This is a genomic window from Parabacteroides chongii (assembly GCF_029581355.1).
In the GTDB taxonomy this organism is placed as follows: domain Bacteria; phylum Bacteroidota; class Bacteroidia; order Bacteroidales; family Tannerellaceae; genus Parabacteroides; species Parabacteroides chongii.
This window is the reverse complement of sequence record NZ_CP120849.1, coordinates 90,172-147,842: the sequence shown is the minus strand read 5'-3', so window position 1 is coordinate 147,842 and position 57,671 is coordinate 90,172. Positions and strand designations below refer to the sequence as shown.

Here is a 57,671-nt window from a genome sequence, read left to right as displayed (position 1 = left end):
CCGGCAGACCGGTACGGTTGTGGCCCGTGCGGTCTTCCCGAATGAGTCGCGCCTGCTTCACAGCGGGGCATCCGGTAGTGTGATCATGCCGAGCACCTATAAAGACTGCATCGTTATCCCGCAGGGGGCGACCGTTCAGATGCAGGATAAGACCCTTGTATATAAAGTTGTAGACGGAAAAGCAACTTCTACGTTAATTACCGTAGCCGGAATAAATGACGGACGCGAATACGTTGTGCTGACCGGTTTGAAGGCCGGTGATGAAATTGTATCTGAGGGTGCCGGGTTGGTACGTGAAGGAACACAAGTAAAATAAAAGTAATGCTATGAAAGGTAATATATTTATAAAACGGCCGGTGATGGCTATATCCATTTCCGTGCTGATCCTCGCTGTGGGGCTTATTTCGCTTTTTACGCTGCCGGTGGAGCAGTATCCTGATATTGCACCGCCTACAGTCTATGTGTCGGCCAATTATACGGGAGCCGATGCGGAAGCGGTAATGAACAGCGTTATCATGCCGTTGGAGGAGAGTATCAACGGGGTGGAAGACATGATGTATATTACGTCTACTGCTACCAATGCCGGTTCGGCTACCATACAGGTTTATTTCAAGCAGGGAACGGACCCGGATATGGCGGCGGTCAATGTACAGAACCGCGTATCCAAAGCACAGGGATTGTTGCCCGCCGAAGTGACCAAGATCGGTGTGACTACCCAGAAGCGTCAGACCAGTTTCCTGCAGATCAACTCGTTTGTCTGTACGGATGGTAATTATGACCAGACATTCCTTGCCAATTATCTGGACATCAATGTGATCCCGCAGATCAAACGTATAGAAGGCGTGGGCGACGTCATGGAGCTGGGCGATACCTATAGTATGCGTATCTGGCTGAAACCGGAATTGATGGCCCAATACGGGTTGGTCCCGTCGGATGTAACAGCCGTACTCGGTGAACAAAATATCGAAGCGCCGACAGGTTCGTTGGGCGAGAACTCGATGAATGTTTTCCAGTTCACGATGAAGTATCGCGGACGTTTGAAGAGTGTGGATGAATTCAGGAACACGGTTGTCCGTTCGCAGAGCGACGGTTCGGTGCTCCGTCTGAAAGATGTGGCTAACGTGGAACTGGGAACACTTTCCTATAGTTTCAAGAGTGAGATGGACGGTAAACCTGCCGTTATGTTCATGGTATTCCAGGTGGCAGGTTCCAATGCAACGGCTGTGAATGAGAAGATCACTGCTCAGATGAATATAATGGAGAAGGATCTTCCGAAGGGAACGGAGTTTGTGACGATGATGAGTTCGAACGACTTCCTGTTCGCCTCTATCCATAATGTGGTGGAAACGTTGGTCATTGCCATCTTACTGGTAATCCTCGTGGTTTATTTCTTCCTGCAGGATTTCAAGAGTACGCTGATTCCTTCCATATCTATCATAGTCTCGCTGGTCGGAACATTCGCTTGCCTGATGATTGCCGGGTTCAGTATCAATATCCTGACCTTATTTGCTCTTGTGCTTGCGATCGGAACCGTTGTGGATGATGCGATCGTGGTGGTGGAGGCGGTGCAGTCGAAGTTCGATGCCGGATATAAATCCTCCTATCTTGCCACTAAGGATGCGATGGGAGATGTAACGATGGCTATCGTTTCCTGTACCTGCGTGTTTATGGCAGTATTTATCCCTGTGACATTCATGGGAGGAACATCCGGTATTTTCTATACGCAGTTCGGTATTACGATGGCGACTTCAGTCGGTCTTTCCATGATTTCAGCCTTGACGCTGTGTCCGGCACTTTGTGCCATACTTATGCGTCCTTCGGATGGAAATAAGAGTGCGAAAAGTCTTAACGGACGAGTTCGTGCAGCCTATAACGCTTCATTCAACGCTGTATTGGGCAAATATAAGAAAGGTGTCATGTTCTTTATCCATCACCGCTGGATGGTATGGACGTTGACTGCAGCTGCTATTGTTTTGCTGGCATTTCTGATGTCGAGCACCAAGACAGGGCTCGTTCCGCAGGAAGACCAGGGTGTGATCATGGTAAATGTCAGCACTTCACCGGGTAGTACGTTAGGTGAAACGACAAAGGTCATGGACAAACTGGAGGATATATTGAAAAATACTCCTGAAATAGAACATTATGCAAAGGTGGCAGGATACGGACTTATGTCCGGACAAGGAACCTCTTACGGTACGATCGTTATCCGTTTAAAAGACTGGAGCGAACGAAAAGGGGAAGAGCATTCGTCGGATGCCGTGGTTGGCCGCCTGAATGCCCAGTTCTATGCGATAAAGGAAGCACAGATATTCAGTTTCCAACCGGCGATGATCCCCGGTTATGGTATGGGTAACTCCATCGAGTTGAACCTGCAGGACAAGACCGGTGGCGACATGACGGCTTTCTACAACTCGACTATGCAGTTCCTGGGAGCCTTGAATCAGCGTCCGGAAGTTGCGATGGCATATACCTCTTATGCGATGAACTTCCCGCAGGTGTCGGTCGATATCGATGCCGCCAAATGTAAGCGTGCAGGTATTTCGCCGGCTACCATACTCGATGCCCTGGGCAGTTATTGTGGTGGTGCATATATATCCAATTACAATCAGTTTGGAAAAGTGTACCGTGTGATGATGCAGGCTTCCCCTGAATATCGTCTGGACGAACAGTCGCTGAATAATATGTTTGTTCGCAACGGAACGGAAATGGCGCCGATAAGCCAGTTTGTGACATTGAATAAGGTGCTTGGTCCGGAAGTATCCAACCGTTTCAACCTGTACAGCGCTATCACGGCAAATGTGAATCCGGCTGAAGGTTATTCTTCCGGTGAGGTGCAGAAGGTCATTGAAGAGGTGGCAGCCCAGACACTGCCTACGGGATATGGTTATGAATATGGTGGTATGGCCCGTGAAGAATCGAATAGCGGTGGTGCGAAAACGCTGTTTATCTATGTGGTTTGTATTTTGCTTATTTATCTGATCCTGGCTTGTTTATATGAGAGCTTCCTGGTGCCGTTCGCCGTTATCCTCTCCGTGCCGTTCGGTTTGATGGGTAGTTTCCTGTTTGCTAAGATATTCGGACTGGAGAATAATATTTACCTGCAGACAGGGGTGATCATGTTGATCGGTTTGCTGGCGAAGACGGCCATTCTGATCACGGAATATGCGATAGAGCGCCGCCGTAAAGGAATGGGTATCGTCGAGTCGGCTTATTCTGCCGCCCAGGTTCGTCTGCGTCCGATCCTGATGACGGTGCTTACGATGATCTTCGGTATGCTTCCGTTGATGTTCTCCTCCGGTGCCGGTGCCAACGGTAACAGCTCGTTGGGAACAGGTGTTGTCGGTGGTATGGCAGTCGGAACGCTGGCGTTGTTATTCGTAGTTCCGGTGTTCTATATTATCTTCGAGTTTTTACAGGAGAAGATCCGTAAGCCGATGGAAGAAGAAGCCGATGTGCAGGTGGCCCTGGAGCAGGAGAGAAGTAATGCGGAGCGTGGCACGTCTGATATAAACAACTAAAATAATAAAATATGAAGAAGATAATTCTGTTATCCGCAGTTACTGTTCTGTTGAGCAGTTGTGGTATATACAGTAAATATAAACCGGAAACGGCCGTACCCGACAATTTGTACGGAGAAGGGATAGAGACGGCCGACACAGCCGGAATAGGTGACAGAGACTGGCATGAGCTTTTCTCCGATCCGAAGTTGCAGGCCCTTATCGAACAGGGACTGCAGAACAATACTGACTATCAGTCGGCACAGCTCCGTGTGAAGGAGGCCGAAGCGGCTTTGATGTCCGCCCGTCTGGCATTCCTGCCTTCGTTTGCCTTGTCTCCGCAAGGTACCGTGAGCAGTTTTGATACCCGCAAGGCAACACAGACTTATTCGCTGCCTGTCACTGCCAGTTGGGAACTCGATATATTCGGGCGTATGCACAACGCTAAACTGCAGGCAAAAGCGGTTTACGCACAAAGCGAGGATTACCGGCAGGCCGTGCGGACCCAGCTGGTAGCCGGAATCGCCAATTCCTATTATACGCTGTTGATGCTGGACGAACAGCTTGCCATCACGCGTGAGACGGAGGAGGCATGGCGTGAAACGGTTTCTTCTACCCGTGCCCTGATGAATGCGGGCATGGCTGATGAGGCGGCCGTATCACAGATGGAAGCTGCTTATTATCAGGTACAGGCATCCGCCCTCGATCTGAAAGAGCAGATCAATCAGGTGGAGAACAGTCTGGCTTTGCTGCTGGCCGAGACGCCCCGTTATTTTGAACGGGGCACATTGGATGAGCAACAGTTTCCGGAGGACTTGTCGGTAGGTGTTCCTGTTCAGATGTTATCCAACCGTCCTGACGTCCGTTCGGCAGAGCGTTCACTGGAAGCAGCGTTCTATGGAACCAATCAGGCCCGTGCCTCTTTTTATCCTTCCGTAGTGCTGAGCGGGAGTGCGGGTTGGACCAACTCGGCCGGGGCGATGATTGTCAATCCGGGTAAGTTCCTGGCTTCGGCAGTCGGCTCGTTGACACAGCCTTTGTTCAACCGTGGACAGGTCATTGCCCAATACCGCATCGCGCAGGCACAACAGGAAGAAGCCAGCCTGGCTTTTCAGCAGACTTTACTGAATGCCGGAAGCGAAGTGAACGATGCGTTGGTTGCTTATCAGACAAGCCGGGAGAAAACGATCTTGTTCGACAAGCAGATCGTTTCGCTGGAAAAGGCCTTGAAAAGCACCTCTCTGCTGATGGAGCACGGTACTTCTACTTATCTGGAAGTCCTGACCGCCCGCCAATCTTTACTGAGTGCGCAACTGTCGCAAACGGCTAACCGTTTTTCTGAGATACAGAGTGTGGTAAACCTTTATCATGCACTGGGTGGCGGAAGAGAAAAGTAACCGTAAACCTTCTCTATTATTTATTCTAGATTTGAAGCGGGATTGTGTCTTGGGAAAGATGGCAGTCCCGTTTTTTTAGTTTTCTTTTACCTATTTTTTATTTGAATTAAACGTATTCTTATTCTTTGTTTCATAAAATGTTATATCCTTTTCTGCCACCATAGACGATTCTTCATCTTCATTAATAGGATAGCTCACTGTGTGATCTTTTAGAAAGATATGATTAAGAGTGAACAGTAATGAGGTAAGAGTCTGTTCGCGTATTTTGGGTTTTAGCTCGCATTCCCATATGGTAATACAATACCATCCCATTTTGATAAGTTCTTTCCGTACTTTTTTATCCCGCTCAATATTACGGTTGATTTTCTTGGTCCAGAATTCTGTATTCGATTTTGGGATAACAAAATATTTACAACCTTCGTGGCCGTGCCAAAAACAACCGTTTATAAAGATACAGGTGCGGTACTTGCGTAGAACGATGTCGGGGTGCCCTGGTAACCTAGGGTGATTCAAACGGTATCTGAATCCACGGGAAAACAGATACTTTCTTACTATTATTTCCGGCTTAGTATTGGTAGAATGTACGGCAGCCATGTTTTTGTGTCGTTGTTCTTTCGAAAGGGTATCCATATGAATATTCCGGTTTATATTAAAAGAAATATAGGGTTATCCGAATGGTTTCGCTTTTGTTGATTATTCTCCCCATCTTGCAGGTCAATCTTTGACTTTCTATGTTGAGTTATACGTTGTTCAAGTTTTGCAGCCATATTGTTCAATATTATTGGGTTAATACAAAGGTATGATTTTTCTCCCTGCCTGTAGGCTTTTATGCATAATTTTAGATAATTGTTGCTATAGATAAATAGTTCCTGATTTTATGAACAGTAATGTAACCCAATAAAATATATTCTTTGAATCACGGTTTACGTTATCATAAGCAATTCTCCTTCTTCCTCAATCACTTTGTCAAAAAACTCTTTCAAAAGAATCGCTATCGCTTGCTGTTTCACCAACACCTGCCGTTCACGCTCCACAACCGCACGGTAACGCAATTCGCTTGTCTGGTATGTTTTCAGCCAGCGAGTGATGGTGCGCAGGTTCAGTCCCATAAAGTCGCCGTACTCGCCTTTTGCACCCAGCTCAAAGCAGAGTTCCACTTCCTGCAAAGTCAGAGAAGGATAAGACTCTTGCTGGTCGGTGGCGACTTTGGCTATCAAAAGCCCCAGATCATGCTCGCTGGGAGGTTTGAAACCGACCAGGGCATATGTCTGCAGGAGAATACGATTCACGTAGGGCAGAATTTCCTGTAGCGGGTATGTCGATACCCGGCGTTCTTCGACGGCAAGCCGTAATCTGTTATCCAAACTCATACGGCTTGCGAATTACAGATTTTCAGGGCTATCTCGGTGACACGCTGACCGGTTTCAATCAGTTCCCGGATTCTTGAAGGACGTTCGGGGTGACCGGAATTTCCGGAAGAATACGGTGCCGGCAGCGTTGCCTGCCAGTCTTCGTCCGCCAGCAAGGCTTCTTTCCATTGTTCACGTTCTTCATTCAGATTCTCCGGTTCTTTTTCCGGCTCCTCGCACGCGTGTTGCTGCTGTTGTAAATTTATTTTCCTCTACTATACTTTCCTTTACTTTGTTTCGGGATGTCAGTATTTTTAGAGGTTGAGTCTGCATCCATGTCTGCATTTTGAGATAAAATGTATACATTTTTATAATCGAGCACATTTACCAACAAAAAATCAGCATTGGGGACTTCTATTTTTCGGCGGCGGACTGTCACTTCAAAGAAACGAATTTGGATGCTGCGGGAAGTCAATATACCAAATTTATGAAACAAATTTGTGTCAAAGAAATTTCTTTCTAGAAGAGATTGAAGCAGAGTATCCATAAACTGAATATCGACCTCTATTCCGGCTTTCCGGCAAAAGAGCAGACAGATATCTTTATCCCAACGACAATAAAATCCTTCCTTGTTATTCTGCAAAGTAATTTTAATGTTATCAGCGAACCTTTCCAGCCATGCTCTGATTGAGGCAGAGCAATTTTTTCGATAACGAAAAAATCGATGTTCAACGAAAAATAATCTAACCCCTTGTTTTGTAATGACATTCTGTATTGTTATTTTTTTTAGTTATGATTTTGTATTGCCCGAATAACGAGCCGCACAGTCTTAAACGTCAGCAGTTCTGCCGGCAACACGCGTATTACGCACCAGCCGGAGATTGCCGCCTCATTGTATTTCTCCATGTCGCACAGGTAACAGCCTTCAGAATCTAATTTATCAATGTGAGACAACAATCGAGCAGATAAGCCAGCAAACAGCGAAAAAGAAAAAGTCAAGCAGAAGAGTCCGCTATATAGTAATATGGCTATTTCTATTTTGGTTATTGGCTTAATTACATATATACTGTTTAGAGCAAGTATATAAATGAATCTCTCTCTGAGTATAGAGTAGTTGTATACTAGCTTTTTTGAACATGAAAATACATACGTTAGAACAGATATTAACTTATAGATTCTACCAGTTTTGAAAACTTATTCCAAGCTTTACGTTGTGTTATCTTACTAAAATGTATAAATATCGTATTAAACACACTATTCTATGAATAAATTAGCTATTTTTGTATAAGGTTTTAATGTCGTCAATCCAAAAGTTTATGAAACTGAATAGAATTAAGGTCGTTTTGGTTGAGAAAGAAATGTCTCAAACACTATTAGCTGAAAAAATAGGAAAAAGCTTTAGCACTGTTAATGGCTATTGTTGTAACCGTGTTCAACCTAGCCTTGACACGCTACAACGCATCAGTGAAGTGCTTGGAGTAAACATGAAGGAGCTGATAACTGATGAGAAAGAAAGATAGTAGAATGAATATTCAAAACACAATAGATAACATTGATTGGAATGGTCCAAATTGGTTGGATAAGATATTTGAATACCCCAACCGTATAATACGTATTGGAACCACCTTTAGTGGCATTGGTGCGATAGAACATGCATTTCAAAGGCTTAATTTAAATACAGATCTTTTATTTGCTGGAGACATTGAGCCAAATTGTAAAAAAGCATATTTTGCTAATTATGATTTAAGGGAGGACGCTTGGCATACGGATATACACAATTTTGATGCAACACCATATAACGGAATAATAGACTTATTTGTCGGTGGTGCACCTTGTCAGGCATTTTCAATGGTAGGTTTTAGAAGAGGGTTTGAGGATACACGAGGAACTCTATTTAGAGAATTTGCACGTGTTGTTAAAGAATGCTGTCCTAAAATTTTTATTTTTGAAAATGTTCAAGGTATTCTAACTCATGATAATGGGAGAACATGGGAAGTTATAAAAAATACATTTGAAGAATATTGTGGTTATGATATTCATTACCAATTATTAAATAGTAAAAATTACGGTATTCCGCAACATAGAGAACGTTTGTTTTGTATAGGATTTAGAGAAAAAACAGACTTTAAGTTTCCTGCACCAATTGAGTTGAAATATCGCATGTATGATTTTCTAGAAGATTGGTCGGACTCTTGTTTCTATAATGTACAAAGTAAATGTAAAGAATTAGGGGAACATGATTTTAATCGTTTTATTTTCCCTGTTAGCGAAGTCGAAGATAAATATTATTTATCTGAAAAAGTTGCCAAATATGTTTTAGCAGGTGGAACTAAGAATTTTAAGACTTCAACAAAAACAGATTTAGATGTAGCAAGACCTCTTTTGCATTCTATGCATAAAATGCACAGAGCAGGAGTTGATAATTATGTCACTTTTAATAAAAATAAGGGTATAAACGGAATTCGAAAATTGACACCTAGAGAATGTCATAGACTAATGGGATTTCGTGATACATTTAACATTGTCACTAGTAACACAGCCGCATATATGGAGGCTGGAAATAGTATCGTTGTGGACGTATTAATTTCTATACTAAAGCAATTGGATATTACTAAATATGGAGTAGATAATGACTAATAAATACGCGAATATACAAAACACCCAAGATAATATTGATAATGATTATACTTGGTTAAATCATGCATTTGAATTTCCTGAACGAACTATTCGTATCGGAACTTCATTTAGTGGCATTGGTGCTATTGAGCATGCTTTTCAAAGATTAGGATTGAATTCTCAAATTCAATTTGCAGGAGATATTGATTCTGATTGTAAGAAAGCATACATGGCAAACTACAAACTACTAGAGGAACGTTGGCATGATGACATTCATGATTTTGATGCAAAGCCATTTAAAGATAAAGTAGATTTATTTGTTGGTGGCGCTCCATGTCAAGCATTCTCAATCAGAGGTAAAAGAGGTGGATTTGAAGATACTAGAGGTACTTTATTCAGTGAATTTGCTAGAATTGTGATTGAATGTCGACCGAAAGTTTTCATTTTTGAGAACGTCAAGGGTATGTTGAATCATGACAACGGTAGAACATGGAAAACTATTAGAAAAACATTTGAGGAAGATTGTGGCTATCAGATCTATTATCAAGTTCTGAATAGTAAAGAATACGGTATTCCGCAAAGTAGAGATAGAATTTTTTGTATAGGCTTTAAAACGGAATGTGATTTTAAATACCCTAAGCCTATCCCATTGACAAAAAGCATGTATGATTTTTTGGAATCATGCGTTGATACAAAATATTTCCTTAAGCAAAAAGGAGCATTCTTTGTAACAAGGACGATAAATCATATTAAAAGTTACACTCAAGTTAATGGTGATATAGCATTATGTCAGAAACGAAATCAGCAATTTAATTGGCATGGAGATTTCATATATCATCCAATAGGAAAATCGGAAAAGATTGATGCGACTGATAATCATGTATTCCATACTTCTGACTTTGAAGAACAATACTATCTGACGGATAATGTAAAAAAATACGCACTTACAAAAGATTGTGAGGGGGGATATAACATGAGTGAAAGTAATGAAATCATTCCTCATTTAGGTAGATATAGAAAATTATCTCCACGCGAATGTTTAAATTTAATGGGATTTGATGATTCTTTTAAAATAGTTGTGTCAGATACGGCTTGTTACAAACAAGCGGGCAATAGCATTGTAGTGAATGTTTTAATGGCTATTTTGAGACAATTAGATATAACAAAATATGGTGTTTCAATAATTTAATTGACAAATAATTATGGCTGATCCAATTTGTAGGTGGCGAAATGTCACTATTAAACAAGTATGTGAATTTACAGCTATTCTTCCTTATTTTATAATGAAGAAAGATGCTGCGCGTGAATATGTCAATAACCACTGGAAAATGTGGGATGGAAGTCAGAACTTTTTTAGAACAGCGTATCAATTAGCATCTCAACTAGGATTATATTATGAAGATTCTGAAAACTTTTATCCTCGATTTGATCATGCTTTAAATTTTGATGAGGCTAAATCTTATATTGAAGGTTGGGTAAGAAGGTATTATATACCAAACCCATATACCGACAGTATTCAGGATAATAATGGGATTTTTGTTTTAAACTCTTTGTTAATGGATATAATTCAAGCGGGTAAAAAAACAACATTAAAGGATGCATTAGAAAGTACCTTTGATATTAAGCTTGGTAATGCAGATATAATTGCTAATATGCTAAATTTATTCTCTGATATATCTGTGGAGGCTGATGGAACTATTGCGCTAAAGGTGAATTATCAAAAAAAAACATTGCCTCCAGTTCCAACAGACAAGTTGGATAAAAAAGTGTTCTTTGATTATTTTAATGATATTGTTGTTCCTCAATGTAATATTGGTGAAAATCACTCTGAAAGTATAAAAGATTCTGCTGACTGTTTACAAGTAATTTACTATGGAGCGCCCGGTACGGGAAAATCCAATAAAATAGAAGAATACACAAACGGCACTAATCGTATCCGTACTACATTTCACCCTGATAGTGATTACTCCACATTTGTGGGAGCGTATAAGCCCACCATGGAGGGATATGAGGAAAAATTGTATACTAAAGATGAATTAATAAGTAAGCTTACTGAGTTTAAAGAACATGGTGTCCCTTATTCATCTCAGAAGTTTGGAGCGAAGTATTGGTATTCATTGAAACAACTGAGTATCGCAGATAAGAAGGCTATTTTGAGCGCTTGCGGTATGTCTGACAGCTACACAGTAGAGTTTGATAAAGGAATGGCCGTGGGAGAAGAATATCTTGCAAAATCAAATGAATCCCACATTGTTTATAAATATGTACCACAAGCTTTTCTTAAAGCATACGTTAATGCATGGAGATTGGTCAATGAAGGAGAGGCTTCGCCATATTATCTTATCATTGAAGAAATCAATAGAGGTAATTGTGCTCAGATTTTTGGTGATTTATTCCAGTTGTTAGACCGTGGAGATAACGGTGAGTCAAAGTTTGCCATTTGTCCAGATGATGATATAAAAAGGTTTTTGACTGGGGAATTTAAAGACTCTGTAAATCTTTCTGAAAAGATAAAGAATGGCGTTGAGATGCGTTTGCCAAGTAATCTATATATTTGGGCGACAATGAATACCAGCGACCAATCATTATTTCCTATTGATAGTGCATTTAAGCGTCGCTGGGATTGGGAATATATGCCAATCGAAAAAGGTAACAAAGATTTTATTATTGAAATAGGCTCAAGTAAATATGATTGGTGGCAATTTATCTCGGTTATCAATAATAAAATAGATGAAATAACAGGGTCGGAAGATAAAAAAATTGGCTATTGGTTTGCAAAACCTGCAGGAAACGGCACTTCAATCAGTTGTGACCAATTCGTTTCAAAGGTGTTGTTCTACCTATGGAATGATGTTTATAAAGATTATGCTGACGATAACAGAAGTATCTTCCGTATTAAGGAGGGAAATGGCACGAAGAAAGTTGTCTTTACGGAATTTTTTGGTTTACAGCGTGAAGCGATATTACATGCATTCATGGAGGCTAATGGAATAGTTCCATTAACAACGGAAGATACGGATTCTATTGCTGATGAAACAGAAATGGATGAAATAGCAGGGATACCTACATCACAACGAGACTATTCAAAGTATTCTATAAACGGAGATGGTGAATATGGTAAAGGAGAATTAGTAAAACGTACTATAGAATTATTCTGCAGAGATCATTCGGATATGAATGCAGATTCTGTGCGTAATCGATGGATGAGCTTAAATTGTACAATAAGGCATTTGGTTGAAACTCAGTCTGATTTTGAAGCAAGAATATCTGGCTCGTCTGACCCGAATCAAAGAGCTAAGCAGGTGATATTATCAAATGGAGAATCAATTTATGTATCGACTCAGATTGGCAGTGGAAATATTCAAGACTTTATTAATAAAGTAAATGCTGCAAACTTGGATATAACAATCGAAAAAATAAGATAATGAGAATTTTGATTGAAGGCTACCATTACCAAGCTTCGGATGTAAAAGATGCATTAAAGGGACTCGATTTCTTGGAAAATGTCAGCCATGAAGTCGTGGTAAATTATGTAGGCTATCTATATAACCCGCATATAAAGGATTGCGTCTTCTTTTTGCCGAAGGTACTTATTGATAGGAATGGGATGGTATTTTCTCATCTAGCCCCAGCTACAATCATTCATGTGGAAAAGGCAGAAGAACTAACAGAAGAGGAAAGAAAATTTATCTATGAGTTTGCAGTGTGGATATATCGCTCATTGTGTGTGTTTAATAAATACAACCCCAAGAACGATATAGTATACCATAAACAGATGGCACAGGCTGGTATAAGCCACCGTCATATGACTAATACCTATTTAGAGGTGCTATTAGCATTGGTTGAGTTTAACCGAAAGAATCAAAGCTTCTTTATGACTGTTTTGAAAAATATTCATTCAGGTCATAATAAAATAAATTGGACACGTACAATTGCTCATAGCACGACTATTGTACAAAATAATGTTCCTTTCTATTTGAATCCTGTAAATAAGAAACGACAAATAAATTTTGATGAAGAATTATTGGTTATCTTTTTCTCTATTCTTCGTTATATCAATGACAAATATGGTTTTCCTGTATCCATAAACGTAGGATTTGATTTGATAACGGGAGCAAAGTTTAATAATTATCTAAATGGTTTTGGTAAGGTTCGGCTCCGTCAAATTAAATATAAATATTTCTCTGATAAGTCTTTAGAGTTGTGGGGGCTATGTTATGCATTTTTCGATAAGTCACATAATATCTCTGTTGCCAGTGAGCTACAAGAGTATTTAATAGCTCAAAACTACAACATTGTGTTTGAGGCGATGATTGATGAATTGGTGGGTGATAAAAAGGAGATGCTTCCAAGAGGCCTTAAAGATCAAGAAGATGGAAAACGGGTAGACCATATCTATGCGGACGTTGGACTTACCAATACGAACGATAAAACCATATACTACATTGGCGATAGCAAGTATTATAAGCTTGGAAATTCCATTTCAGATGAGTCTGTCTACAAGCAATACACCTATGCACGAAATGTGATACAGTGGAATATGAATCTATTCCTAGATAATAAAGAAGAGGAAAAATGTTATCGCAGCCGGCTAACCGAGGGATATAACATTGTGCCCAACTTTTTTATCAGTGCAAGGATGGATAATGAACTTTCGTATGCCCAGGACATTTATACGACAGAGAATGAGCAGAAGTCGTTTATTTCACGTCACTTTGAAAACCGGTTGTTTGATCGTGATACTTTGCTTATCAGCCACTACGACGTAAATTTCTTATATGTTGTTTCGCTCTATGCACAAGACTGTGATAGTTCTAAGAACCTGTGGAAACAAAAGGTTCGTAAGAGGTTCCGAGAAGAAATTCAAGAAATGCTAAAAACACGTTTTGAGTTTTATGCGATGACAGCACGCCAAGGAGTAAATGGAGAAGAGTACATCAAAGTCAACTTCCAAATGGTATTAGGCAAACTTTATCAACCATACCACAGGGATGACTATTTTTCTTTGGCGCTAGATAAAGATTTAAAATATAAAAACGAAAATGAGACGTTGTTAACTGAGTTAAGGCAATATTTCTTTGTGGAAAAAGTAGCGATTGGAGATGATCCCGATACTATACTTACAGAAGTAGGCCAACGATCAAAACCATCATTATCGCTTTCGGGTAAATGTGGCGTTTTGATGGTTATGATGGAAAATTATAATATAAAGAGTTTAAATTTCATGCCTACTGGAAAAATAGCCATTGGAATAAAATATACAAAGGAGTCAATGGAGATAATAGAACATTTGAGTGAGTTGGGATATCTTCTCTTCCATCATAGGAATGATACTGACCAGCACTTGTTTTCTATAGGGGGTACTTGTTCTGTTGTATCAGCTGACGAAATAGAACAAAATGTGTATAAAAATGTAAACACATCCGAGATGTATATTCTCGTGAATTTCATAACTGAATATGAAATTGATAGTAATAGTCTTTGTTCTACCAAAAAAGGTTACACTTCAAAAACAAGATACGATGCTCAATATTCAACTTTGCATGATTTAATTAATAATGTTTTTAATCAATGAAACTTATTTGTTATGAAGATAGATAATTTGAAGCATTTTATTCGGTCAGCGAATATTTATTTTTTGATTTGTTGAGAATTATCTACTCCGTATCTTGAGACATTGAAAAATATAGTAATCTTAATCAAGTATAAAATGAACGTAACTTCCTTAAAATGCTCATATAAATGATGGCTATCGCTCATAAAACTAAAAAAAGGCGCTCAAAATATGAACTCCTGAATAAGTGTTGATTATATACCTTAATCATAAGTGATCACCTCTTACTTGCCGATGCAGCATATTAGACCAGTTGACTACCAATATTTTATAAATAAAATGGTAGAAAAGTCTGTTTTGCACTTCTTTTTCTTCGCTGAACGAGTACAAAATTAGTGCATTTTTCGGATTATGAAAGCAAGTGAAAAACTTTGTGCAAAATCATTTTTGAAGGGCTGATTGGGAGGTGTGTTTGTGGAAAGTATGGGATATATTGCATCGCATTTTGTTGGTGGTGATATTCGCGGTTATTTTGCTGGTTGTTTCTCCAAGGTTGAAGATGATGTAGTGTATTATAATGGTGCTGACCAAAAGAAAAATAAGGCAATCCTTTCTTTCTCCCTCTTTTTGACTTTACTTTAATGGACGTATACATGGATACAAAGGATAAAGTAAAGTCGTTTTTCTTTTGGCAAGCAGAATTGTTCTTTGATGTGATGTGTGATGAGGAGCAGATTGTATCTGTATAACAAATAATATTTTGTTCGTTAATAGGTATATATAGTGACAACAAACAATATAATAGCACTTGGTTTTGGGGATTTTTTTCTTGAAAATGGATTATATGCATGGTTAATTATGCAATGATGTGTGTTTTTTTATATGTAATATATCATTAAATAAAGAAAAAGCATTATCTTTGCATATTATATGATGAGTTGACTATGGCAAAGAATACAATGGGTACTAAATTGCCCCGAAAATTAGAGCAAAAAATGCAAATAGTGGGTGAGCAGATTAAATTGGCTCGCCTACGAAGGAATCTGAGTGTGGCTCAGGTGGCGGAACGTGCTACTTGTTCTCCGTTGACTGTAGCTAGAATAGAGAAAGGCGCACCGACTGTAGCGATTGGTATATATTTGCGTGTGCTGTATGCCTTACAGCTTGACGATGATATTTTGTGGCTGGCGAAAGAAGATAAATTGGGGAAAGCATTGCAGGATTTGAGTTTGAAGACAAGGGAACGTGCGTCAAAAAAGGAGTAGGCTATGAAGAAACTATATGTATATGCCGATTTTGACTGGCTGAAAGAGATAGAACTCATTGGCGAGTTGGGCTATGAGTCACTTCGTGGCTCGGACAGCTATTGTTTTGCGTTTAGCGATGAGTGGTTGAAAAAGCATGGCGATTTGTTTTTGAGCGATGATTTGAACAATTATCCGGGACAACAATATACACAGCCAGAGAAAGATATATTCGGATGTTTTTCTGATGCTTTGCCTGACCGCTGGGGACGGACACTGTTATTGCGACGTGAGCAGATTGCAGCAATGGAAGAAAAACGACCTGTGCAAAGGTTGTCTTCATTCGATTTCCTGACCGGTATTGATGACTTCTCCCGGATGGGTGCTTTCCGCTTCAAGGAAAACCTTGATGGAGAATTTATAAATGTGAGAGAGTTTTTGAAGATTCCACCTCTTACAGATATTAGAGAATTGAGAGCAGCCAGTGCGGAGATTGAGAGAAGCGAAGAAGACAATGTGTTACCAGACAGAAAGTGGATTACGCAACTTGTGCAGCCTGGTTCTTCATTGGGTGGAGCAAGACCGAAGGCAAGTGTGATAGATACAGATAAAACGCTGTACATTGCTAAGTTTCCATCACGTAAAGATGATTATGATGCCGGGCTTTGGGAATATTTTAGCCATCTGCTTGCAGTAAAAGCAGGTATCAATGCAGCGAAAACAAAAGTTCTTGCCACAGACGAAAAATATCATACATTGCTTTCGGTGCGTTTTGACAGAACCAAAGATGGAAAAAGGATTCATTTCGCTTCCGCAATGACTTTATTGGGACTGAATGACGGTGATAATGCGACTACAGGGCATGGTTATCTGGATATAGTTGATTTTATCATTCAGAACTGTACGGATGTAGAGCGCAATTTGCAGGAACTCTATCGTCGCGTGGCTTTCAATATCTGTATTGGCAACAGCGATGACCATTTCCGCAATCATGGTTTTCTTTTGGCTGCAAAAGGCTGGACGCTTTCTCCTGCATACGATATGAATCCTACTCAGAATGAATATCAAAGTCTGCTTATTTCTGCAACATCCAACAAGGCAGACCTCAGTATTTTGCTTGATGCTTGTGGAGATTATATGCTTAACCGAAAAACGACTGAACAGATTATTTCAGAGGTTACTAATGTTGTGAAAGGGTGGAGAGAACTGGCAACACGATTGGAGATTTCCAAGAGAGAAATGGATATGTTTAGTGGGGTGTTGGATAAGAGGTGTAATGTTAATTCTAAAGTAAATTGAAAAATTATAATTATGAGCGGAGGATATTTTGATAGGAATGTATATGCAATTGGTGAGATTGCGGATTCTATAGAGCGTGATATTGCAAGAGCTTTACGGCCAAAACCGGAGAAAATCCACAAGGATTATTGGACTATTTATGAGAAAGATAGCTTTGGTTCATTCCATAGTTATATGGGTTATTTGTCTTTTTTAAGCTATGAAGAAGCGGAATCTTTTCTTTTGTCAGATAAAACAATCATTAGGGCAGAACAAAAATATGTAGATCGACAATTCTTTGATGATAAAGTAATGTTCCAATCAACAAAGCGATATATGTCCGATATTCGTGATGGCGAACAGATTCCGGTATTATACTCAATCCATCATTGTTATTATGACCGTTATCCGGATGACGCTGATGTGTTGGAGTTATCAGATGAAACTATAGAGACTATGAAAGAGGCATACAAACAAATTCGCATTGCGGAGATATATGCAACTCGCATAGATTGGGTGATGAGTGGTGATGATGGGGAAGACGACCAGCATGAGAGACTTAAAGAGGATTTGGAAGCCTTTGAAAAAGAGTTTCAGGCTAAAGATTGGGCTTGTTTATACGAGGAAGGTAAAGATTGAAACAGTGAAAAGATGGAGTGATTTGGTGATGCGATTAGGTATGTGTGAGCGAGAATATAGTAATTTCAGGAATTTTGAGCAAAGAAATCATATCGAATCAGAAGCTAAAAATAAACACATAAATAGAAAATAATATGAACGGTGATGATAGACAGTTATTAGCGAAAGTGTTAGAAAGAAAAGATGAAAAATTACGAGAGGATTGGCAAGAAATCCAACGAATAGTAGATTCATGCGTTTTTCACTATACTAATGCAGGAACATTGGCTAGTATGCTTAATAATACATCAAAAGAAAAAATTCTTATGACATTTTGGGCTTCACATATTTCTTATATGAATGATCCAGAAGAAATAGAATATGGTGTTGGAAAAATGTGGGAAGTTTTACCCGATGTAGAAAAGGAATTGTCGATACCAATAGGGCAGAGAATCACAGAATTAGATAGGAAAGAATTAGATGAATTAATTTGGGATAGAAATATTGAGGAAAATAGTTTGACTAATATGTATTCTGTTTCTTTTTCAAAATCTTTTGATTCTTTGCCAATGTGGAATATGTATGGACAAAACGGCAGCGGTGTTTGTCTTGGTTTTGATTTAAATGAATTGAATGATTTCTTGAATTCAAATAATAAGGAACCACTAATGAAAATCACATATGGAGTGGGGGAATATATTGATAGTCTGCAAAAAGCAGATGAAGAAATGAACATATGGAAGGAGTACGTAAAACATGTATATAAAACAAATATGAATTTTATTGTTGGAAATTTTAAAATGGAAACAGAAGTTCAAGAGAATGTTGATACTAAAATTGCGCTTGATAATTATATGTTATTGCGAGCTTTTGTCCCAAGCAATATAAAGAACCCTGCTTATAAATATGAAGATGAATATAGGTTTTGTTGTAGAGAGTTTAATAATAAAGTTAATTATCGTAATCGAAATGGATTGCTATTGCCTTATATAGAGGTAAAATTACCCTTGACTGCGTTAAAGTTAGTAGCAATAGGGCCAACCGCAGATAAAAATAGGCAAATGATGTCGGTCGCAAAATTATTGAAAGAGAAAGCCTCAGACTTTAAGTCATTAACTTTTTATTCTTCAGAAATACCATATCGTCTTTGATAAGTAAGGTAAAATCATGTTTTTTTGTTAAAATGAATCCAAGATGGCAAAATAAATATTGAATTATATTTCAATATAAGGTTGTTTTTCGACATATATTTATTGAGAAATCATTATAATTTGAACAAGATTTCGATTATAATGATTATCTTTGCATTCAAAATATATCACAGAACGTATGAATAAAGATATAAATCGTTTGAAGGTGGTCTTAGCAGAAAAGAAACGCACCAATAAATGGCTGGCAGAACAGTTAGGAAAAGATCCGGGAACTGTTTCAAAATGGTGTACAAATACCATGCAACCAAACTTGGAAACATTAGTTGAAATTGCGAAAGTACTTGAAGTAGATATCAAAGACTTATTGTGGTCAATAAAAACATTTAATTAAATAGATACAAATGCCTAAAATAATAGTATCTCTGTTTTCTGGATGTGGTGGTCTTGATTTAGGATTTACAGGAGGATTTACATTCAGAGGACAGAATTACGATAGATTAAATACTGAGATTTTGTTTGCTAATGATTTTGATCAAGACGCACAATCTTGTTATAATGCCAATCCATTATTAACAAATGATGGAGTTAACTGTCTTTTGGCCGATATTAGAGACGTTAATGCCAACGAAATACCAGATTTTGATATTCTTTTAGCAGGTTTCCCATGTCAACCATTTTCCAACGCAGGCAAAAGACAAGGGGTCGATGATGAAAATGGAAGAGGTACTCTATTTGAAGAATGCCATAGAATAATTGCAGCCAAAATTGAAGCAGGACATCGTCCTCAAGCCTTTTTATTTGAAAATGTTAGAGGCATTCTTTCATCTCACGTTGCAAATGGCAATAGCGTGCCTGAAGAAATAGTTAGAATTATGGGAGATTTGGGGTATGACGTATCATACAAATTAGTTTGCGCTTCTGACTACGGAGTCCCCCAAAAACGTTATCGTGTTCTAATGGTTGGAATAGATCGAGAATTGAATCTTGGGCATTTCAATTTCAACTTATTGGAGACAGTTGTTCGGGAAAACAATATACCATCCGAACATTATGGAAACATTGAGGAACTGGTATTAGGTAGGATATTACAAGGTGTGGAGAATTTACCTGATAATGATGTATGGGAATATAGTCCAGGGACACAACAAACAGTAGATTTAATCGGAAGTTGTGCTCATGGTATTGAAGGATTTCAATATTTTCATGATGGATATTCTCATGCTCATTTACCAGCAATTTGTATGGAAGGGAGATCATGGAAAGATATACCTTATGAAATGCTGACTCCACGATTTAGAAATATCTATGATAATCCGAAGCGTTACCATGCTCCAAAATTCTTCAGACGATTTGCTTTTGGAGAAATTTGTGGCACAATTACAGCTTCTGCACAACCTGACAAATGTGGAATCACACACCCTATTGAAAACAGGAGATATTCTGTTAGGGAATGCGCAAGAATTCAGTCATTTCCAGATGACTATTTGTTCAACGCAATACCTTTAGCTGCTAGATATAAAGTTATTGGCAATGCTGTTCCTCCAATACTTGGTTGGATTACAGCAACAGCTTTGTTAAGATTTCTTCCAATTAATGAATAATAGATATGGCTTATATTGATAAAAAATCCCTATTGGCTGCTTATAAAGTATTGTCACACAATACAAGTAGTCCTTCGAGTCAAGGTGCTACTCAATTTATAAGTGCCATCAGATATTTATTTGCATTAGATCGTTTTGTCTTAAAAGGTAACAAGAATTGCGATACAAAAGAGAAAGAAGATAGAGAGCTATTTATTAATTATGTAGGAGATATTGTAAGTATAGACGGCTCTTATTATACATCGAACTTTTTCACAGATATAAAAAACGAAAAAGATTACAAAGTCGGAAGTAATTTCTTTTCAGTAAACGTTGTCAAAGAGTCTATTGCAAATCCTACGGTTTTACATGATTTTCCACGTAGAACTAAAGATGCGGCATTATTCAATGTTCAAAATGGAGTTTTGTCTATAAATAGAGCCTTTTATAAAAACATCAAGAAATATGTCACAAATAAAGATTGTAAAATAGCTCTTGCTATATGGCTGTGTAGAATGTATAATTTTAGTGTCTCAAAGATTGGGATTTCTGAAATTAAGAACAACTTGTCAAAATACTATTCTACTGAATTATTGAACGAACTATTGCCTACAAGTTCTGATTTCGCTGAATATGTTGTAAAATATGGGAGTTTGGAAATGTCCCAAGAAAAAGCAATAATTTCTCCTAAGGAAATTTTCAAAATGTTTGATAAAGAGAAAGATGACGATTCCAATCCTCAATACTACAAATATAGGGATATTATTACTGCCATCAAGACTAAGCCCTTTATTTTGCTTGCTGGTATTTCAGGAACAGGCAAGAGCCGCATCGTTCGTGAACTTGCTCGTGCATGTTGGGATGAAGATTCCACAGAATACAAAGCCCAAAAGCCTAAGAATTTTGAGATGATTCAAGTAAAACCTAATTGGCACGATTCGACCGAACTCATGGGATATGTTAGTCGTGTCAGTGGAAGCCCCATATATGTGATTGGCGATTTTTTAAGATTTATTACACAGGCTTGGGAAAACTTAGATGTACCTTATTTCCTTTGTCTGGATGAAATGAATCTTGCTCCTGTAGAACAATACTTTGCAGAATTTCTTAGCGTAATAGAATCTCGCAAAAGTAATGAAGATGGTACGATTACAACAGATCCCATCCTAAAGAAAAGTACGGAAGATTGGTATCGGGTATTGACCGCTGAACTGACAGAAGATAATGATGCATTAAGAACGCGTTTCTTGGAAGAAGGCATAACCATACCACAAAATCTAATCGTAGTTGGTACAGTAAATATGGATGAAACGACCTTTTCTTTTTCCCGAAAAGTACTTGACCGTGCCATGACCATAGAAATGAATGAAGTAGATTTGTATGCCGGATTGGACAGCAAATATGAACGCATTGGTAAGTTAAATAGTGATATGCTTATCGGCACAGCCGTAGAAGGAGTGGATGTCTATGCCGATAATGAGGAGGTTTGCAACAAGGTACTAACCTATTTGCAAGCAGTAAATGATGTCCTTAATGGTACACCGTTCAAGATTGCCTATCGTACAAGAAATGAATTTTTGCTTTATGTGGTAAACAACTTGCCATACAGTAAGGATGAAAACGGAAATGAGTTCAGTGAGGATGAAGTCATAGCAACTGCATTGGATGAAATAACAAGCATGAAAATATTGTCGCGTATTGAAGGAGACGATACAAAAGTCAAGCATTCATTTCTTGAAAAGTTGATTACCACTATCGAAACGCAGTTGTTGGCATTGACTGGAGAAGACAAGAAAATAGAATCTGTTTCCATAGCCAAACTGAAAGAAATGCAAGTACGATTGTCATCCGGTTATACAAGTTTCTGGAGCTAAAACTATCAGATATCTGCAAGAGACGATGGAACTGCTTACCATAAAACATCAGGATTTCGAAATGATTGTCGAATGTACAAAGTTCGATGACATTTGGCGTAAGGCCAAGAGCAATGTGGGAGAAGAAGGACTACACTCTATTTATTCTTGGTCGGAGGGAGTAGTATCTGTTTCTCTAAGCAACCATATTGGAGAAAGAGTTACGATTGAGAACAGCCAAAAAGCTCCTGCCGTATTTTTTGATAATGTCGATTATCCTATTTGGATTGAATTCAAGGACTATGTGAAAAAAGCACAGTTCGGTTCCATCCTTCAAAATGAAAATGAGAAATTTTCTTTTCGCAGACAGATATTAGCCGGTTTCCTGAATTATGGCAATGAGGTTGGGCACAGTGAAATACAATTCATATATCAAGTAGGGACAGAGACCCATAGGTTTGTTTTCTCATTTGAAGTGTTAAGCACAAAGCTCAACTATCACGAGCATTGGAAAACCATTATCGAGGATATTGAGCAAGAGTACAGAATGCTTTCACTTGATTATATGCGAAGAACCTTTCATGGCTTTTCGCCCGATACAAGCGGAAATACCCCAGAAATAATTTGGTGGAGCGTATTTGCCAATGAACAACAGAAATTCATAAAGGCTTGTAAAAATATCATTGACCGCCCACGGCATCGACTACATGGAAAGGATGCTTACAAACGTGCAGACAAGCTGACATTTATCCCCTCTTACATAGAAAACGAATTGGCAGAACACAGGAATGACTGTGCTCATTTATACCGTGTAGAGGAACATGTTTGGACAAATGATACACAAGAAAACAGGTTCCTGAAATTTGCACTTGGGCAAATTGCCGATAAGTATGAAGGCTTGAAGAAGCGTATAGAAGCTGTGAAGAATGCTTCCGATGTGATGAAGGACGATATGCAAGTCACGTTAACGACACTGAAGCACCTACAGCGAAATCCTTTTTTTCGCACTGTAGGAAACTACAAAGGAATGAATCAAGAAAGTTTGGTTCTGCAAAAGGCTACCGGATATAGTCAGGTATATCGCACGTGGAACCTACTCCAACGTTCCTATTCACTGAACGATGGTATATATCGCTTGCAGACCAAAGATATAGCAACGCTTTATGAAATTTGGTGTTTCATAGAAGTAAGCCATATAGTAAAAGAAAAGCTGCACTTATCTGATAAAGATATAGACCATAGAAACCGTATGGAAATGAATGGTCTGTTTACATGGGATTTGGGTAAGGGAGAACATTCGCGCATCCTTTTCAAGAAAGATAATGTAGAACTGGCGGAGTTAATCTATAATCCGAAGAGTTCTGAACATGAAAATAATTCAGTCGGTATAACTGACTTAGTAGTGCCAACTGTTCCTCAGAAACCGGACATTGTGTTGCAGCTTACCAAAAACGATTTGCAAGAAGGAATGAAAATGACTTACCTGTTTGATGCAAAATATCGCATTGATGGAAAGGATAAAAATGGAGTCGATGTTCCACCCGAAGATGCAATCAACCAGATGCACAGATACCGTGATGCCATCTATTATAAAGATTGCCAATCGGATGCTTTGAAAAAAGAAGTGATAGGCGGTTATATCCTGTTCCCGGGTGATGGTGAACCAACTGATGTTGCCGTATCTAAGTTCCGTAAGACTATAGATGAGGTAAATATTGGAGCATTCCCACTTCGTCCCAAGGATACTCATAACCGACTACTTTTAGAGCAATTCATAGAAGTACTTATTCAAAATAAATCGCATGAAACCATATCGAAAGTAATACCACAGAAAGGTTCTTTCGTTGGTGTCGGTAATCGCGTGTTGATAGGTCTTGTGACAAACAGCAGTCGTAAGGGTTATCTACAAAGTTTTATGGATGGTGAAGCCACACTCTACTATACAGGTAGCCACTTCCCGACAACTATTCCGTTGCAAGATCTTCATTATTTCATGCCATACTTCAAAGGCAAAGGAATACGTGATGTGTATGAAATAATAGGAATGCGCACCATTACAGCGAAAGAAGCTAAGCAAATAGAGGGGGAAAGGGGGAAAGAGGCAAAGGATGATCTTAGACTTGCCTTTGACCTCCGTTTTGTACGTAAGCAATATAGTGAAATTCAGTCTATCAATACTAGTAAAATGGCAGATAACACATTTATTAATACTACGTTTGATGAGTTGAAAGATTTTATTGTAGGCAATGTTTAATTGGAGTGTGAATGATAAAGAATTACGATATTAAATAAGTAAGTGTATGAAATTAAGTAAATTGTGTATTAGAAATTTTCGCAAACTCAATAATGTTGAAATAAACTTTGCTGATGCAACCTTTTTAGTTGGAGCAAATAATTCAGGCAAATCATCAACACTGGATGCAATAGAAATTTTAACATCTGAAAAAAGTAAATTGGATAATAGTTGTAGATCTAGATTTATTACGGATGACGGTAATGAGGAAATTAATTACCAAGATGATGTTATTATAGAAGGATTGTTTATTGATGTGCCTAAAGAGATTGTGCAACAAAGAGGTTTTAATGCTTCACGATTAAAATATAATGAAGAAGATAATACCTATTCTTTCAAATATAGGGTACGTCTTTCAAGTGATGAAAAACAACATCGTGAAATTTTAATGCACACTGTAACTCTAAAGAATGAATATAATGATTGTCAAACTTATCAGGCATTGATAGATAAAGGGATAGATATGTCTTATTTTGCAGGCCGTGATTTGACAAAGAAAATTAACGCTTCACAGAAAAAAGAATTAGAAAGTATTTGTCCTGAGGCGTTTGATGTTAATGATGGAGAAGAATGGTTTGAAAATCCTGGGGGGATTGCAGGTAATGTGCTTTCAAAATTACCACGATTTTTGAAGATTAAGGCAGATGTTTTAAGTGATGAAATGGCTGCTGATAAATCTGGTACGCTTCATGATTTACTGGATATATTATTTAGTCAAGTAAGGGAAGCATCTCCAAATTATCAGAAAGCAGTTGATGCATTGTCTGAGTTGGAAAGGGAAATGGATACAACAGATCCTAATACTGAATTTGGGAAATTAATGTCTGAATTAAATAAGGTAGTCGATGGAGTTTTTCATAAAGCTTCAATCAATGTTGAAACAGAACTGACAAAACCTGAAAATCTAAAGGCCAAATTCTCAGCATCACTTACTAGTAATGTGAAAACGCCTATTGAACGTCAGGGTACAGGGTTAATAAGGGCTACAGTGTTTGCTCTTCTTCGTTATAACAAACAGAGAGAAGAGCAAAAAGCAGAAAATCAGTATAGAGGTATTATTATAGGTTTTGAAGAGCCAGAGTTGTTTTTGCATCCTAATGCAGCGGAAAAGATGAGAGACATAATATATGAATTGGCGTCTGATAGTAATCAAATTGTTTCTACAACACATTCTCCATATATGATAGACTTATCCAAAGGAAATCGACAAACGCTTAATAGTTTTAGAAATATTGATCATGATTTTGTTTCTGTTACTGCATTTAATTTGACTGAAGCTTTTAAAGAGATAGTGGAAGACGATTGTATGCGTGTAAAAATGATTCAAAAAATTGATAATTATGTTTCAAGAGTTTTCTTTGCTCAAAAAGTGATAATAGTCGAGGGGGATACAGAAGATATTGTATTCAAACATACCATAAATGTTATGCCTATGGAAGTCAAAAAAGCCATCAAAGAAAATTATCAAGTTGTAAAAGCTACAGGTAAGGCAACAATGATTTCGTTTATTAAATATTTAAAGGCATTAAATGTCAACCTATTTGTGGTCCATGACGAAGATTCAGATACCGTTGGTGCTGCAAAAATGAATGCTCCAATACTAAACGCTTTAGATAACGATGAGACTAAGAGAATAATGATGCATAATTGTGTTGAAGAAGAATTGGGTTATGATTCTCCAAATTCTGACAAACCATATTGCGCATATAAATTTGTAAAAGATTGGACAGATTGGAGTATGGTACCAGAAAATTGGAAAAAGATTATGAGGGTTATTTTTAGTGAGTATGCGGAATCTTTACAATAGTTGCAAATTCTAATGGCTTTAATAGATATTTATACAGAATAAGAAATTATGTGTCAGAAAATCAGTTCTCTAACTTCTTGTTCTATATATTATCAATAGGAACAAACTGAAATTATGTCCCCTAAAAAAGATATACGAAATAGCACAGCTGAGTTTCTAACTTTTTAAATTAATGGAAAAGAAGGCAGTGTACAGGTAAATGTACCTAAATGAAACAATCTAAAGCGATATCACTGCTTTTTGATTGTTCCGTAGATAATATTAGATTGCACTTGGTTAGTAACACTTATCTCGGGATTTGTGTACCGCATTGGGTTATAGTACATATCAAAAATTCTCTCGGGTTATAGATATAGCCATTGCGATATTTAATACTATATTGCCTATAAACGAAATTATAACACACTAATATTATGACAGAACAACAATTAGAAGACTATTTTTATGATAGGAACTTGGGTTGTGATACTGCCAAGCAGTTTCAGAATATTGAAAAAGAGTATCTTGATATTGTAGGCTATTGTAAGAAGGTGAAACTTGGCATAGAGAATCTAACTATCAACAGCGGAGAACGTGCTCTTTGGGAGCTTGTTCAGAATGCTCGTGACATGAGTGAAGATTGTCATATTTGTATTGAACTCAATGAGGATAGCATTGTGTTCCGGCATTATGGTCAACCTTTCTCGTATTCCTCTTTGTTAGCGTTGGTTAAGCAGGATAGTTCGAAGGATGATCCTGCCAAGGATTTAGCTGGTCAGTATGGTACGGGTTTTATGACTACTCATGCCTTCAATCGTGTGGTGGATGTAAGTGGTCCTTACGAGGTGCGCAAAAGTAAGATTGAGGTTGAAAAATATATTAATATGCATATGGTTCTTGACCGAAGCAATACGGCATCTCTGGAAGCATACAAAGAGATGAATCGTGAGCTGATGCAGGTTGAGAATATGTGTGAATCTACGGAAGAATGCCAAGGTGATTCGCCTACCGTATTCAGATATAATCTGACAACCGAATTGGTTGATACTGTTTCTGATCAAATAAAGAAAGTATCTGGAATGTTGCCGTTTGTTTTGGTTATAAATGAACGTATAAAAGAGGTTGAAGTTTGCGATAATCATAGAAAGGAACATTATGTATTTCGAAAATCAACAACTCTCAATTTAGATAAACCTTTTGGTGAAAATGGATGGCATGAGATTGAGTCGGTTGTAAATCGTGTGGATATACTATCATCTGAGAATACAAGTGTATCTTATGGCTGTCACTACCTTTTGTCAAAAGATAAAGAAGATTTGGTAATAATACCGCCATATCCATTTATATGTGATGATGTCAATAAGATCCCTTCGTTATTCTTGTGGTTTCCTTTGTTGGGTACAGAACAGTTTGGTGTGAATTTTATTTTCCATTCCAAGAAGTTCTACCCTGTGGAGAAGCGTAACAATATTCAGCTCCCAGAGGATGTGCCATCCAAAAAGGAATCTGGGGAAAAGAATGAAAATACACTGAAATCCATGATGCATGCTTTGTTTGATTTCTATCAAATAGAAGGAAATGATTCCACTTTGATACGTGATTTGTGCAAAGTGGATTTCGTTAAAGAAACTGAGGACGAAGAGCAAAAACGATTCTACAACGAGATGCAGAAGATGTGGAATACGCAAGTTAGAAATTGGAAGGTGATTCCCACAGCAGAAGGAAGAAAAAGTATAACTGACAGCAGAGTGCGATTGCTGCATCATGACTTCTATGTAAATCTTGATTTGGAGAAACGTAAACTTTATGAAAGTACTTTGGCTAAGTATGCGGCTTTCGTAAAGGATGACAACAATCAAGGATACCTATTGCCATCAACAGATTTGATTAAGTGGTCGGAACTTGTTGACACTTGGGACTGTGAGAATACCGATGGTTTTTTTGTGACTCTCGATGATGTATGTATGGCTATCAAAGATAAATCTGACAATCTGCTTGAGTTTCTTCAGTTCCTTAAAGACAGTGGTAACGAAGCTTTGTATGACAAATATGCACTCATACCGAATCGTGACGGTAAATTATGCTTGCGACAAAATCTGAGGTATGGTGACTTTATGACTGACGAGTTATACAAACTGGCATCTCTTCTGATGGGTGATGATAAAGCAAAGATGCTGGATACAACCTATCTCTCGCTTGCAAATTTTACTCAATATACGGTTAACGATTTGCATAACGCGATTCTAGTCACAATGAATAAGTGGAGGTCAAGTACCCTCGTTCAACCCCAGAAACAAACATTGACGGATGATCAAATAACGGCTTTGATTGATTTCTGTTCGGCTACCTCCCAGGATGAATTCACAAATTTTAGAGGCAAGATAATGACAGTGTTACCGACTTATTACCACAAGACATTCTGCAAGAGTTTCTTGCAAAAGCAGGAGGAGAGAGAGGAGGATTTCTATAGTTCTCCATTCAACCTACTTCTTGAATATACTTTGTGCAGAATAAGTATGGAAGACGAAAATTGGGTGAAGAGTAATAAGTCATTCCTCTTGAGCTTCTTGACAGAATATGCCAAAAGTAATGAAACCAACAGAAAAGATAAACTGGATGACTACGGAGTGATACCTTGTCAGAAGGGATATTTATGCGTAAAGAAGGAACTATTGAAAAACGAAGGTGTCATTCCAGATTTGGCTAACATCTATAATTCAATCATCGGAAAAGACCTTCATGAAAAGTGGATTGATATTGATTTTGAAAACTTATATAAGGATTATGCTACACAAACGCCTGATGATATAGCTCCAGTTATTCAAACAGAATTGATAAAGTATATGAAAGAGGTGAACAACGGTGAACGTGCTAGGGACAAGACATGGGAAGGCATCATTCGACAAATCATCTTGAAACTGGATAATGGTGAAGGCTGGGATAAATGGTTTACAAGTATTGATGATAATAAAGCTAAATACACCTTTGATATGGCAAGTGGTGACGCTCAGAAAGGTATATTCTCAATTATGGATATGGAAGATGAGGATATTATCCGCCTTGCCGCCCTTAATGAGAATGGTGCTTTGCCGGCCCTCATCAGTCAGATGGAACGTCAGAAAGAATTGGATGATGAGCGTCAGAGTACATTCCATTTCTGTTACAGGATAGGCAAAGCTATTGAGGATAGAATACGTGAAAGACTTGGCCATGAGCTGCTAAAAGTTAAGACTCGTGAACACATTGATGACGACATGACCGTAAATGACATCCAAAATGGTCAAGACATTATCATCAGCTATAATGGTAAGGATGTGTATTATGTGGAAGTGAAAGCTAAGTGGAATTTTGAGTATGACAATTATGCGCACATGAGTACGAATCAGGTAAGAATGGCTGCAAGCAATCCTGAATGCTATGCACTCTGTTGCGTAGATTTATCAGATTCGGAAAAAGTGAATATTCCTGCTGATTCATCAATTGAGTATATCGAAGAACATGAGGCTGAAATCTTTGCTCAAACAAAGGTGCATTTGAAAATCGGTGAGGAACTAGAAGAGATAATGACACCAGTATTGAATGCAGAGAGCGATACGACTGGCAGACGAATAAAACTCGGAGATTATAGAGCCAATATATCAAAAACAGCTTTCATTACAGGCGTTGATTTTGATTCTTTGATTGAGGATATATTAAGTAAGTGTGATTAGTTATCTCAGATGGCTTAAAACTTGTCGAGGAACAATAAAATAAGTCGTAGAACGCTTGGCTTATTCTGCAGAAAATGTTTATCCCTACGTCAGAACGCTGCAAATAATTGCATAATTCAGAGCAAGCAGGGAACAGAACGGTAGTGTTTCCTTGAGAACATCCTTAAAGGCATTGCCTACGACAATTATTGTCCGTGTCAATGGTCGCCGTAACGGTTGGTGGCAGATAAAATGTGGTCAATAAGTTACATATCCTCCATTGTCCAAAGGCAAGTCTCGATGTCGTAATTTGAGAGAATGGCGTTTTTGAGATGCTCGACCTTTTCGGTGAAGAGTTTGTGGTCGTAGTTGCATCGTTGACGCTTAACCTCGGCTACCAATGCCTTTTTCCCTTCGGCCCGTATGCCTATAATGTCTATTTCGTTGGCTTCTTTACCTTTCTTGCGTTCCCACCACGAGCCGATGGCTGAATATTGATGGCTCTCTATCATCTTCAAACGGAAATACCGTTCGAGCATTAGTCCTGAGAATGTAGGGTAATCCGATTCTATTATCTGCCGAAGAAGCACGAAATTCCGTATTTCGACAATGGATTGATTTTTGTCGTAATACCTGAACCTGAATTTTAGGAAATTGTCGTTGATTTCGTAGCGGATGGCTTGTGTGCGCTCTTTCGACATTATCGGTCGCTGACGAGTGATAAGAGAGTAGTCATCAATCAGACGACGGAGTTGTCCGCCGATACTTATTCCTCCCAACGTAACTTCAATATCAGACTGATTGTTTATGCCAGAGGCAATGCAACTGAGTATTGAGAAGTAGATACCATAGTCTTTGCCAAACTCTTCAATCAGAATATTCTTGCCTTCATCTGTGAATGGAGAGTTATCACGCACGATGTAGTCAAACATTCCGGAGATGGACAAGTCGGTATTCTCACACAACAATTCTATGTATTTCGGGACACCGCCAGTAATTGAATATAGTGCAAGCAGTTCATCGTTATCATAGTCGGGACGGTAGTCGTTCATTATTTCTTTAAGGGTATCAGTACCAAATCCGGTAAGACGGATGATGTTATCAGCCCTGCCGAATAGCGGTTCTTTTGCTCCTTCAAAAATACGGTGCATCATCGAAAACACCGAACCCATCAGAATCAAATTTACATGAGTTCCCTTACGATATTGGTCCCAAATATTCTGCACATCGCTGAAAACAGATGGATTTATTTTTTCGAATTCTTGAAATTCATCGATTATGAGATTGAATTTTTGTGCCTTTGCCAGTTCCATAATCATCTGGAAAAGTGAGCGGAAACTCTTTATCTCTGCAGGTATATAACAGCCTAAAACAGAGACAATCAGTTGTGAGAACTCCGCACACAGAGCAGCCTCATTCTTGCGGCTTACAAACAGATACACAGTAGGGTAGTCTCCTTTTGTGGCTTCCACTGCAAGCGATGTCTTGCCAATTCGACGCCGACCTGTAATCACTGTCATGCGTGAATGACTGTCAAATGAGAGCTTTTGAATGCGATGCAGCTCCTGCAATTCAGATGTACGATTATAAAACTTCATAGTAAATTCCCTGCTATTTATAGTAACCACCGTAACTGTTACGGTGGTTACAAAATTACAAATAATCTCTGATATGACCAAACAAACGCCAATGATAATTGCGTTCTAAAGATTCGCTAGCGTCCAATTACGTCCATTTATCCAAAATCTTCGGTACGACTATAGCCATGACAGTTCCCGAAATTGCAATAAGGGCACAGATGGCAACTGCTTTCCAAATCAGGTTTGAATACAAAATTTCTGCATTGGCCACAATCATGCTGACGAAAAAAGAAGATAAGGCTACCAGTATTACAATAGTGATGTAAAATGTGGTAGCCGGAATATTGATGGCATTGCCGGATTTCTTCATTCTTCGCTCGGCTTCTTTGCATTTGCTCTCAATCTGACTGAGAAAATCACATAGAAGCCTTGCTCCAAATTCTACTGCCAACTTCCGCATTTCTTCAGAAATGATAGGCTTACACTCTCGGATAGAGCCGGACAGACTTTCGACCTCTGTTCTCAACTTGAACACGTTGTTATTCAGCTTGGCAAGTCCTTGTACATTGATATCGAGTAGGTGGTTTTCTTCCTCCAAAGACTCATTCTTTGGGTTGGATTTTATGGCTTCCGCTTCAGCCATTTCTGCGGAAAAGTCGAATTTCTTTTTCATACTATCAAAAAAAATTATGGTTTATAAAATTTTTATGAGAGTCTGATAGCCGTTCACTATCGTTCTCTCTCACGATGAAAATCGTTTGATATATTTTCACCCAAGTGAAATATCAAACGATTTTCATGTTCGGCTTCATTGGCTTATCGTTTTAATCCTGATTTTGGTTTCTTTCCGAGCAGGCGACCAGCGGCACGAGCGCATCTGCGTGCCCATTGCAAATCGTCTTCGTCCTTATCTCTCCAAGGCAAATCGCTTTGAGAACCTCCACCACCGTTTCCGGTGGCAACATTTGGCGTTTCAAGCAGTCCGACAAAAATAGCTACAGCCATATCGGTAAGTTCCTGACAGTTCTCAGTATCTCTGTAGTCAAACTCATCGTTGAAACAGTCAAGCACTTTTTCCGGAATATAGAACCAATGTTCCTTATCGTTATGATTAAGTGTATAGGGAATAGTATCGGGATGATAAGTGCTATATCTGGTATGTTCTGCGGATGCTGACGGCTTGAGATTTTGCTCCGTTTGAGTTTCCTTAGGCTGATTGCTAACAGCGGCAACTTGCGGCTTATGATGCAGTTTATCCCATGTTTTAGGAAGTTTTGAAATCATCAGATTCCGGGCAACTCCCAATTCGGAAGCCTTGTATTTGGTATTACCGTTTACAAGTGCGTAACTCCTGATAACGTGTTGTGCATCCTTTCTTTCATGTACAGAGTAACCTTTTCTTGTGAGGGCATTTTTATACTCTTCCCAAGACCATTCAGACATTGATCTCAGCGCATCCATGCAATCACGATTCACCAGATGGATATTGGTGTATCGGATTTGTATAGCAGTAGTCCAACCCCGCTTCTTTGCTACTCGCTCGGCAGCACGCTGCGCACGAAGATGAATGTTGTGGTCGTTGTTGATGTTGCCGTCTTCATCCAAACGGCAGACAGCAGCATGAAGGTGGGGAACTTCGCCATCGGATTCCTTATGCAGCCAAACTGTGTATTTGCTGTTAGCCAGATTGGTCTGGTAGGAACGTACTTTTCCGTCCTTGCCGGTAAACACTTGTTTGTCAAACTCCGCAGCGAAATCCTGCCAGAGCTTTTGCCAGTCTTCGATGTCGAAGAAACGGGTGTGTTCGGCAGAGGGGCTTAGCTCGATTCTGATGACCGAGTTCTTGATGGGTTTGAAACGTGATAAGGTCAGTTGCATGGAGTTCCATATCCCCAGAGTGTCCGGTTGCGACGACATTAGGTTGTCCAATACCCGATAGATTTTCTCCGGGTGTTTTTTGTTCAGAGATTCGCCGGTAATATAACGGATGGCGTTTATGCCGTGCGATATTGCTTTAGCTTTTGCTATCATACTTCTTCGGATTTTTCGTTAGACGGAATCTTATTTCTCTCTTTTACGGCATTGAGAAATTGGCAGACGCTTTCAGCAATATAGCCAAGCTCTTTGAGCCAGCCGACCATGAACGGCACCTGATTGAACAATATCATTCGTTGCTTTGTGGACATTCCACGAAGTGCAGAAGTGTATTTTACAAGATCTGACCGACAGTTGTCCAGATTCTGCAACAGGTATGTTTCTTCTTTTGTGAGCCTCGGTCTGGGTCGATAGTTGTATGCACAGGCAAGCAAGTAATCGCTTACCGTCATACCGCATTGCTCAGCCTGTGATTTTATATACTCTTTCTGACCGGGAGTTACTTTTGCTCCGATAAAGACGGATCTTGTTTCTTTTTTCTCCTCTGGAGATTGTGTTTGTTCCTCAATATTTTGTTCCATATAAATCGTTATTATAATAGTGAATAGGTGCGAGCTTGCGAGTACCGCACCGGCGAAGTATCTGAGCAGGCAAGGGTACCAATGTACAACCGTAACGCAGTGAGGTTATACATTGGCATATCTCGCAACAGTTACCTGTTGATGCTTCCCGGCAAGCTGTATAGGATGTACACACAGAATCGGCAAATGGATTGGAATCAGGATTTGGCATATCCTACTATAAAAGGGTAGGGAATGAATACTGCATATTGCAATCCTTGGCTACTTTGCTTTATTCCTATATGTACGCCCCGACACTAAAGTAAAGTTGAACTTAATAATGGTAATCAGGATTAAATTGGTATTCTTTCCCTTCTTTTATCACCATCCGTTTATTGCCGAGAAAGGTAGCTACTTTGACCGCTTTGTTATGACCGAGTTTTACACCCTGTAACCCGTAGCCGTTTTTCAGTCGCTCTAGATAGTTGTCGTAACCGGTAATATTGCCATCGGCGAAAGTGGCATCCAACGCAGCACGATGTACGCTCTCCGGGATTTCCTTGTATGGCTCAAAAGGTTCTTTGGTCGGTCGTCCGAGTTTCTTTTCTTTGGATATATAGGATTCCACTAGTTCAGGCAAGGCACATTCGTTTATGCGGAAAGCGAAAGGTTCAAACTCCCGGTCTCGGATATGAATGGCTTCGACACAACTGATAGTTTTATCATCTTTATCCACTTCTACCTGCATGATGGTTTCCGCTTTGTTGTTGAGTTCCGTGCCAATGTGACCACGGGCATGTTCATCATTCTTGTTCTGATGCAGGATGGTGTGGATGTGAATCTGACGGTCGTCAGTCCACTGCATGAATTTGGAGATTATATTGGTGGCTTCATTCGGAGAATTGATGTCATACATAAAATCCCTGATGCCATCTATAATGACCAGTCCCAAATTCGGAATTGTGCCAATGGCCTGTTCGACTATTGCAAGTCTCATTTCGGGAGAATATTTCCGCAGACCTAACATAATCAGATTGTCAGAATCGGCATCCTTTGGTAATCCCGCCAAACATAGAATGCGTTGTAGCACCTTTTGGCAATGAGGTTCTCCCTGTTCGGTGTCGATATACAATATCGTCCGTTTATTTTCCGGAAACGATGAACGGTAATGGAGTACTGTGCCATTGGTCAATGCGGAAGCGGCAATGGCAGAAACATTGAAAGTCTTCTTGCTCTTGGCTTTACCGATGGATGCACTGAAGTTGCCCAATGTTCCGATAATGGAGTCATCCACCATCAGAATCACAGGCGACTGTTCGTATTTGGTATTTACGCTCACGGTAGCCTCCTTTATGTAAATAGCCAGTTCCTCAGCTGTCGGAATGTTATTGTTCGTTTTCTCCATAGCCTACCAGTTTTTAGAGTTTGGTTTACGGCGATGGGAAGCGAGCAACGCATCATTCTCTTCCTCGAAACTTTGCGGAACGGTGGTCTTACGGGATGATTCCAACCATTTATCCAGCTCATCACGATAGATGTAGAGGTGCTTGCCTTGTTTTATAACAGGAATATCGTCCTTTTTAACCTTGTAATAAAAGGTCGATAGCGGCATTTTGAGATAGGTGCAAGCCTCCTGCACGGTCATGGGAACGTGCGTGTTCTCCTTGACTTCGTTCTGCTTGGAAAGTTTCTCTGTCAGCAGACTTTCCATACTTGCGATTCGGTCGCATAACTCTCCCATCACTTCGGGAAGGTCATTGAATGTGAATTGATTCTTAGACATGATTCAAATAGTTTATTTGTTAAACATGTTACAAACCAACACAATGATACTATGCAGACCTTCGTCATCAGGGAGTAATTTTTCTGTCTGCGACGGAATCATTTCAGTCGGTCAAAACCACTGTCTCATCGTCTGCTTTTTTGAGGCAATTGAAATAATACTCTCCTTTTAAGGGAATGTCAAGTGGAATTTTACAAATACCTGTAGTCCGTAGATTTTTTGATAGATAAAACAGAGTGGCATTTTTCAATTCGTGTGGGAATATGGTTTTTATGAATTCTGCGCATTTTTCCACCGAGATATTCAACCTTATACCGATATTCCATACAAAATGCCGTATATCGAGAGTGTTTAATGGATTGTCGAATTTGGAACGTATGGGCTTGTATAAATCACATTGCCCATGGGCAAAGCACTCTATGTTTTCGTGAAGTGTAATAAGGTCGTTTTTTGAAAGAAATTCAGCCATACTATATGTGGTATATTCGTGCATGACACGCATAATGTCAGCTTGCTGCTCTGCCTTTTCCCGTTCTATTTCAGCTATGCGTTCGTCATAACCATCTGTATAATCATTCTTTGCAATCGGCATTTCTATAACTTCTACTTCCGGGGTAATGGTATCAGCTGGCTGCTTGATTTCAAGTGGGATGGATTCTTTTTGCTTGCCAAAAGAAATACATGCGTTATTCTTGATAAGGTAGCGATAGAAAAATCTTTGAGAGAACGCGCATGAAAGAGTTAAGAGTACGATACTCAATATAATAGGTGTGGTGTATTCCATCAGGTTTATTTGATGGCAGTTGTAAAGATAAGTGGCGATTACCGAGTATGAAGTAACGCTTACCGCAAGTATGAAACTTGCCTTTTTCCTGTGAATTTGAATACTATCTGTCATAATCTATTGTTGTTTGGATGAAATGATGGAGCAAAGTTATAAGCACATTTCCAGATAGTTATAAATAAGTGCAGTAAATCGGTTAATTTTTAAGAAAATATAGGCTTAGAGTATGATAATCCATCGGAAATCATATTCTAAGCCTATGTAATGGGGCAAAATAGGGGAGTTCAGCCTTTGCGTGTCAAAGTGATTTTCTTGCTGGCTTCACGCTTGTTGCTGTCAACGACTTTCATGTAACGCATCGTGGTGGTGATGCTTTTGTGCGCCATCAAGCTTTGTATGGTACGGATGTCTGTACCGGCAGCACCCTGGAGGGTTGCGAATGTTCTCCGATATGAATGGAATGTTATGTTCTTGGTTATTCCGGCAGAACGAATCCACTCTTTCATTGGTACTTGTGTCCAACTACGCATAAGTCCCTTGAATACCAGACCTTTCTTCTCAGAACTGTATCCTATCAGCCCTAATGCCTCCTCGCTGATGGGAATGATGTCTTCCGCTTTGTTTTTCTGTGTGATGATATGTACACATTTCCCTCCGGCAGAGTAGTCCACTATGTCTTCCCAACGTAGGGCGAGGATGTCGCTGATGCGCAAGCTGGTCATACAGGAAAACAGCGATGCGATTTTCACAATAGGCTTTTTACATGGCGTCTCAGCTAACTGGTACAATTCTTCAACAGATAAAGCTTCTTTCATAGTGTCTTCTGTTTCAATCTTTTCCAAGAAGTCATTGACATTGGCCTTTATCATCCCATTACGATATAGTATTTTCAAGAATCCTCTGAAAGTAGACCAGTATCCTGATGCAGAGTTTCGTGTGATACGTCCGTTGCGTCTTAGTTTCTTGGCGTTCAGAAGGTATTCCCGAAACTTGTTGCACAGGTCGATGTCTATCTCCTCAAAAGTACATTTGCCGTGTACGAAGTTCTTGAAATGGAGATAGACGAACTCCCATTTCTGGTCGTGCTTGCGGAGTTGCTGACGATAGTATTCCAAGAAATCACCCTTTAGTTTGTACCGGTCGAAGAAGTCATACCGTTCATTTACGACAGATTCAAATCTGCGGCAACGGATGGCTTCGGCTTTCTCGGTCATTACATCGTTGAAATTCTGCTCACGTTTGTTCTTCGGGTTGGCATAGATATAAATGCCAAGCGATTCGTGACGGATTACTTTCATTGTTTCCTTGTCTCTATATCCCGGATAATAATCCAGATAGAACGACAACATTTTGTTCTTTAGAGGTCTTGTCCTCAATGTTACAGTTTTACATTCGTGCATACTCTACTATATTATATTGTTGTTAATAATTTGCTGCAAACCAACGAAATGGTTCAATGCAGACCTATAATCGTCAGGAGTAATTTTCCTGTCTGTATGGAATAATTTTTCAGGTGACGGATTTTTCAGCCATCACCTTATTAAAATCCTCTTTCAACAGGAACATGGATTTGCCGTGGTGCATCTTTCGGATGTTGTTATACCGGGCATAGTTATAGACATCCTCCCTACGCAAACCATATCTTTCCATCGCTTCAGCTACGCTGTAATACTTTTCCCGTTGGTCGAAACCACCGTTCTTGATAATGTCGATGTGGTCTTTGGAGTATTGAGCCTTGCCATAGACTACACGTGAGGGGATTTTGTGGCGATGCACAAACGAGCATCTGGCATCTTTGCTCATACCGTATATTTCTTCCATCTGCTCTGCGCCAATCCATTCTTTGATATTATCAGCAGCTTTGTATTTGGCGAAGAAACGGTTTACTGCCAGTTGTTCGTAGTAGTTAAATCCTCCGTGACTGATTTTAGGAATGTCGTTTTCACGGCACAGCCTGCAAATGGTTTTCTTGGTCATCTGATATGTGACGGCAATTTGTTCAGACGAGTAGTAGCCATCGGGAATTGTAAAGGGTTCTTTCTGTTCCTGCTGACCGGATTTGCTTTCGCGCTTCTTGGGGATGTATGTGCCGTCCCGGTGCTCACGATATACCTTGTCAAATTCGGTGCGCAATACCATGGTCCGGCTTCCTTGCTTGAACCTAGTTATATCGTATTTATTGACATAATAGCTGATGTTAATTTTGGTAAGCCCGTATTTCTCGGTGATTTCCGAATAGGTATAATAGTCGGGATTCAGTTTGTCCTGCTTTTCTTTGATAGCGTCTATATGGGCACGGGAATAATACACCTCGTGGTGGCGGTTGATTCGGGGAATGTTGTGCCGCAGGGCAAAGGTGACAACGGCATTACGGCTCATACCGTATTTTTCCATGACCTGTTCCGGCGTGTAATAACAGTCCGGATTGATTTCTTCGGCAAGGTCGGCAAAATACTTGTCTATGAGGGTGCGGTTGTAGAATACACGGCTACCTTCTTCAACCTTTGGGATGTTGTATAGTTTGCAACGACGATACAGGGTTTTCTTCTGGATTTGGTATTTTTCCAGAATCTCATTCGTGGTGTAATAGAGGACGGTCTGTTTCCGTCCATAGCTGCGTTTCTTGTAGTCGGGCGCATTGTTGAACATCTTTTCAATGTCGGATTTACGTATGATGGTGCGCCCGCGAAGTTGCAATGCCCGAATGATACCGGCAGCCATGTGTCGGTAGATGGTGGCACGGCTGATGCCTAAAAGGGTAGCGGCTTCGGCAGGGGAGAGGAACGATTTGCTTCCAACAATGCCGACTTCCTGCATTGGTCGCTCGCTTTGCCTCACTTCGTACTCCTGCAATTTCTGCTTGCGCTTCTTGTCCTTGTACGCTTTTTCTGTACACGATTTGCTGCAAAACCGTGTTATCATCGTGTGTGCTATAAATGGTTTGCCGCACCACTGGCATTTTCTCTGTACCTCCATATATTGGTCGCCTTTAATTTCGTCGATTTCGTCTCAACGCATCTCACAATTTCTCACAGCGTTTCACGCTGTGTCTTCTATAGCGGTTCCGCTCATTCTCATAGCGTCTCACATCGTGCCCAAGATGTCGCTATGATGAGTGCGAGAAGCCCGCTTATTTGTTCGGCGGTAGAATTATGGTACAAAAAGATGCTGAAAATCGGCACTCTGTCAGAATTGACAGGAATGAGTATAAAAATAAAAGTCGCTGGATTTCAGCGACTTTATTCTAAATGGTTATGGTTGCTTATGGCTGTTTACAAGCCATCATTTGCCGATGCAAAACTTCTCGAAAATATTTCCCAATATCTCATCATTACTAATCTGCCCCGTAATTTCGCCCAGATAATGCATGCATTCCCTGATATCCTGACTCAGGAAATCTCCCGAAATATTCATTTCCAGTCCATTAATTACACGGAGTATAGCTTCATGGGCTTTTGTTAAGGCCCCGTAATGGCGGACGTTGGTGACGATTACGTCGTTTTGGGATACTTCGGGTAAGGCAGCTGCCTGGATCAGATGCTGTTTTAATGTTTCAGTATTTGCTTGCTGTTTGGCTGAAATATATAACCGGTCAGCAGGAACTTTGCCAAGCAACTTTTGCTTGATAGCAAGTTCTTCCGGTGAGAGTAAGTCGGATTTATTGAATACTAGAATCACTTTTTTACCCTCTGTCTGAGGAATGATTGTTTGAGCTAATTCCTCGATCTGCTCTGACGGACTGGTCAGGTCAATCACCCAAAGGACGATAGAAGCCTGGCGGAGTTTTTGGAAAGTACGTTCGATTCCCAGACTTTCGATCGTATCACTGGTTTCTCGGATACCTGCCGTGTCGATAAAACGGAAGGTGATGCCTGATAGATTGATTGTGTCCTCTATCACATCGCGGGTGGTTCCGTGGATGTCGGAAACGATGGCACGCTCTTCACCGACCAACAGGTTGAGTAAAGTGGACTTACCGGCATTCGTCTCGCCGATGATGGCAACCGGAATACCGTTCTTAATGGCATTTCCTACACTGAATGAATCGGCCAGTTTGTGTATCAACTGTTCGATGTTTGTTGCCAGCTGCTTCAGATTGGTACGGTCGGCAAACTCGACATCTTCTTCGCTGAAATCGAGTTCCAGTTCGATCAAAGAGGTGAAATCGAGCAGTTGGCTGCGTAGTTTAGTCAATTCATTACTGAAGCCCCCACGCATCTGATTAATAGCCAGTTTGTGCATTCCGGCAGAAGTGGATGCGATCAGGTCGGCTACAGCTTCGGCCTGGCTCAGGTCCATCTTCCCATTTAGGAAGGCACGCTGCGTATATTCGCCAGGAAGAGCGGAACGACAACCCTTTTCGATCAGTAACTGGAGGATCTGTTGCTGGATGTAAACCGAACCGTGGCAAGTGATTTCGACGGTATCTTCTCCTGTAAACGAATGAGGGGCGCGGAAGAGGGCGACAAGTACATCGTCGATCAACTCTTCCCCGCGACGGATACTACCGTAGCGTAAAGTGTAAGCTTTCTGGCTCTGAAGATTCTTACCTTCGATTTTAGGAACGAAGATAGTGTCACAAATTCTGATGGCGTCAGTGCCGGATACACGGATGACAGCTACGCCTCCGGCTCCGGGGGCTGTCGATACGGCACAGATAGTATCCTGATTGATCATAAATTTTATATCCTTATACAGTTATTAGTTCATATTCCTGAGTTCCGATTCCAACTTTTTCAGCATGTTCCAGTCCGGCTTGCCAGTTGGTTTCCGGGTGCATGATATGGAATTTGTCACAACCTTCCAAATGATCATGATGAGGCGTTTCTGAAAGACGGTTGCCTGTTTCAAGGATCGGGGCTTTGATAACTATATCGGCACAAGCCTTGTCGAGTGCGACCGGATCGAATGAAGCTGCAATACCCAGGTCTGGGACGATAGCCGCATCATTATGATTCCAACAGTCACATTCGGGAGATACATTCATAATGAAACTGATATGGAAATGAGGTTTATCCTGCAATACGGCTTGTGTGTATTCTGCTATTTTACAATTTAAGTTTACCGAAGTATCCCATGAACCGAGTACGGCACCGTCATATTGGCAAAGAGCCACACATTGTCCGCAACCGACACATTTGTCATAATCGATTACTGCTTTCCTGTTTTCATCCAGGCGGATAGCTTCGTGGCGGCAATGTTTTACACAGATATTGCAACCTTTACACTTTTCCGGATCGATACGTGGTTGGGAGGCTCCGTGCAGTTCCAACTTACCGGCAACACTGGCACATCCCATTCCCAGGTTCTTCAGTGCACCTCCAAATCCGGTCTGTTCATGTCCCTTGAAGTGATTCATACTGATAATAATATCAGCGTCGGCAATAGCCGATCCGATCTTAGGTGCTTTGCAATATTCTCCGTTTATTTCTATTTCACGACACTCCGTTCCTTTCAGACCGTCGGCAATGATCACGTCACATTTGGCGGAGATAGGGTTGAAACCGTTTTCCATGGCACTTTCCAAATGGTCTACGGCATTGGAACGACGTCCGGAATACAAAGTGTTACAATCAGTAAGAAAAGGTTTCGCTCCTAAAGTACGAAGCAATGTAGCCATACGGGCTGCATAATTAGGACGGATATAAGCCAGGTTTCCAGGCTCTCCGAAGTGAATTTTAATCGCTGTGAATTGATTCTTGAAATCAATGTTTGTAATGCCTGCACGTTTTACAAGACGTTCCATTTTGTCCAGCAAATTACTGGATGGAGTCGTGCGAAGATTGGTAAAGTAAACTTTCGATTTGTCCATTCTCTTATTGGTTTTTGTCATGCAAATTTACGTGATTATTGCTATAAAGTGTTACATTTGTATCAAATAGTTTAGTTTATGGACATATACCAAGTAAACCATCAGCAATTGCTGAAGGGGATAAGATGCAATTTTCAGCGATATCTTTATAAACAGATACAGTGGGATGATCGTCTGATTGGAATTTTGGGCTCACAAGGGGTCGGTAAAACAACCTTGTTATTGCAACGGATCAAACAAGCTTTTGATGATTCCGATAAAGCATTGTATCTGGATCTGGACAGCATTCTTTTTCAACGGGAAAAGATGGTCAATGTGGCTATGCAGTTCTATAAAGAAGGAGGGACGCATCTGTTCCTCGATAGTGTACACCGTTATTCAGATTGGATGAACGAAACCAGGAAGTTACTGGAGCGTTGTCCGGATTTACATATCGTTTTTGCCGCTTCTTCGTTACTTCCGGTCTCGAAAGTAATGAGAGGATTTAAAAACCAGGTGTCTTGCTATACGCTGAGTACCATGTCTTTCCGGGAGTATCTATCATATGAGTGTGTGCTGGATTTGCCTCCGATGTCGCTGGACGATCTGTTGGAGAACCATGCAGATGTATCGAGGAATGTTAACGACCAGATTGTCGTGGCTCCTATTTTCCGTAACTATCTGGAGCATGGCTGCTATCCGTTCTACTGGGATGATCCGGATGCTTATCCGTTCCGTTTGCAAGATCGGGTGAGGGATGCGATTGAGATAGATCTGCCGGCTATTTATCCTACCGGCTATCAGGAACTGAATGATATCAAGCGGTTGATGATGCTGGTTTCCGGTCAGCTTCCGGAGCTGTCAGATATGGCGGATTTGGCGAAACGCCTGAAACTGGAACAAGCGGATGTAAAACGATATTTGGAGTATTTGAAAGATGCGGTATGCATAAGGCATTATCAATCGGGCAGGGGACCGGTGCAAAACCGTTGCCGGAAAACTTATTCGGGGAATACCAATTTATTGATGGCTTTTGAAGAAGATGTCAACGACCGTGTCCTGATGGGAGAGACTTTCTTTGTCGATCAGTTGTCGAACTTTGCTACATTGGAATTGCTCGATAATAATGACTTTTTGGTGAATGATAAATATACGTTCATGGTGGGCGATCCTTTAATGGATTACGAACGGATCAGGGATGCTGAAAATACCTTTGCAGCCATTTACGGTCAGCCGAAAAGCCAGAACAACAAGCTTCCGATCTGGTTGTTGGGACTTTGTTATTGATTGATACGTTATAAAAAAATAGATATGATAGATATAATGAAGAACCGGAGGACTATCCGTAAATATACAGAGCAGGATATCCCCGAGGAGTTGTTGAATGAACTGCTGGAAGTTGCTGCTCGTGCATCCAACACAGGAAATATGCAGTTGTACAGTGTCGTTGTTACCCGTGACCGGGCGAATAAGGAGAAACTGTCTCCGGCTCACTTTAATCAGCCGATGATCATGACGGCTCCGGTTGTGCTGACTTTCTGTGCTGATGCTAACCGTTTTGTGAAATGGGCTGAACAGCGTAAGGCTGATGCCGGTTTTGATAATCTGCAAACGTTCATTGCTTCGACCATCGATGCGATGTTATTTGCCCAGGCTTTCTGTGATGCAGCAGAAGAAAAGGGACTGGGAATCTGTTATCTGGGAACGACGGCTTATAATGCCGATAAAATTATCGAAGCGTTGTCGCTGCCGCGTTTAGTCGTTCCTATTGTTACTGTGACAGTCGGTTATCCGGCTCAACCGCTGCCGGAACAGGTAGAACGGTTGCCTTTGGCCGCAGTGGTTCATCAGGAGAGCTATGTCGATTATACTCCGGAATCGATCGATGAACTGTACAGTGAAAAGGAAGCGCTTGAAGTCAATAAACAGTTTGTAAAAGAGAATAACAAAGAAACGCTGGCACAGGTCTTTACTGATGTTCGTTACACAAAGAAGAATAATGAATATTTTTCGGAAGTGTTGTTGAAAGTATTGAAAGACCAGGGATTTATGAAGTAATTTATACTTTATCAGATAAAGGAAGCCTCTTGCTCACGAACGGTTCGAAAAGCAAGAGGCTTTCTCTTTTATAAAATAATCAAAGGTAAATAGAGCCCGGTATTAGTCTGTCTTTAAGCTTTTCACAGGATTTTCGTTTGCCACCCAGTAATTCTGGAATGTTACGGTCATGATTGTAATCACCGATACTATAACGAACGCGATGAGAAATACCCACCAGTACATCGGTGTTTTGTAGGCAAAGTTATCCAGCCAGCGGACAACTACATGATAAGCAATAGGAACCGCCAGGATAAAGCAAAGGCAAAGGATATGCAGATACGTTTTGTTGAACATGATTATTATCTGCAATGCGCTGGAACCTAGAACCCTTCTTACTCCTATCTCTTTACGGCGATATTCACTGTCGAAAACAACCAGACCGAATACGCCGACAATGGATATAAAGATTGCCAGCATGCTGAAGAGGGTTATCAAAGCCGTTGTCTTTTGTTCTTTCTCGTAAAGCAGGTTCAATACCTCGTTGAAGAAACGGATATTAAAAGGATAAGCCGGATCGAAGGATTGAGCGGTCTCTTTTATATGTTCCATCGATTCCTTCAGGTTTGCGCCGCTTTTTACTTTAATATAAGCATATAGAGGTGTTATGCCCCAATTCTCTGTACCCCAGATATAAAAAGCCATCGGTGCTATTTCAGAGCGGAAAGAAGCAAACTTGATGTCGGGAATAAACCCTACAATCTCTCCATTCTCCACTTTTTCGCCAATCTCCAATTCGTATTGTCCGCGGGCTTTTTCATTGAATATATAAACACCGTTTACCGTGTTCTTGTCTTCTTCTCGGAAGTTACGTCCTTCCGAAACGTCAATACCCATTACTTTAAGAAAAGATACATCGACTGGCAGGCATTGAAATCCAATATTCTTATTTTTATATGTACGTGTCCAGCCCATGTATTGGTCGGAACTGGATAACAATACTTCTGCATACGTTACGTCTTCTATACCTGAGAACGTTTTTAATTGGTTCGTAAAAGCATCACGGCTTTTCTGCACCGTATTATTCAGATTCATAACGATTAATTCGTCTTTTTCATATCCTAACGGAGTATTCATCATATAATGGTTTTGCAGATACATGAATAAAGCCGCGATAATCAAAGCAAACGATGTGATAAACTGTACACTGATAAGTGCATTGCGTAACTTTCTTCCTTTAGGCGACAATCCGAAGCTACCTTTCAACACGAGTGCAGGAGGGAACGAGGTCACATAAAACGATGGATATACCCCCGCGAGGAGTCCTGTACCAACAGCTATCAGCGCGGTAACTCCCAATAAAGGAAGGTGAGCATTCAATGATAAGTCGGCATCCATCAATGCGGTTATGGATGTAAGTGACAAAATATATACCCAGATTAAGGACAACAGATAAGCAATAAAACTAACGGAAATAGCCTCTGTCAATAACGACAGGCGTAGAGCGTTTTCTTCGGCGCCCAATACTTTCCGCGTGTTGATGCTTTTGATACGTGTTGGTGTTAAGGCCATAGTGAAGTTGGTGAAATTGATTGCCGCAATAGCAATAATGATGATGGCTATGGCAAATAAAACCGCCAGGGTATTCTTGCTCGCCTTAGGCGTGGTATCGTATGTCGTATCTGTCGTAAAGTGAATCTCTCTGAGAGGGGTTAGCCGTAATCCGACGGAGCTGATCCAGGCATTATTATTGTCCAGTGTGGATAGGTCGAAATTCTTTTTAAAGTTTTCTATCAGATCCTTGCTATTTTCCGGGGCATCCACTCTTATGAATAACTCATAGTTGTTATTATTCCATCCATGTACATTTTCATCTTTGGGAATAGGAAAATAAATATTGTTCGCCACCACGGTGTTGGAAGGAAAATCTTTGTAAACGCCGCCAATCGTGTAATTGATGTCGTTAGCGCGCAATTGCTTGTTTATAGCCGATTCGTTTCCGAACAATTTCTTCGCTATGCTTTGCGGTATTAACACATGCTCCGGTTCTGACAAAGCATTGGCTTTTCCTTCAACCATCTCAAACTCGAACACGTCGGTGTATTCGGGATAAACCCTGACCATCGGTTCCAGATAGCTGACCTTCTCTCCATTCTTGTCGATAGTAAAATAGATTTCCTTTTGCCAGTGAGAAACCAATGCACCTGCTTTAATATGTGGAGATGATTGAAAAAAGATATCGGCCAGCGGACGGTTCGTAAGAACGGTTGCCCCGTCACCCGACGTTCTCTCCACACGGTAGATGCAATCGGCGTTTTTGTGAGACTTGTCAAAGCTCCAGTCATAATTCAATTGCATCAGGATAATCATAAAAGCAGCAAAGGCTATCGATAACCCTAATATATTAAGTGTAGTCGCCATCTTGAAACGGCGTAATACGCTAAAAAAGTTTCTTATTAAAGTTCTCATCTTTTTCTTGTTTTTGCTTGTTAAATGAAATGATTGAATATTGATTACGATGCAAATGTATTTAAGTCTTTGACATAAAAAAAACAGGAGTGTTTATGATATATGCCTTGGCGCAAATAGTAACACAAATGTCACTCCCTGTTACATTTTGTAGTCTGATATTTATATACATTTGCAGAAAATATGATACGTAGAAAATATGATACTCAACTTTATGCCTGATATACGGAAATGGATTTTACCGGCTCTTTTGGCTATTGTTTGTCAGCAATCGATACATTGGGTGATTGACTTCTCATTGGGTAATATGGAGGTGATACCGATTCAACACCTGAAGGAACTGATCATTGCTATTCCATTATTCTATTATGGAAACTGGCGGATGCATGCCTACATAGAGAAGGAAATATATTATGATAAATTTTACAGCGGTCTTTTGAAAGAGTATCTTTTGTGGACATTCTATTTCGCATTAGGCATAATCGTCTATGTTTTCTATACACATCGGCTGTTAAATGCACCGGATTATTTTATGAACTATCTGGTTTCCGTGATAGCTTGTCTTCCTATCCTGTTGTTTTATTATACACTTATACGTGCTGAGTATAATAAGAGGAAATTTGAGTCTTTGATCCTGGAGTTGAAAAAAGTAAATACGGCAAAGGCTGAAGCCGAACTGAGAGAACGCTTATATGAGTCCAAACTTGACTTCTTTACGGATATCGCTCATGAGTTCAGTACACCGCTGACGCTTATTTCAGGACCTTGTAAACTGATCCTGGAACAGAAGAATGTAAATCCTCAGACAATAAAATACGTTCATGTCATTAACCGGAATGCAAAACGTATGAATTTACTGATCAGTGATTTGATGGATTTTAAGCAGATGGAATCTGGTTATAAACGGCCAGAGGTAACCAGCTTGAATGTTTCAGAGATTGCAGACCGGGTGATCGAAGCCTTTAAGGTCGACACGTCAGGCTCGGAAATCAGTCTGATAAGGCAGTATGAACCGGATATCTTTTGGAATTCCGATGAGAAATTTTTGACTACGATTCTGATTAATCTGGTATCGAATGCTGTAAAATACAGTAATGAAGAACCGGTAACAGTCGACATTTCAACGGAGAACGGAAGTCTTAGGATCTTAGTCGTAAACAAAGGGAAAGGCATCAGCAAAGAGGATATCGGGCATATCTTTAACCGATTTACGGTTCTGGATAACTATGGGAAACAAAAAGGATGGAAGCGGAACGGCTTAGGGTTAGCCATTACTGCCGGTATGGTGAAACTTCTCTCAGGAAAGATTAACGCCCGGAGCATTCCCGGTGAGACAACGACTTTTACGGTTGATTTGCCTCCGTTGCAAGTTACTAAAACAGAAAAAGATAATGCGATGGGTACGATTAGTAACTCTCTTATTCCTGAATTTGTTTTACCTCCGATAAAATACAAATATATCGAGAACCGGCCTACTGTCACTGTAATCGATGATGATCCGGAAATGCTTTGGTATATATGTGATCTCTTGTCTTCTGATTTTAATGTATTGCCGATAAACAACTCTTCTAAGACGATTGATATCCTGTCTAATAACCATACTGATATCATATTATGTGATATAATGATGGAAGAAATTGACGGAATTACGCTGGCTGCCTTGTTGAAGTCGGATAAAAGTACCTCCCATATCCCTTTGATCATAATCTCTGCCGTACACGATATTAAGATACAGACAGAAGCGATTCAGGCGGGAGCAGAGTTCTATATCACGAAGCCTTTTGACAGTGAATATCTTAAGACGACGATAAGAGGCCATCTGAATCGTAAGGAAGATTTGAAAGATTACTTCGCCTCTCCGTTAAGCGCTTATGAATTGGATATGGGTAAACTGCAACATGCGGAAGACCGGAAGTTTTTAAAGAAAATACATGCGATTATCAATAAAAACATACAGAACGAGAAGCTGTCTCCTGATTTTATCGCCAATGAATTAGGAATGAGCGTGCGTAGCCTATATCGTAAATTAAAAGAGGTAACCGATAAAGGCCTACAGGAAATTATATATGACGGAAAACTCGCGGTGGCAGAAAACTTACTATTGAAGTCTAAATGCACGATTCATGAGATTGTCTTCAAATCAGGCTTTTCTAACCGTACGAGCTTTTACCGTGCTTTTCTGAAAAAGAATGGTTGTACTCCGAAAGAGTTCATCGAGGCGAATAAAGGAAGATGATCACTCTGGCTTATAGTTTCTCGCTACTTAATATCTGAACTTCATAATGCATGAAAAGCCCGCTTTCTATCACTCCGGTAATGGATTTGATCGCATTTTCCAGGTTGTCCGGGATATTGTCGAAGCGGACATCGAGTATCAGATTGCCGTTTTCGGTGATGACCGGACCGTCTTTGCCTTGTGCCATCCGGAGTTTTATTTCTACCGGACTTAACGACCGTAATGCCTGATCTACATGGATCAACGCATCCGGAAATATCTCTACCGGTACCGGGAAGCGGGAGCCTAATTTCGAAACCATCTTGGAGGAGTCTGCAATAATAAATGTCCGCGGACTGGAACTGATCAGCAGTTTTTCTTTGAACATGGCACCACCGCGTCCTTTTATCATATTGTGATTGAAGTCTATTTCGTCTGCCCCGTCGAAAGTCCAGTTCGGTTTGTGCTCCAGAAGGCTTGTCAAAGGTATGCCGAGTTTAGCACAGGTCATTTTTATTTCTTGGGAAGTCGGGATTGCCCGGATATGAAGTCGCTCATTCCGGATACGTTCGGCAATCTTCAACAGGGCCAGATAAGCAGTCGATCCTGAGCCTATACCGATAATATCATTGTCTGTTACCATAGAGGCTATCTTATCGGCAACCTTTTCTTTCTCCTCCCGGTTGGAAATCTCTTTACCCCATTCCAACGTATCAATGATTGTTTTCTCCCGTTCCATGATATTCTTTACATTATATTATATAAACAGTCGTAAGCTGTTTTATGTTTGTTACAAATAAAGAAAGCGAAAGAAACGGAATTATACCGTTCGTCTTTCGCTTAGATAAATAGTTGTGACTGATGGATCAAATACGTTCCAATACCGTTTCTATCAGTCCGGTTAAAGAACCTTTATAGTTTGTATTCATATTCTTATCCACACGGCCAGCTATGATACAGCAGACTGTCATAGCGCGGTGTCCCATTAGGGCGGCGAGGCCGGCAAGGGAAGAACTTTCCATTTCGAAATTGGTGATTTGCTGTCCGTTGTAATTGAAAGCTTCAATCTTTTCATTCAACTTGGGATCGGCAAGCGGCAGACGCAACTCACGTCCCTGCGGACCGTAAAAGCCGTTGGCTGCAATTGTAACACCACGAATGATATCGTCGCGGGTGATCTGTTCTATCAGCGAATGATCGGCTGAAACGACATAAGGGGAAAGACCGGACAGCTTCCAGTCCAGCTGTTCTTTCAATGCAGCTTCAAAGGCTGTATCCCTGACACGTTCGGTATCTGCGTAGAAATAAATAACCCCGTCGAAACCGATAGACTTCTCCGCAGCCACATAAGTACCCACAGGAACGAATGGCTGAAGACCTCCCGACGTCCCAACGCGCACCAAGGTTAACTGTTTGAATGCCGGCTTTACCGTGCGTGTTGCAAAGTCGATGTTTGCCAGTGCATCCAGTTCGTTCAGTACGATATCTATATTGTCTGTACCGATACCGTGGGAAACAACGGTAAGACGTTTCCCTTTATAGGTTCCTGTGATGGTATGAAACTCCCGGCTGGAAACCTCGCACTCTTGTGTGTCGAAGTAAGAAGCAACGGTTGAAACCCTGTCAGGATCACCGACCAGGATCACTTTGTCTGCCAGCTGTTCCGGCTTAAGATGCAGATGGAAAGCGCTTCCATCTGCATTTATGATTAATTCGGATTCGGGAATAACTCTCATCTTTTTAGTCTTTAAGCGGTTTTGAAGGAGCATTGGCAGGCTTTGCTATGGCTTCGCGCATAGAAGTGTCTGCGTCGATGTTCTTCATTTTATAATAATCCATGATACCCAGATTTCCTGAACGGAAAGCTTCAGCCATTGCTTTTGGTACTTCTGCTTCTGCTTCGATCACCTTCGCACGGGCTTCCTGGGCTTTGGCTTTCATTTCCTGTTCAAGGGCAACAGCCATTGCACGACGTTCCTCTGCCTTAGCCTGGGCGATATTTTTATCAGCCTGTGCCTGGTCCATCTGCAGGAAGGCACCGATATTCTTACCTATATCGATATCCGCGATGTCGATAGACAAGATTTCGAATGCTGTACCGGCATCCAATCCTTTACGTAATACCAGTTTAGAGATAGAGTCCGGATTTTCCAATACGGTCTTATGACTTTCCGACGAACCGATCGATGATACGATACCTTCACCGACACGGGCCAGGATCGTTTCTTCACCGGCACCACCCACCAACTGCTTGATATTGGCGCGAACGGTAACACGGGCTTTGGCTATCAGCTGGATACCATCTTTCGCAACGGCAGTCACAGGAGGTGTGTCGATCACTTTCGGGTTAACCGACATCTGAACGGCTTCGAATACATCACGGCCGGCCAGGTCGATAGCAGTAGCCATCTGGAAAGGCAGGTCGATGTTTGCTTTAGAAGCAGACACCAGCGCGTGAACCACTTTCTCAACATGTCCACCTGCCAGGTAATGCGCTTCCAGTTCATCACGAGTCAACGTTTTAAGACCAGCTTTGTGCGCTTCGATCATAGCACGGGCGATAACATAAGGAGGTACATTACGGATACGCATCAGGAACAGCTGTATCAGTGAAATGTTTACACCCGAAACTTTGGCCGAGATCCACAGCAGGAACGGCACATAGTAAAAGAAAATTGCCAGCAGCAAGACCGCTGCACCCAGTAGGATAAAAGGCAAATAGTTCAATTCTTCCATATAAATATAATTAAGCGTGAATATCTGTTTGTTCTACTTTCTTTACCAAAATGTTGTAACTGTCGACACGAACGACTTTAATCGGCGTATTTTCGTCTATCAGTTCGTCCATCGACTTGGCTTCGACTGTGACACCCATGATACGCGCTTTGCCGATAGGGGCAAGGCGGGAAAGTGTGACTCCTTCGTCGCCGGGTTCGATACCCAGGTCGCGGCTGGAAGTCAGCTTCGAGTCAACATCCGTTTTCAGGGCTACCCTGTGAAACGATCGGGAACGCAATAACCATACAAATGCACCACCGAAAGTCACTAATGACAGGAATAAAGTGATGTGTCCTGCCATTTCTCCCACCGAATAAGCGTAAATGACACCTGCGGCAGCAAAAAGGAATCCTCCGATTCCGGCAATCGTTATACCCGGCAGTAAAAATATTTCCAGCAGGATAAGCACGATGGCTACCAGCATTAAGAAAACAATAATGGTTATTTCCCAGATCATAATAGTTGTGGTTGTGTTATCTGTTACTCTTTAAATAATTAATCTCCGTGTTACGGGCTTTCTTTTCCAATTCGTCAGGTTGACTGAGCAGATTGTTCAATTGCTCTTCAGCCTCGAGAATTGTAGGTTTAAGCTGTTCCTTTTTTGCACTATTCCCGGAAGAATAAGATGCTCTGAGGTCAGCCAGCTTTTCATTCAGTTCTTTTATCTGTTTGTTCAGCGAAACAACTTTTTCGTAATAGCTTTTCGCTTCGGGACTTTTTATTTCATCTAGCTTATAATAAACCAAACTGTTGTTTATCACGAATTCGAAGTCTTTTTCGATTTTTGCTTCTCCGTAAGGGATTTCCTTATGAGCCAGTTCCACCAGGTTGCTGTAGTCGCTTCCAGGTTTCCAGGACTCCTGAATGGAGGTAATGGCGGCACGGGCACGTTTCACTTCGATGTCTTCATTTTCCACGCGGCTGTGTTCGTTGTTAGGAATGAACAGGTAGACGCAAACTTTGTCTTCCGGCTGGAAGCGGTCTGAAGCGAACCATCCCAATTCTTTCGTTTCATCATACACCATCATGTAATCGTTAAATGGTGAGTTGAAAGGCATGCTCAACTGTTCCGGAGCCAGATAAGTGTCCGAGTTGATATTATAACGGGTCACGAATAAGTCATACCCTCCGAGCGATCCGTTCCCTTTGGAAGCATAATAGATCGTAACGCCATCCGACAGGACAAAAGGATAGTTGTCGTCTTCGTTGCTGTTGATGTTCATAGGCAACTGTTTCTCGTCTCCCCATTTGTCGATCAGTTTGGACTGGGTGAAAAGACAGTAGCGGTCGTTGTCCGTAGCATGGGCATAATAGATCTTGTCGCCTTTCTGGTTCATATACACAGAGGAGGTGACAGGCTCGTTTGTTTGAAAGAAGTCTTTGAAAGATGCCAGTGTTCCGCTTTCTTCGCTTAACGTATAGGCTGTCAGGAAATCCTCTTTGTCGACAACAATGCTGTCTATGATTTGAACATTTTCTGTTTTTTCCATCATTCGGTGGGCATTCTCAGCCAGGCTGAGTTTGTCTTCGAATGCTTGTGTATCTTGTTTCTTTTTCGTCAGCAGGTCGATGTAATCTTCCAGCATTTCGGCTGCTTCATCGAAACGGTAAGTCTGATAATAAACGTCTGCCAGGTAACGGTAAGCATCCTGCACTTTGCGTTTGACTGCTACTTTCAGATATTTTTCCGCACCGGTAATATCTCCGGTCTCATAGCAACAGACACCATACCAAAGATTATAGGAGGAGTTACTGGGAGCTTGTTTCACCAGTTTCTCAAAGGCAGGCTTCGCTTCGGCGTATTGACCTTCATTATATAGTTTTTTTGCCTGGTCCAGGCTCTGTGCTTGCAGGCTGCAGCAAAGTAATGTAATTCCAATTGTGTAAAACAGTTTCTTAGATAACCGGCTCATGTCTCTTATTATAATATAATTATACTGATTCAAAGATAATAATATTTTTAGTTAAGCATACAATTCATTGGATAAATATCTATTTTTGTGCCCGATTTAAGAATAGAGATGGCAAAGTTGACTGCAGAAGAGCTCCTGTTCAGGAAAGTGGAAGAGAAGGTGAAAAAGGCTATTTACGAATATGGCCTGATAGCCAACGGCGATCGTATCCTGATCGGATTGTCGGGCGGAAAGGATTCGTTGGCTCTTGTCGATCTGTTGGGACGGCGTTCCAAGATATATCATCCTCGTTTTGAGGTGGTTGTGGCGCATATTGTCATGACGAACATTCCTTACAGCTCGGATATGGAGTATCTGAAAAGTTGTGCCGACGAACATGAATTGCCTTTTGTCGTTCATGAAACGAGTTTCGATGCTTCTACCGATACGCGCAAATCTCCTTGTTTCCTTTGTTCCTGGACACGCCGGAAAGCTTTGTTCGATATTGCGAAAAAGCACAATTGTAACAAGATTGCTTTGGGACATCATCAGGATGATATCATCGAAACGTTGCTGATGAACATGACGCATCAGGGGGCGATCGGGACGATGCCTCCGCGTTTGAAGATGGATAAATTCGATATGGAGATCATTCGTCCGATGTGCCTGGTTGAAGAAAAAGAGCTGATCCGTATTGCGGAGTGGCAGGGATATCGTAAACAGATCAAGAACTGTCCTTATGAATCGGGTTCCAGCCGTTCGGATATGAAAGAGGTGCTGGCACGGTTGGAGGCTATCAACCCGGAGGCGCGTTACAGCATTTGGAACAGCATGTCGAATATACAAACGGATTATCTACCTCAAAAAACAAATAAGAAATGAAAGGGTTATATACAATACTATTATTGATCGGTTCCAATATTTTTATGATTTGTGCCTGGTACGGTCATTTGAAGATGAAGCAGCAATTCAGTTGGTTTGCTCATTTGCCTCTTATCGGTGTGATCTTATTTAGCTGGATATTGGCTTTGGCAGAATATTGCCTGCAGGTACCGGCGAACAGGATCGGTTTCAGAGACAATGGTGGTCCGTTTACTTTGATGCAATTAAAAGTAATTCAGGAGATTATAACTCTGATTGTCTTCGTCATCTTTAGTGCCACTGCATTTAAAGGAGAGTCTTTTCACTGGAACCATCTGGCGGCTTGTGTCTGTCTGGTACTGGCGGTGTATTTTGTGTTTATGAAATAGTATATAATGTATAGACTATGAGCTATAGAAAAAAGCAGCCTGTATGTTTTTGATCGTAAACATACAGGCTGCTTTTTTTATTAGAGAGATTAGAAAAATTATAAGCTATAGAATGATTTTGGTCGATTTATTTTCCACTCGTACAAAATAAATACCTCTACCTGGTAAATCGATTCTTTCCATGTTATTGCGTATTGTTATTTGTTTAATCATACGTCCGCTGGCATCAAACACAATGGCATGAGTACCGATTTTGAAATCGGAAAATACCAGTTGGTTAGAACCGGAAAGATAAATACGCTTATTGATATGTATAGTTTCTGTGCCAGTTGGATCTTCTTCTTTTTTGAATTTGACCTCCAGGTGAGAATCAACCATTAGATTTGGAATGATGAATTTATTATTGTTATCCATTGTATTTGTAATATCTTCTCCGTTTAGGATAATGGATTCGATAGAATATCCTTTGTCTATTTCAACTATAAACTCTACACGTGAAGATGTTGGGTATGAAATAGAATTGTAACTACCAGTATCAAAAGTGTTATTAGGATACATATCCTCTTCCGCTTTTGACAAAACATGTCCTCCCTCCGAAATAGTTGCACTAATTTGCCTATGGGAATCATTCCCTAAATGTTTTATCTCAGTGAACTTACTCCAAACTGCATGGTGGCGATAGAAATACATGTAGTCAGTCGGTACTATGAGTGCAGCATTAATATAACAGAATTCACTAAAACTATTTGTGGAAATTTCCGGTGTGTTATTTACGGGAACATATAAATAAGAAATACCGTTACTATCGCAAAAAGCATTTTCTGCGATACGTTCTATTTTATTATTCATGTACACCTCTTGTAAAGAGGTACAACCTTTAAATGTATTGGCAGGAACTTCTTTTACGTTCGGAGGGAATGTTATATGGTTTAAATTAGAACTTCCCTCGAAATTTGGTAGTTCTTGTAAATATGGGTAGTTACTAAAGTCAAAACGGTTATTTTGAGTTCCTTTAAAAGCATCTATACCTATATATGATAACTTTGCTTCACCTTGAAAAACAGGAAATGTATTTATTTCTTTCACATTTTCAAAAGCATAGTTGCCTATACGCTCTAAAGATGATCCTAAATCTACAGACAGGTTCTTACAATTTCTAAATGCCGATTCTTTCACCTCTATTAAATTGTATAAAGAAGGTAAAGCCGATAAACTAGAGCAATTCTCAAAAGTACTTTTTTCTATAACAGGGACATTATAAGTAGAAGGTATAGTAATGAGATACTGGCAATCTTTAAATGCTTCTTCTCCTATTTTTGTCAAGTTTTCATCGTATTTTTTAATATGAGATATTACTGAACCCCAAAATGCTTGTTTTCCTATAGCTTCTATTGAATTAGAAAGATCAATCATTTTTATGGTTTTATTATTATGAAAAGCATTTTCTGGTATTGTGTTAGCTGGATAATTATTGTATTCTCTTATTGTTACTATCAAATTCAATTTATATAAAGATTGCATTTGGTTCAATACAAGAAAATCTCTTTGATCTATTTCTCCACTTATATTGAGATCTGTCACCATTTTCATGTCTTCCTCAGAAAGATGTGATGCCAATGTCCCTGGTTCTTCTGATGTCAGAGAGACTTCTCTTTTTTCTCGTAGTTCTGCAATAATAGTTAATTTCTTATCACTATCCATGCTTATTTCTATATAACCACTAGGTCCTTTTTTTATAATTTCATTATCTAACAAAACTTGTTTTATTAAATAATATTCAGAAGATATATCAATGCGATTATATCCGGAGTTTGTGGTGATTGAGCTTCCATTTGTTATATCTTCTCCATTTATTTGAATTTTATCTGCACCTTGAATGTTTACAGATAATGTGTATTGCTTCCGGATATATTCAATTTTTAGCGTAAGGTCAGAATTAATTGATTCTATTTTATACCTCCCGTCTTTTATTTGATTTGTGATATTTGTCTCACCCAAAGTTACATTTTTTATGTTATAATATATACTGGGTTTAAAATAAAGCGAACAACTTTCTTTTATACCTGTAACTTGGGTGGAATTGGTTACGAGTTGATCATCTATTTTAATATCACTGTATCCTCCTTCCATTTTTATATTTAAATAATATGTCGGTATTTTTTCAAAAGTGACAGAGATGTACGAATCGCTTGAAAGATAGGGGATTGTATATCTGTTGTTTATTAACTGATTTGTTATATCTGTAGTACCAACTTTTGCACGGGCAATATAATAGCCTTCATCTGGTAATAATTCTATTTCTATTTTAGAATTAGCAGGAATGGTTTTAATTAATCCATTTCGTGCAACTTCTCCATCTACTTTGATAGTTCCATTTCCCGATCCAAGATATTGGACTCTAAAAGTATAACTTGCCGGTACATTCTTTTTAAAAGTGATTTTAATATCCTTGTCTTCGGATATGGCAGAGAGTAGTAACAGATTGTTTTTAACCTCTTGGGTCATATCAGTACTCCCGACTATTACTTGCTCTAGGTGATAATCTGTATCGGGTATGATTGATAATTGAATATCTGCTTTATCGTCAAAAGGAATAGGTGCACCGTTAGTTACAAGGGTATTATTTATTTTGACCTTTCCACCTTCGTTATAAGATACTTTTACTGTATGATTTATTGGAGCGTCTTGTTCAAATCTGACTGTGAGTTCTGTATTGGCAGAAATAGATGAGATAGTGAGTATATTATTTGCT

Annotated in this window: 46 protein-coding genes (2 of these 46 only partly in view); 24 read left to right on the top strand and 22 right to left on the bottom strand. The window is 40.1% G+C overall.

What is annotated here, in order from left to right; all coding sequences use genetic code 11:
* The 3 genes in view from P3L47_RS00735 to P3L47_RS00725 are tightly spaced (at most 11 nt apart) and all read left to right on the top strand, a layout consistent with a single transcriptional unit that may run on beyond the window.
* Positions 1 to 316 carry the end of an efflux RND transporter periplasmic adaptor subunit gene (locus P3L47_RS00735; RefSeq protein ID WP_277782408.1) on the top strand. 788 nt of this gene lie to the left of the window's left edge, so 316 of the gene's 1,104 nt are visible here — the last part of the coding sequence; the start codon falls outside the window, past its left edge; it ends in the stop codon at positions 314 to 316.
* Between the two features lie 10 nt (positions 317 to 326).
* Positions 327 to 3,518, top strand: a complete 3,192-nt coding sequence (locus P3L47_RS00730) for an efflux RND transporter permease subunit (protein WP_122362350.1) — start codon at positions 327 to 329, stop codon at positions 3,516 to 3,518.
* 11 nt (positions 3,519 to 3,529) lie between these two features.
* Positions 3,530 to 4,894, top strand: coding sequence for an efflux transporter outer membrane subunit (locus P3L47_RS00725; protein WP_277782407.1), 1,365 nt, complete (start codon positions 3,530 to 3,532; stop codon positions 4,892 to 4,894).
* Positions 4,895 to 4,984: 90 nt separating this feature from the next.
* Here the strand turns inward: P3L47_RS00725 and P3L47_RS00720 are convergent, their stop codons facing one another.
* The 4 genes from P3L47_RS00720 to P3L47_RS00705 all read right to left on the bottom strand — a co-directional run bounded on the left by P3L47_RS00720 (position 4,985) and on the right by P3L47_RS00705 (position 6,886).
* Positions 4,985 to 5,524, bottom strand: a complete 540-nt coding sequence (locus tag P3L47_RS00720; RefSeq protein WP_122362348.1) for a very short patch repair endonuclease — start codon at positions 5,522 to 5,524, stop codon at positions 4,985 to 4,987.
* 293 nt (positions 5,525 to 5,817) lie between these two features.
* Positions 5,818 to 6,264: a hypothetical protein gene (locus tag P3L47_RS00715; protein WP_277782406.1), complete on the bottom strand. Its 447-nt coding sequence runs from the start codon at positions 6,262 to 6,264 to the stop codon at positions 5,818 to 5,820.
* Positions 6,261 to 6,419, bottom strand: coding sequence for a hypothetical protein (locus tag P3L47_RS00710; RefSeq protein WP_158585893.1), 159 nt, complete (start codon positions 6,417 to 6,419; stop codon positions 6,261 to 6,263). The genes P3L47_RS00715 and P3L47_RS00710 overlap by 4 nt, the downstream gene beginning before the upstream one ends.
* A gap of 86 nt (positions 6,420 to 6,505) precedes the next feature.
* Positions 6,506 to 6,886, bottom strand: a complete 381-nt coding sequence (locus P3L47_RS00705; protein WP_277782405.1) for a DUF4373 domain-containing protein — start codon at positions 6,884 to 6,886, stop codon at positions 6,506 to 6,508.
* A gap of 673 nt (positions 6,887 to 7,559) precedes the next feature.
* Here P3L47_RS00705 and P3L47_RS00700 point away from each other — a divergent pair.
* The 16 genes from P3L47_RS00700 to P3L47_RS00625 all read left to right on the top strand — a co-directional run bounded on the left by P3L47_RS00700 (position 7,560) and on the right by P3L47_RS00625 (position 29,926).
* Positions 7,560 to 7,763, top strand: a complete 204-nt coding sequence (locus P3L47_RS00700; RefSeq protein WP_122362479.1) for a helix-turn-helix domain-containing protein — start codon at positions 7,560 to 7,562, stop codon at positions 7,761 to 7,763.
* Entirely contained in the window at positions 7,747 to 8,880 is a 1,134-nt protein-coding gene (locus P3L47_RS00695; protein WP_277782404.1) for a DNA cytosine methyltransferase, read from the top strand. Before P3L47_RS00700 ends, P3L47_RS00695 begins: the two co-directional genes overlap by 17 nt.
* Positions 8,873 to 10,048: a DNA cytosine methyltransferase gene (locus tag P3L47_RS00690; RefSeq protein WP_277782403.1), complete on the top strand. Its 1,176-nt coding sequence runs from the start codon at positions 8,873 to 8,875 to the stop codon at positions 10,046 to 10,048. The genes P3L47_RS00695 and P3L47_RS00690 overlap by 8 nt, the downstream gene beginning before the upstream one ends.
* A 13-nt stretch (positions 10,049 to 10,061) precedes the next feature.
* Entirely contained in the window at positions 10,062 to 12,284 is a 2,223-nt protein-coding gene (locus P3L47_RS00685; RefSeq protein WP_277782402.1) for a hypothetical protein, read from the top strand.
* Positions 12,284 to 14,434: an LlaJI family restriction endonuclease gene (locus P3L47_RS00680; protein WP_277782401.1), complete on the top strand. Its 2,151-nt coding sequence runs from the start codon at positions 12,284 to 12,286 to the stop codon at positions 14,432 to 14,434. Before P3L47_RS00685 ends, P3L47_RS00680 begins: the two co-directional genes overlap by 1 nt.
* A gap of 462 nt (positions 14,435 to 14,896) precedes the next feature.
* Positions 14,897 to 15,055 carry a hypothetical protein gene (locus tag P3L47_RS00675; RefSeq protein ID WP_158585891.1) on the top strand — a complete coding sequence of 53 codons (159 nt, stop codon included), beginning with the start codon at positions 14,897 to 14,899 and terminating at the stop codon, positions 15,053 to 15,055.
* A gap of 302 nt (positions 15,056 to 15,357) precedes the next feature.
* On the top strand, positions 15,358 to 15,678 hold the full coding sequence (locus tag P3L47_RS00670; RefSeq protein ID WP_122362340.1) for a helix-turn-helix domain-containing protein: 321 nt from the start codon (positions 15,358 to 15,360) through the stop codon (positions 15,676 to 15,678).
* A gap of 3 nt (positions 15,679 to 15,681) precedes the next feature.
* Positions 15,682 to 16,956 carry a type II toxin-antitoxin system HipA family toxin gene (locus P3L47_RS00665; protein ID WP_277782400.1) on the top strand — a complete coding sequence of 425 codons (1,275 nt, stop codon included), beginning with the start codon at positions 15,682 to 15,684 and terminating at the stop codon, positions 16,954 to 16,956.
* A gap of 12 nt (positions 16,957 to 16,968) precedes the next feature.
* Positions 16,969 to 17,574, top strand: a complete 606-nt coding sequence (locus P3L47_RS00660) for a hypothetical protein (protein WP_122362338.1) — start codon at positions 16,969 to 16,971, stop codon at positions 17,572 to 17,574.
* A gap of 134 nt (positions 17,575 to 17,708) precedes the next feature.
* The gene (locus tag P3L47_RS00655) at positions 17,709 to 18,704 is read left to right on the top strand and encodes a DUF2971 domain-containing protein (protein WP_277782399.1); all 996 of its coding nucleotides are present in this window, start codon (positions 17,709 to 17,711) and stop codon (positions 18,702 to 18,704) included.
* A gap of 178 nt (positions 18,705 to 18,882) precedes the next feature.
* Positions 18,883 to 19,095 (top strand): helix-turn-helix transcriptional regulator, encoded by a 213-nt coding sequence (locus P3L47_RS00650; protein WP_122362477.1) that lies wholly within the window; start codon positions 18,883 to 18,885, stop codon positions 19,093 to 19,095.
* 10 nt (positions 19,096 to 19,105) lie between these two features.
* Complete coding sequence (locus P3L47_RS00645; protein WP_277782398.1) at positions 19,106 to 20,305, top strand: DNA cytosine methyltransferase; 1,200 nt, start codon at positions 19,106 to 19,108, stop codon at positions 20,303 to 20,305.
* A gap of 5 nt (positions 20,306 to 20,310) precedes the next feature.
* Positions 20,311 to 22,158, top strand: coding sequence for an McrB family protein (locus P3L47_RS00640; RefSeq protein WP_233577166.1), 1,848 nt, complete (start codon positions 20,311 to 20,313; stop codon positions 22,156 to 22,158).
* 25 nt (positions 22,159 to 22,183) lie between these two features.
* Complete coding sequence (locus P3L47_RS00635; protein ID WP_277782397.1) at positions 22,184 to 24,391, top strand: DUF2357 domain-containing protein; 2,208 nt, start codon at positions 22,184 to 22,186, stop codon at positions 24,389 to 24,391.
* 46 nt (positions 24,392 to 24,437) lie between these two features.
* On the top strand, positions 24,438 to 26,237 hold the full coding sequence (locus P3L47_RS00630; protein ID WP_122362334.1) for an ATP-dependent nuclease: 1,800 nt from the start codon (positions 24,438 to 24,440) through the stop codon (positions 26,235 to 26,237).
* A 413-nt stretch (positions 26,238 to 26,650) separates the two neighbouring features.
* Complete coding sequence (locus P3L47_RS00625; RefSeq protein ID WP_122362333.1) at positions 26,651 to 29,926, top strand: sacsin N-terminal ATP-binding-like domain-containing protein; 3,276 nt, start codon at positions 26,651 to 26,653, stop codon at positions 29,924 to 29,926.
* Positions 29,927 to 30,171: 245 nt separating this feature from the next.
* On the opposite strand, the gene P3L47_RS00620 is transcribed toward P3L47_RS00625, so the two are convergent.
* From P3L47_RS00620 to P3L47_RS00570, 11 genes are all read right to left on the bottom strand, one after another.
* Complete coding sequence (locus P3L47_RS00620) at positions 30,172 to 31,503, bottom strand: ATP-binding protein (RefSeq protein ID WP_122362332.1); 1,332 nt, start codon at positions 31,501 to 31,503, stop codon at positions 30,172 to 30,174.
* Positions 31,504 to 31,630: 127 nt separating this feature from the next.
* Positions 31,631 to 32,158 carry a hypothetical protein gene (locus P3L47_RS00615; protein WP_122362331.1) on the bottom strand — a complete coding sequence of 176 codons (528 nt, stop codon included), beginning with the start codon at positions 32,156 to 32,158 and terminating at the stop codon, positions 31,631 to 31,633.
* A gap of 143 nt (positions 32,159 to 32,301) precedes the next feature.
* Positions 32,302 to 33,516 (bottom strand): relaxase/mobilization nuclease domain-containing protein, encoded by a 1,215-nt coding sequence (locus tag P3L47_RS00610; RefSeq protein ID WP_277782396.1) that lies wholly within the window; start codon positions 33,514 to 33,516, stop codon positions 32,302 to 32,304.
* Positions 33,513 to 33,941, bottom strand: a complete 429-nt coding sequence (locus P3L47_RS00605) for a plasmid mobilization protein (RefSeq protein WP_122362329.1) — start codon at positions 33,939 to 33,941, stop codon at positions 33,513 to 33,515. The genes P3L47_RS00610 and P3L47_RS00605 overlap by 4 nt, the downstream gene beginning before the upstream one ends.
* A 313-nt stretch (positions 33,942 to 34,254) precedes the next feature.
* Positions 34,255 to 35,325, bottom strand: a complete 1,071-nt coding sequence (locus P3L47_RS00600; RefSeq protein ID WP_122362328.1) for an AAA family ATPase — start codon at positions 35,323 to 35,325, stop codon at positions 34,255 to 34,257.
* A 3-nt stretch (positions 35,326 to 35,328) separates the two neighbouring features.
* A complete protein-coding gene (locus P3L47_RS00595) occupies positions 35,329 to 35,703 on the bottom strand; it encodes a helix-turn-helix domain-containing protein (RefSeq protein ID WP_122362327.1) in 375 nt (124 codons plus the stop codon).
* A gap of 103 nt (positions 35,704 to 35,806) precedes the next feature.
* The gene (locus P3L47_RS00590; protein ID WP_122362326.1) at positions 35,807 to 36,601 is read right to left on the bottom strand and encodes a hypothetical protein; all 795 of its coding nucleotides are present in this window, start codon (positions 36,599 to 36,601) and stop codon (positions 35,807 to 35,809) included.
* A 170-nt stretch (positions 36,602 to 36,771) separates the two neighbouring features.
* Positions 36,772 to 37,887 (bottom strand): tyrosine-type recombinase/integrase, encoded by a 1,116-nt coding sequence (locus P3L47_RS00585; protein ID WP_122362325.1) that lies wholly within the window; start codon positions 37,885 to 37,887, stop codon positions 36,772 to 36,774.
* 109 nt (positions 37,888 to 37,996) lie between these two features.
* A complete protein-coding gene (locus tag P3L47_RS00580; protein ID WP_122362324.1) occupies positions 37,997 to 39,463 on the bottom strand; it encodes a helix-turn-helix domain-containing protein in 1,467 nt (488 codons plus the stop codon).
* Between the two features lie 306 nt (positions 39,464 to 39,769).
* The gene (mnmE, locus tag P3L47_RS00575) at positions 39,770 to 41,161 is read right to left on the bottom strand and encodes a tRNA uridine-5-carboxymethylaminomethyl(34) synthesis GTPase MnmE (protein WP_199715703.1); all 1,392 of its coding nucleotides are present in this window, start codon (positions 41,159 to 41,161) and stop codon (positions 39,770 to 39,772) included.
* 16 nt (positions 41,162 to 41,177) lie between these two features.
* Entirely contained in the window at positions 41,178 to 42,299 is a 1,122-nt protein-coding gene (locus P3L47_RS00570) for a DUF362 domain-containing protein (RefSeq protein ID WP_122362322.1), read from the bottom strand.
* Positions 42,300 to 42,377: 78 nt separating this feature from the next.
* Here P3L47_RS00570 and P3L47_RS00565 point away from each other — a divergent pair, with 78 nt between their 5' ends.
* Both P3L47_RS00565 and P3L47_RS00560 read left to right on the top strand, forming a co-directional pair.
* Positions 42,378 to 43,565 (top strand): AAA family ATPase, encoded by a 1,188-nt coding sequence (locus P3L47_RS00565; protein ID WP_277782395.1) that lies wholly within the window; start codon positions 42,378 to 42,380, stop codon positions 43,563 to 43,565.
* A 24-nt stretch (positions 43,566 to 43,589) separates the two neighbouring features.
* Positions 43,590 to 44,336, top strand: coding sequence for a nitroreductase family protein (locus P3L47_RS00560; RefSeq protein ID WP_122362320.1), 747 nt, complete (start codon positions 43,590 to 43,592; stop codon positions 44,334 to 44,336).
* Positions 44,337 to 44,438: 102 nt separating this feature from the next.
* Here P3L47_RS00560 and P3L47_RS00555 read toward each other — a convergent pair whose 3' ends face one another.
* Positions 44,439 to 46,784, bottom strand: a complete 2,346-nt coding sequence (locus P3L47_RS00555; RefSeq protein ID WP_277782394.1) for an ABC transporter permease — start codon at positions 46,782 to 46,784, stop codon at positions 44,439 to 44,441.
* A gap of 199 nt (positions 46,785 to 46,983) precedes the next feature.
* Here P3L47_RS00555 and P3L47_RS00550 point away from each other — a divergent pair, with 199 nt between their 5' ends.
* Positions 46,984 to 49,020 (top strand): hybrid sensor histidine kinase/response regulator transcription factor, encoded by a 2,037-nt coding sequence (locus P3L47_RS00550; RefSeq protein WP_277782393.1) that lies wholly within the window; start codon positions 46,984 to 46,986, stop codon positions 49,018 to 49,020.
* A gap of 10 nt (positions 49,021 to 49,030) precedes the next feature.
* Here P3L47_RS00550 and rpiA read toward each other — a convergent pair whose 3' ends face one another.
* The 5 genes from rpiA to P3L47_RS00525 form a co-directional block, all read right to left on the bottom strand.
* Positions 49,031 to 49,738 carry a ribose 5-phosphate isomerase A gene (gene rpiA, locus P3L47_RS00545; RefSeq protein WP_129732253.1) on the bottom strand — a complete coding sequence of 236 codons (708 nt, stop codon included), beginning with the start codon at positions 49,736 to 49,738 and terminating at the stop codon, positions 49,031 to 49,033.
* Positions 49,739 to 49,865: 127 nt separating this feature from the next.
* The gene (locus P3L47_RS00540) at positions 49,866 to 50,735 is read right to left on the bottom strand and encodes a nucleoside phosphorylase (RefSeq protein ID WP_277782392.1); all 870 of its coding nucleotides are present in this window, start codon (positions 50,733 to 50,735) and stop codon (positions 49,866 to 49,868) included.
* A gap of 4 nt (positions 50,736 to 50,739) precedes the next feature.
* A complete protein-coding gene (floA, locus tag P3L47_RS00535) occupies positions 50,740 to 51,735 on the bottom strand; it encodes a flotillin-like protein FloA (protein ID WP_028727014.1) in 996 nt (331 codons plus the stop codon).
* A gap of 10 nt (positions 51,736 to 51,745) precedes the next feature.
* Positions 51,746 to 52,234, bottom strand: coding sequence for an NfeD family protein (locus tag P3L47_RS00530; RefSeq protein ID WP_277782391.1), 489 nt, complete (start codon positions 52,232 to 52,234; stop codon positions 51,746 to 51,748).
* Positions 52,235 to 52,250: 16 nt separating this feature from the next.
* Positions 52,251 to 53,690, bottom strand: a complete 1,440-nt coding sequence (locus tag P3L47_RS00525; RefSeq protein WP_277782390.1) for a tetratricopeptide repeat protein — start codon at positions 53,688 to 53,690, stop codon at positions 52,251 to 52,253.
* Positions 53,691 to 53,798: 108 nt separating this feature from the next.
* Between P3L47_RS00525 and P3L47_RS00520 the strand changes: the two genes are divergently transcribed.
* Both P3L47_RS00520 and P3L47_RS00515 read left to right on the top strand, forming a co-directional pair.
* Positions 53,799 to 54,551, top strand: coding sequence for a PP-loop family protein (locus P3L47_RS00520; protein ID WP_122362313.1), 753 nt, complete (start codon positions 53,799 to 53,801; stop codon positions 54,549 to 54,551).
* A complete protein-coding gene (locus P3L47_RS00515) occupies positions 54,548 to 54,919 on the top strand; it encodes a DMT family protein (RefSeq protein WP_122362312.1) in 372 nt (123 codons plus the stop codon). Before P3L47_RS00520 ends, P3L47_RS00515 begins: the two co-directional genes overlap by 4 nt.
* A 105-nt stretch (positions 54,920 to 55,024) precedes the next feature.
* On the opposite strand, the gene P3L47_RS00510 is transcribed toward P3L47_RS00515, so the two are convergent.
* Positions 55,025 to 57,671: the 3' portion of a leucine-rich repeat domain-containing protein gene (locus P3L47_RS00510; RefSeq protein WP_277782389.1), read on the bottom strand. 1,391 nt of this gene lie beyond the right edge of the window; only the last 2,647 of its 4,038 coding nucleotides appear in the window; its start codon lies beyond the right edge, outside the window; the stop codon is at positions 55,025 to 55,027.

Coding starts and splice junctions, on each gene's coding strand:
- P3L47_RS00730 (WP_122362350.1), top strand. CDS start 327: ATGAAAGGTAATATATTTATAAAACGGCCGGTGATGGCTATATCCATT.
- P3L47_RS00725 (WP_277782407.1), top strand. CDS start 3,530: ATGAAGAAGATAATTCTGTTATCCGCAGTTACTGTTCTGTTGAGCAGT.
- P3L47_RS00720 (WP_122362348.1), bottom strand. CDS start 5,524: ATGGATACCCTTTCGAAAGAACAACGACACAAAAACATGGCTGCCGTA.
- P3L47_RS00715 (WP_277782406.1), bottom strand. CDS start 6,264: ATGAGTTTGGATAACAGATTACGGCTTGCCGTCGAAGAACGCCGGGTA.
- P3L47_RS00700 (WP_122362479.1), top strand. CDS start 7,560: ATGAAACTGAATAGAATTAAGGTCGTTTTGGTTGAGAAAGAAATGTCT.
- P3L47_RS00695 (WP_277782404.1), top strand. CDS start 7,747: ATGAGAAAGAAAGATAGTAGAATGAATATTCAAAACACAATAGATAAC.
- P3L47_RS00690 (WP_277782403.1), top strand. CDS start 8,873: ATGACTAATAAATACGCGAATATACAAAACACCCAAGATAATATTGAT.
- P3L47_RS00685 (WP_277782402.1), top strand. CDS start 10,062: ATGGCTGATCCAATTTGTAGGTGGCGAAATGTCACTATTAAACAAGTA.
- P3L47_RS00680 (WP_277782401.1), top strand. CDS start 12,284: ATGAGAATTTTGATTGAAGGCTACCATTACCAAGCTTCGGATGTAAAA.
- P3L47_RS00675 (WP_158585891.1), top strand. CDS start 14,897: ATGGGATATATTGCATCGCATTTTGTTGGTGGTGATATTCGCGGTTAT.
- P3L47_RS00670 (WP_122362340.1), top strand. CDS start 15,358: ATGGCAAAGAATACAATGGGTACTAAATTGCCCCGAAAATTAGAGCAA.
- P3L47_RS00665 (WP_277782400.1), top strand. CDS start 15,682: ATGAAGAAACTATATGTATATGCCGATTTTGACTGGCTGAAAGAGATA.
- P3L47_RS00660 (WP_122362338.1), top strand. CDS start 16,969: ATGAGCGGAGGATATTTTGATAGGAATGTATATGCAATTGGTGAGATT.
- P3L47_RS00655 (WP_277782399.1), top strand. CDS start 17,709: ATGAACGGTGATGATAGACAGTTATTAGCGAAAGTGTTAGAAAGAAAA.
- P3L47_RS00650 (WP_122362477.1), top strand. CDS start 18,883: ATGAATAAAGATATAAATCGTTTGAAGGTGGTCTTAGCAGAAAAGAAA.
- P3L47_RS00645 (WP_277782398.1), top strand. CDS start 19,106: ATGCCTAAAATAATAGTATCTCTGTTTTCTGGATGTGGTGGTCTTGAT.
- P3L47_RS00640 (WP_233577166.1), top strand. CDS start 20,311: ATGGCTTATATTGATAAAAAATCCCTATTGGCTGCTTATAAAGTATTG.
- P3L47_RS00635 (WP_277782397.1), top strand. CDS start 22,184: ATGGAACTGCTTACCATAAAACATCAGGATTTCGAAATGATTGTCGAA.
- P3L47_RS00630 (WP_122362334.1), top strand. CDS start 24,438: ATGAAATTAAGTAAATTGTGTATTAGAAATTTTCGCAAACTCAATAAT.
- P3L47_RS00625 (WP_122362333.1), top strand. CDS start 26,651: ATGACAGAACAACAATTAGAAGACTATTTTTATGATAGGAACTTGGGT.
- P3L47_RS00620 (WP_122362332.1), bottom strand. CDS start 31,503: ATGAAGTTTTATAATCGTACATCTGAATTGCAGGAGCTGCATCGCATT.
- P3L47_RS00615 (WP_122362331.1), bottom strand. CDS start 32,158: ATGAAAAAGAAATTCGACTTTTCCGCAGAAATGGCTGAAGCGGAAGCC.
- P3L47_RS00610 (WP_277782396.1), bottom strand. CDS start 33,516: ATGATAGCAAAAGCTAAAGCAATATCGCACGGCATAAACGCCATCCGT.
- P3L47_RS00605 (WP_122362329.1), bottom strand. CDS start 33,941: ATGGAACAAAATATTGAGGAACAAACACAATCTCCAGAGGAGAAAAAA.
- P3L47_RS00600 (WP_122362328.1), bottom strand. CDS start 35,325: ATGGAGAAAACGAACAATAACATTCCGACAGCTGAGGAACTGGCTATT.
- P3L47_RS00595 (WP_122362327.1), bottom strand. CDS start 35,703: ATGTCTAAGAATCAATTCACATTCAATGACCTTCCCGAAGTGATGGGA.
- P3L47_RS00590 (WP_122362326.1), bottom strand. CDS start 36,601: ATGACAGATAGTATTCAAATTCACAGGAAAAAGGCAAGTTTCATACTT.
- P3L47_RS00585 (WP_122362325.1), bottom strand. CDS start 37,887: ATGCACGAATGTAAAACTGTAACATTGAGGACAAGACCTCTAAAGAAC.
- P3L47_RS00580 (WP_122362324.1), bottom strand. CDS start 39,463: ATGGAGGTACAGAGAAAATGCCAGTGGTGCGGCAAACCATTTATAGCA.
- P3L47_RS00570 (WP_122362322.1), bottom strand. CDS start 42,299: ATGGACAAATCGAAAGTTTACTTTACCAATCTTCGCACGACTCCATCC.
- P3L47_RS00565 (WP_277782395.1), top strand. CDS start 42,378: ATGGACATATACCAAGTAAACCATCAGCAATTGCTGAAGGGGATAAGA.
- P3L47_RS00560 (WP_122362320.1), top strand. CDS start 43,590: ATGATAGATATAATGAAGAACCGGAGGACTATCCGTAAATATACAGAG.
- P3L47_RS00555 (WP_277782394.1), bottom strand. CDS start 46,784: ATGAGAACTTTAATAAGAAACTTTTTTAGCGTATTACGCCGTTTCAAG.
- P3L47_RS00550 (WP_277782393.1), top strand. CDS start 46,984: ATGATACTCAACTTTATGCCTGATATACGGAAATGGATTTTACCGGCT.
- rpiA (WP_129732253.1), bottom strand. CDS start 49,738: ATGGAACGGGAGAAAACAATCATTGATACGTTGGAATGGGGTAAAGAG.
- P3L47_RS00540 (WP_277782392.1), bottom strand. CDS start 50,735: ATGAGAGTTATTCCCGAATCCGAATTAATCATAAATGCAGATGGAAGC.
- floA (WP_028727014.1), bottom strand. CDS start 51,735: ATGGAAGAATTGAACTATTTGCCTTTTATCCTACTGGGTGCAGCGGTC.
- P3L47_RS00530 (WP_277782391.1), bottom strand. CDS start 52,234: ATGATCTGGGAAATAACCATTATTGTTTTCTTAATGCTGGTAGCCATC.
- P3L47_RS00525 (WP_277782390.1), bottom strand. CDS start 53,690: ATGAGCCGGTTATCTAAGAAACTGTTTTACACAATTGGAATTACATTA.
- P3L47_RS00520 (WP_122362313.1), top strand. CDS start 53,799: ATGGCAAAGTTGACTGCAGAAGAGCTCCTGTTCAGGAAAGTGGAAGAG.
- P3L47_RS00515 (WP_122362312.1), top strand. CDS start 54,548: ATGAAAGGGTTATATACAATACTATTATTGATCGGTTCCAATATTTTT.